We start from the raw sequence: 57671 nt of genomic DNA, 5'->3' as shown, positions 1-57671 counted from the left end.
ATTAACAAAGGCAATACTGCAATGGTGCTCGCCGCCATGATTTGCGACCAGTTCAACCCATAGTTACCTTCGGCAATAAAGTAGTGACGAATACCAGTAGCGATCAGGTTTAAATCCTGAGTTGTTATCACTAGGCTCGGCCACATGTAGCTGTTGTAATTGGTAATAAAAGTGATGAGGAACAGTGTTGCGACTGCTGCTCGGCATTGCGGTAAGATGATTGCCCATAAGATTTTGAGCTCACCTGCACCATCAATTCGTGCCGCTTCAATCAGCGACGGATGCACCTTGATAAACACTTGGCGTAGATAGAACACACCGAACACCGACGCCGCGTTCGACGCCACCAATCCCATGTGTGAATCCAACAAACCCAGTTTTGCCAAGGTGATGTAAGACGGGATGTAAGTCACTGCGCCCGGCAGCATGTAACAACCCATCACGATGAAATAGAGCACTGTCTTCGAGCGAAACTTCAGCTGAGTCAGCGCGTATGCAAACATCGCCGAATTCACAATCACCAAAAGCGTAGTGAACAAAGCCACGCTAAAGCTGTTGAAGATGTACAAGCCAAACGGCGCGCTGTGAAAGGTTTCGACAAAGGTTTCCCAGCGAAACTGCTCTGGAATCAAATCCAGAGGGTTAGCAAAGATCTCATCATTGGTTTTCAGCGAACCAGACAGCATCCATAAGAACGGGAACACCATGATGGTTCCGCAGGTTGCCAAGAACAGGTGCTTAGCCAGTGCGACAAACGAGCGGCGATCCACTGAAGCTTTCTTTGACGCAATCTCTGATTTGGTCGCTTTGGCTTGAGCTCTAACTTTAGTTTTCGCTGCGCTCTGATTTAATACTTGATTGGCATCCAATACTTGCGTGGTCATAATTCTGTCCTTTAAAAAATCGACTAGTAGTACACCCAGCGCTTGCCGATGTAGGTATTAATAAGTGCCAGCAATCCAGTAATCAGGAATATCACTAACGATGTCGCGGCCGCAGGTCCCATTTCGTAACGTTCGAACGCCTGTTGGTAGAACAAGTACAGCAAGGTACGTGTCTCACCACCCGGCCCGCCCTGCGTTAGGATCTGGAACTGATCGAACGCTTGCATTGCCGTGATAATGTTGACCACCACTAAGAAGAATGTGGTTGGTGAAATCAGCGGCAGCGTTATCTTCAAAAAGCGCGTTAAGCTGCTGCAACCATCAATCAACGAAGCCTCATATAGCGATTCTGGGATCTTGTTGAGCGCACTGATGTAAAACAGCATCGTCCAACCAATCGCTTGCCACACAGTCACGATAATCACCGCAACCAAGGCTGTATTTCCGTTTTCTAACCATGGAATCGCGCTAAACCCTGCCGACTCCAGTAAGTGGTTTGCCAAGCCTGATTTGGTCTCGAACACCCAAGACCACACAATCGACACCGCGACTGTGGGTGTAATCCAAGGAGAGAAGATCACCGCGCGATAGAACTGGCTGCCCTTGAAGTTTTTGTGCAGCAACATGGCAAACACAAGCCCAAGAATGATGGTTGGAATCACCACACCGACCGAGAACCAAAACGTATTGAGCATCGCTTGGATGAACTCGTAGTCTTCAACCATGTACTCGTAATTTTCTAAACCGATGAACGAATAATCTGGCGAGATGTAATCCCAATCGGTGAAGCTGATGTAAATCGAATAACCAAATGGTACGAGCCAAAAAGTAAACAGTGGCACCAACAACGGTGCAGTAAATAGCAGTACCTTTAAGCGGTTTTTCATTGGTTCTGAGAAAGCACTCATGGTGACCTCGTCCTTATTTGTATGCGGTTAAATTAAGGGGTTTGTGTGACAGGTTAGTAGGAGCGCCCTTCATTTTTTTTATGGCTACCCATTAGAAAATCTTTCTTCCAGTTCACCGTCTTCCATCTGGTGATAAAGCCAATCACAAAAGAAATTCACCTTGGCACTGCGTCGGTGTTTGGTAATCAAATAGTGGGCGGATTCGGCAGGCATTGAGGACTCTGTCGCCAGAACAAGATCGTTTTTCTCTAACAGCTCAGACACCGCAAGCGAACGCACCAACAGCACGCCAATGCCATGTTTGACCGCCTCTAAAGCGTGCAGAGAGTTACTCACTTCAAGTAACACCTTCGGTAAAGTCATCTCGAATTGGTTGTGACTCAGCCATTGCAGCCAGTTCTCTCGGTAGCCTTTTACTTGCACGGTCGGCAGAGCAGAAAAATCATGCTCAGCCAAGGATTCTTGATATTGTTTTTTAAATTCTGGGCTACACACCAACTGCCAATGTTCTTGAAACAGTCGCTCACTATGCGTGTCTTCGCTTTCGACCTTGCCGTTGGTCAGTTCGATATCGACATTCTGACAAGGGTTGGTTGATGGCCAGTCCACCAGCTGAATATCGAGCCTGATAAAAGGGTATTTTTGATAAAAAGATGGCAGGCGAGGTAACAGCCAGTTATGGCAAAAGGTGTGATTAACGCGCAGGCTCAACACGTCGGTTTCTTTTTCCCCGAACAGGATTTGAGTCTGTAATTTCAGGTGTGCTAATGAACCCGCAACAATCGGTTGATAATGCTGGGCAGCCGACGTCAGCTTTACGCCTTTAGAGCTGCGTTCAAACAGTGTGGTATCGAGAAAGGTTTCTAAACTTTTAAGCTGCTGACTCACTGCAGCTTGCGTAACACAAAGCTCTCGCGCAGCAGCGCCAATAGAACCGAGGCGGGCAACAGCTTCGAACGCAACAAGGGCACGTAGAGGGGGTAACATGGCTTCACCTGATTGAAATAAAATTGAAAAATACTTCAATCAGGTTTCAGTTTTTTGCAGTTATCGTTACAGATTAATGACGAAGGGACGTTGATCAGATATTTATGATCAACGTCCCTTTTCTTCTATCGCTTATATATATGCGTTATGGCTGAACTCGTACTTGGGCTATCTATTCTTTGATGTAAAGATCCTTAGAATAGATGCGCCCTTCCACGTTGTTCTTCGCAAAGCCGCCAACACTTGGTCGAACTAAGCGAGCCTGCATATAGTAATAAATGGGTGCGATAGGCATATCTTCAGCCAGTAACTGCTCCGCTTGGTCATAGAAACTTTGGCGATCTTGCTCGTTGGTCGCTGACAGTGCACTGTTCATTGCAGAATCGTATTTGTCATTGTTGTAACGCGCAAAATTCCCCGATGACTCAGAGCGCAATAGGCTCAAGAAAGTCGACGCTTCATTGTAATCACCACACCAAGACGCTCGCATCACGTCAAAATCACCTTGACGACGTGATACTAGGTAAGATTTCCACTCTTGGTTTTCCAACTCAACTTGCGCGCCTAGATTGCCTTTCAGCATAGAAGCGATAGCCACAGCTATCGACTTGTTCGACTCACTGGTGTTGTAGAGCAGTTTGAAATCCAGTGGGTTAGCTGCATCGTACCCCGCTTCTTTCAACAGCTCTTTCGCTTTTTGGTCGCGTTCCTTTTGAGTCCAAGTCCTGTATTCAGGCTGAGTCGCATCAAAACCTGCCGTGTACTCATGAGCAAAGGTATAAGCCGGTAGGTTACCCACCTGAGTGACGCCATTGGTAATGACGTCACGCATCATCGAATAAGAGACAGCTTTGCGCACTCGGGCGTCATCGAATGGAGGACGTGTTGTATTGAACGCGTAGTAATAAGTACACAACAGAGGCACCGCGGTAAACGCGTCTTGGTATTTGGTTTTAAGCTGTTGCGCCATGTGTGTTGGCACATCAGACGTAATATCCACCTCGCCTACCACATAGCGGTTGATCGACGCATTCTGGTTCTCGAACGGAATGTAAGTCACTTGGGTTAAATTGGTATCTGAACTGTCCCAATATTTCGGGTTCTTCTTCAATTCAATGCGCTCGTTAACCACCCATTCGTCCAACACAAACGCGCCATTACCGACAAACTGCTTAGGGTCACTCCACGGCTTATCGCTGTTTTCTAGTGTTGCCTTGTGAACTGGCATCATTGAGGTGTGGCCCGTCATCGCCACAAAGTAAGGCACTTTACTATCAAGTTCGAACTTCACCGTGTGTTTATCGACAGCTGAGATACCGAGATCTTCAACGGGCTTCTTACCTTCGGCTACGTCTGCAATGTTATTGATTTTGGTAAGCTTGAGATACCACACGTTTGGCGAAGCGAGTTTCGGGTCGACCGCACGTCTTATCGCATACACAAAATCATCGGCCGTCACCGGATCGCCATTCGACCATTTAGCATCTTTACGCAGGTGGAATACAAACGTCTTGTTATCATCGGTTTCCCAAGACTGTGCAACACCAGGGGTGATATTGCCATCGCGATCTTGAATCACTAAACCTTCAAATAAGTCACGTAGAATGTGCATTTCCGGCAAGCCTTCTGCTTTCGCCGGATCGAGTGTCGCAGCTTCCGCATCGTTCGCACGCACTAAGTGTTGTTCTTTCGCCAGAGAAGCTCCGGCAGGCAATGTGTCGGCAACGGCAGTCACTGATATAAAAGGGGTCAATAGAGATGAAATGAGTAAAGCCGTTGAATGTTTCTTAAAATCCATATGTTTTTGCTCTCCTAGCCTATCTTTGAAGCAAGTAATAAAATTAACAATGCGACTGTTGACGAGTTTTAACGCTTTAGTTTATTTAAGTAGGTTTGTGTAATCGTTAATACTTGATAGTACTTGATCAATCAGGAGATAAAGGTGAGTTTAATTCCAAGAACGGAAAGAGCTGCATTTTCAATAAAGCCGCTGTCATATGGCTATTCGGTATTGGGCGCACCCTTGCTCTATTTCCCCGCGCAAGTAGAAAGCCAATCTCGCGGGCTGATTTTAGCAGGCACACACGGTGATGAAACCGCTTCTATCGCGGGTTTGTCTTGCGCGCTAAGAAGTTTGCCTGCCGCCAACTTACGACACGATGTGATCTTGTCGATGAACCCAGATGGCAACCAACTAGGCACCCGTGCCAACGCCAATCAAGTCGATTTGAACCGTGCCTTTCCGACGCAAAACTGGACTGAAAACGGCACTGTCTATCGCTGGAGTTCTCACACCCCTGTCAGAGATGTAAAAGTAAAAACCGGGCAGGCCGACCAACTTGAACCGGAAGTGCTATCGCTCATCAACCTCATTGGACAGCGCAAACCCAAGTTCGTCATCTCTTTCCACGAACCACTCGCCATGGTCGACGACCCAACCCAATCGGAACTCGCCACTTGGTTAGGCAAGCAGTTCAACCTACCGCTCGTCGAAGACGTCGACTACGAAACCCCAGGCTCATTTGGCACCTGGTGCCAAGAAAGAAACTTACCGTGCATTACCGTAGAACTACCACCCGTTTCTGCGGATTTAACTATCGAGCAGTATCTGGATGCGTTTGTGGCGGTGTTAGAGTGTGAGGGTATTGTTTAGGGAAATGCGTTTGGGGACAAAAGGGATTTAGCTGTATCCATACTCGACAATTCACTCAGCTCGGTGTTCGAACAGCTAGTATGGTTTAACCTTCTAACAAGTATACATTTTTAAGAAATGAGTTAAATTTTGGTAGCTGTATATATACGCCACCTTTTGCAAGTTTGATTGCATCGTCAACGTTCTTTTGACTATCGATAATGATTTTAGTCACTGATATCAAAGTATCGGTCGGACTTAGAACGAAAATACCAGTATCCCATAGGCAAACATGGAAAGTAAAAAGTGAGCTAAATATATAGCTCGCCCTGTTTTTCAAGTTACTTACTCAAAGTGCTTTAATTTATTCTGGGCCTTTAGAAACCGTTGTCTATCAGCTTTAGCTCTTATATGGCACTCTCATTTTGATCGTTTTCAATTTCTTCGATTAAATGCAACCTATGTAGCCTAGTCTCACTCTCATCAAACTCAGTTTCCAGCCAAATATCAACTAGTTTTATTGCTAGTGTCGGTTCAATAGTTAAGGCTCCTAAAGTGAGTACATTAGTATCATTATGTCGCCTAGCCTGCTCAACCGTATGGGGTTCAAAGCCCATCACAGCTCTTATACCATTAACTTTGTTAGCACAAATATTCATTCCGACACCTGTACCACAGATTAATATCCCCATATCTGCACGTTTAAGTTTAACCAATTTGGTTACTTTATCTGCATAAATCGCTGAGTGTGTACGTTCCTTATTTCCTGTACCCATATCAAGAACGTTATGGCCCTTATTTTCAATATGAGTGACAAGCTTCTGCTTTAATTCAAGTCCAGCGTGGTCATTACCTATTGCAACTTTCATACAATTATTTTCTGCCTCATAGGTTTTATATAAATGTAGTGGACAATTAAATTTAGCCACATAGTTCGATGACAAAATATACAAAATGATGCCAGAGTGAAGTATATGTTGAATCAGTAAAAACAAAGAACGGAATATTTCTGCGTTACGATGCTCCCCCTCCTCCCTTAGACACACTTCTGCACAGGAACGTATCAGTGAATGTACTAAATTAGCATCTCACGGATAATTTCAAGTATTACAAATCTCCAATCAAGTGGCCAATTCACTGAGCTATTACAAACTGCCCATCAAGATGATGGGGAATTTTAGGTTGCGGCGTTTTTTACTGTCTCCGGTTCCTTGGCTTGCTTAGTTTACCTCTAAACCATACGACATTAGTAACGTGTTCCTTTTCCCATTGAGTAGTCGGTGTGTCTTTTTGGACAACTTGACACCAACCAGAGAGCTGTGATTCAAACACAGAAAAATGTAAGCAAATGTAAACAATGTAAATTTAATGCAAATACAAATCATTATCACTTACCTTGCGGGTGAATAAACGACTCGTTAGACGTCATCAAAGAATGAGCGCAGTTCAGGTTACGCGAAGAAAAAATCTAACGATGATAAAAAATAATAAATAGGAGTTAAAAGTACAGTGTTTTTCAAAACAAAGGTATCGCTACTAATCAGTGCAGTATTAGCGAATCAAGCATTTGCGGAAAGTAATACGACTGAAGAGTCAATGGTGCCAGCGGAAACAATGACAATTGTGGGTAGCGAGTTTACTCATTATAAGAATGATACCAACAACACCGCCATGCGTATGGAGATGACTCAATTAGAAACTCCGGGGCAAATTACGGTCATAGACAGTTCAATGTTCGAAGAGCAAGGGGCAAGTAGTCTTGGAGAAGTTTTAGAGTATGAGTCAAGTGTAACAACAGGAAATACCAAAGGGCACAACATTGAGTACTTTACCATGCGTGGTTTTGATGTTGGCAGTGGTAGCGGGATCATGAGAGATGGTCATCAACTCTGGTCGTATTACCCACAACCGACCGAGCTACTAGAACGAGTCGAGGTGTTAAAAGGTCCATCTAGTTTACTTTATGGTCAATCAGAGCCTGGCGGTCTAATTAACATGGTTACCAAAAAACCAACGTCTGAGACGCAACTCATTTTGCGCCAAGACATTGGCTCTAACGATAAATCTAAAACTATGATAGATCTCAGTGGCTCACTTAACGAAGATCAATCTTTACGCGCAAGAACTATCCTAGTAAAGGATAGCTACAGTTCTTGGCGCGAATATGCGGATGGAAGCAACCCTCAAACAGAACGTATGATCGGTGCACTAATGGTTGATTATGACATCAATGAAAAAGTGATGTTATCTCTGCATTATGACTATTTTGATTATGACGGTGATGTTGATACTGGCTCTTACATTGTGGATGGTAAGCCAGTTGCAGGCAGCAAATATATTTGGGACGCTGACTGGGCTAATACTGATATTAAAGTTCAGAACTACGGTTTTGATCTTCTCCTATCACCAAGTTATGACACCAACATAAAGACAGGGTACAACGCCCAAAGATATGAACGTGATTATCGTTACACATGGACTAACTTTAGCAACTATGAGGAACATGGGACTGTCACTCTGACCCCAGGTGAACAGTATGACGAGTGGAACCATGATACCGCTTATGTTGATCTTACCCACAACTTCGATTTAGCTGGAACTGAGAATACTCTATTAATTGGTGCGAACTACTTGAGGTATTCTTTCGATCGTATAAATCATACAGGTGATGTAGTTAGTGCAAGTGTTGGAGAGTCTGTCGACTTTCCTGAATCGTTGAATACCAGCATAAGAGCGTCTTCTTACGATCTTTGGGGTACTTACATCCAAAACTTAACAAAATTCAATGATAAATGGCATCTTCTAGTGGGTGTTCGGTATGACGAAAAACATGATGATATTACTGAAAGCCAAGTCTCACCAAAAGCAGGGGTTATTTACCACCCTTCAGATAATAGCTCTATTTATGTCCAGTACTCAGAAAGTTTCATTCCTCAAGGTGAAGTGGGTACATCTTATATAAACGAAGGTGAAAAACTCGACGCTGAATTAGGTAAATCTTATGAAGTCGGAACAAAATGGGAGCTATTTGATCGTCGCTTATTCTTGACTGGGGCTTTGTTTGAGACAACCTTATCGAACATTCAACTAAGCGTTGAAAACCCAGATAATGCAGATGAAGATATTTTGACTCAAGATGGCGAACAAGTTCATCGAGGAGCTGAATTCGCAGCACAGGGGCTCGTTAGTAGTAAGTTAAGTCTTTCAGGATCTGCTACATATCTTGATGCTGAGATAACAAACAGCGCTTCTTACGAGGGTAATGTACCAGCGAATACACCTGAGTTTTCAGCGTCAATATGGTCAAATTACAAACTTAGAGATGACACCAATCTAAATCTAGGCGTTGTTCATGTCGGAAGCCGCTACGGTGACTCCGGTAACACTTTCAAGAAAGATGCATATACGCGTATTGATACCGGTATCTCTTACACTCAAAAGTACAACGACCTCAACATCGTAGCTCGCTTCAATATTGAAAATCTATTTGATACTGATTATCTGGATGGAGGCGGCAATACAAGAAGCACTCAATTAGGTGGTGAGGATGTTGATATTGGTGAAGGTCGAAATTATATGGCTAGCATTCAATTTGAATATTAATTAGCCAGCTCTCAGCTTAAGCCATAGCAATCAAAACCGTTTTTCAATAGGTATGATGTTCGAGATGTCTTTTCTGATTTTAGGTTAAGTTATAAGCTGATTGGGTTTTACCTTTCAGCTTATAGCTTTGACTATATCAATAATATCAGGATTCATTATTATTTTATCTAGCTTAAAATATGTGACATTAAACAGTTAAAACGCTCGACGAATTTAATCGAGCGTTTATTACTTTAGAGCTATGTATAACCGTCATAAATTACGCGGTTCGCCTCATACAAAAGCAAAGTTAGAGCGTTCGTCGTAATAAAAACTAACTTTTTAGAGGCTTTAGCTTTTCTGGTAGCGACTTGTCTGCACTTCGTTTTAATAACCAGCCGATCGCAAATATCGTCATCGCACAGAGCAAAAACACACCTCTGCCCCATAGGGGATTAGGAATAGCAACCATAGCTAATAAACCCACACTCATACACATCACCATAGAGCCAAGCTTATTACGCTGCTCAGCATCCACTGCATCATGCTCATCATCAGAGATGATTGGTGTTTCAACGTCTTTGAAGAACTTTTCCGTTTCGGCTTTATGGCTGTCTTTTTCTTCACTGTACAACAGAGATGTCGAGATAAAGAAACCAGCCGTAATAAACAGGTGAGCAGCAATAGTTGCAGCAATTCTCAGCTCTCCAGCCTCACGACGAGTGATCTCTTCAATACCAAACCAACCCGCAATCACGTCCGCAGTAATCACACTGGTCATTAACCAAGATACAAACATACCAACAGCGACCGTTGCCCAAGGTGCCCAACTTGGTGTGCGCTTAAACAACATACCGAAGAACAGTGGCACCAACAGAGGAACTTGGATCATCGTTGACACTGACATCATCAGGTCGAACAAACTCATCTCTTTTAGCGAGCTAAAGAACAGTGCCACACCAATAACCAACACGCCACTCAGCAGGCTGATGACTTTGCCAATCTTAAGCAACTGAACATCACTGGTTGGTTTCTTCGCGATCATAGGTTGGTAAATACTGCGAACAAAGATACCTGAGTTACGGTTCAGCGCTGAATCCATTGACGACATGGTTGCCGCAAATAGGCATAGGCCAGCTAATAACAAACCTACCGTACCGACTGGCATCGTATTTTGTGCAAACACCAGGTACACAGCGTCTGCGGCTTTACCACCCAATTGTGGGTACATAGCCGCTGCATCTGGATACAAAATCGCGGAAGCCCACGGTGGAATGAACCACACGATGCTGCCTACGCCCATTAAAACCATAGCGAGCAGTGCTGCCTTTCTCGCGTTATCGGTATCTTTGGCGTTAAGGAAACGATACGAGTCTTGCATATTGTTGATACTTTGTAGCTGTTTCACCACAAAGAAGATAAATGCACACACAAGTAATAATGGGTAGTTCATATCTGGTCCCATGACGAAGCCACTTGGGAACTCATTCACCATTACCGTTGGACCACCCACAGCCACTAACGCCACAATCGCACAAGCAATAGAGACAACAGCTACCACTAAAGTCTGCAGAAAATCTGAGGCTACCACGCCCCAAGCCCCTGAGATAACCGAGACAATAAGAACCGCCACGCCCGTTACAATGATAGTGGTGTTGAGATCTGAGTTGAAGACAGCGCTTGCAAAGACACCCAGAGCATTTTGCCGCCACCTCGGAAGTAATCACTGGTAGACCGATTAGCCATCTTTTTAAACGCAAACCCTATCCCGACAATCAAAGAGAAATAACCGAAAATTACTAGATACTCATAAATCATAAAGCCGTCCTTATGTTTAAAACTAGATTAGGTCAGTCACATCAACCCAACGGTCATTTTTTCTTATTAAATCAATGATTAATTGGTATCGGCACCCTTCCTCAAATGTCTGATAAGGTTCAACTTTTACGCCACTTAAATCTTTTACAAACTCAGTAGCTAAGTGTGTCCAGCTTCGCTGCGTTTCACATTCAATGTCAGGTAACAGTTCGTTGATTTCAGTTGGTAGCGGCACTTCTTTCCACTCTCCGTTGCTCCATAAGTGAAGCGGACCACTGCCATAATGCCCTTTGATATAGATAGATCCTTTCGTGCCATGGAAAACAATATGGTCATCACTGAATCGTGGTGTTAGACCGCCATGTTTGAAGAGAACAGAAACAGGCTGGGACGCTGGAATTCTGCTTTCGATTTGCGCTAATACCGTGTACGACCACTCCACATCACAATCTCGCCACTCAAGTGATGGATCGTTAATATCGTCCGGAATAAAATTGCGACGTTCCATAAAGTTATGAACCCCGTCAACCACTGGTGCTTTTGGCATGTCGTTACGTACTTCACCGTTAATTGACAGAATATTTTCCCCTATCACTGACGTCACGATAGAAAGAAGATGCGTAAAGTTGTTGTTCAAGCGACCGCCACCAGCGTCCGCTCGATGTGACCAGCCAAATGGAATGTTACGATCAAGGTTGAAGTGAGAGATACACTCCACCTCTGTAGGTTCACCAATGAGCCCCTCTGTCACAAGCTGCTTGGCGTGCATGATTTCAGGCATGTAACGAAAGCTTGAAGCGAACGCTGTTTTTACGCCTTTCTCTTCTGCTAAACGATAGATCTCTAACGCCGTTTTACCGCTTTCAGTCAGTGGCTTATCGCAGAAGATATTACAACCAAACTGAATGGCCTCTTTTATTGCTTCAACGTGCGCGCCACCTGGGGTTGCGATAGAAACAATGTCTGGCTTACAAAGCTCAAGCGCCAGCCCCCAATTTGTTCCTGAGTAAGGGATGCCCATTTTTTCAGCCACCTCTTGTACAACGTGCTCTGTACGACCCACTATGCCTACTATTTCTGCTCCTGCATCACGAAATGCCTGTGCATGACCTTGACCCGCAAAACCCGTTCCAAACACCAATACTGTTTTCTTCATTTTTGTTTCCCTAGATTAAAATTATTTATAGTGACTTCTTCAGGCCGTCTAGCTCACCGACAGTTGTGGTGATTCAAACCAGACAGCCTTGCTCGGCTTATTGTTTACCAGTGCCACAATGTGCCGTCTTCTAAACGACTAACAGGTAGGTAAGAACGTTTGTAGGTGTACTTTTCTGCTTCTTTTTCGTCGAACTCAATACCAAGCCCCGGGGCATCGCTGACGAGGATCATGCCGTTTTCTAGTTTCATGTCGTGCTTGAAGATGGACTGACACTCTTCGTTGCCAAACCCAACAAACTCTTGAATACCGAAGTTATGTGTAGATATGTTGAGGTGCATATGAGCCGCAAAGCAGACGGGCGATAAGTCAGGCGCACCATGTGGCGCGGTACGTACGTTGTACACCGCGGCAAAATCGGCAATCTTCTTCATTCCTGTAATGCCGCCAGCGTGAGTGGCTGCGGTACGAACATAATCGATCCATTGATTTTGAATTAGGTCTTTGCAATCCCAGATCGTATTGTAGGTTTCGCCGAGAGCAAGCGGTGTTGTCGTGTGATGGCGAATCAGCTTATAGTTCTCTTGATTCTCTGCAATGGATGCATCTTCGAGGAATAGTAGATTGTATGGTTCTAGCATTTTGCCCAATTTTGCAGACTCAATCGGTGTGAGTCGGCTGTGGGTGTCATGAAGAAACTCCGCTCTATCACCAAAACGCTCTTGCGCTTGAGCAAATAGCTCAGGAACCAGTTTGAAATACTTACTTGTTGACCACTGCTGTTCTGGAGGTAACGGGCGGTTACCTTGCAATTCAAAGTAATCTTTCTTATCGCCAAGCACACCATAAGTTTCAGACAATCCAGGGATTGCAGCTTGAAGACGAACCGCCTTGAAGCCTTGCTCAATACACTGCTCTGCTTTATCTAATGTATCTTCAATCGTTTCGCCATTGGCGTGTGCATACAAGCTAACACCATCTCGACATTTCCCACCTAGAAGTTGATAAACCGGAAGACCTGCCACTTTTCCTTTGATGTCCCAAAGTGCCATATCAATCGCGGCAATCGCAGCCATCGTAATAGGGCCACGACGCCAATACACGCCCATATATAGGTATTGCCAAATATCTTCAATGCCATGAGCATCGCGACCAATCAAGCAAGGTTTCACATGCTCTTCTAGATACGTTGCAACGGCTAGTTCTCGCCCATTAACTGTGGCATCTCCTAGCCCATAAGTCCCTTCATCGGTAATCACTTTAACCGTGACAAAATTACGACCAGGGTTCGTTACAAATACTTTAATGTCTTCAATCTTCATGGTTATCTCTCTTATCTATCTTACAACCAAATCGATTTAGTAAATCGGTTTGGTAAATCGGTTTACTTGTTATCTTCTAGATCTGAAGATACAATGTCAACGATCCAATTTTGATCCAGTTAACGTTTTAAGAAGCCTGTATGAAGAAAGTAAGAATAGTGGATGTTGCTACACACGCGGGAGTGTCGAAAAGTACCGTGTCTCAATATCTTAATGGCCGTTTTGGCCATATGTCAGCCGATACTAAACAGAAAATAAAAGCGGCAATCGAAACACTTAACTATGTCCCCAACCCTATCGCACGCAGTCTAAAGGTTGAAAAAACCAAAACAATTGGTGTTGTCGTGAGGGATGTCGCAGGCTATAACACCAGCCGCGTGTTACGAGGAATTGATGATTACTGCAAAAAGCATGATTATAACGTATTGATATACAACAGTGATTTTGACGCAGAAGCAGAAAAGCGCGCATTGCTTTCATTACAACAAATGTGTGTTGATGGCATCATAATCACCTCTTCGGGACTCAACTCTGAACTCATCAATCAGTTCATTCAGAACAAACTACCTGTTGTTCAGTTCCAGCTTGAGTACACAAATTACCAAAGCCATATTGTGCTGTCTGACTATCGATTGGCGGCATTTCAAGCAACAGAATACTTGATTGAACTCGGCCATAAAAACATCGCCTTCTTTGCCCAAGAGTTTGGGACCAGTTACTCAAGAAAAGCTCGCTATCAAGGGTATCTCGATGCGCTAGAAAAGCACGGAATAGAAGCGAATAACGATCTCGTGCAATTTTGGGACAGAGAAGATGGGTTCCAGCACCCACCCATCGATTTCATTCGAGGCGAACATTCACCTACCGCCATTTTTACGCAGCACTTGGCCATCACTGCAGACCTATTATTAGCCTTAAATAAAGCCAATGTTTCTATACCAGACGAGGTGTCTGTGCTCGGGTTCGATGAAATTCCAATGGTTGAACTATTCAAGGTGCCCATTTCCACTATAAAACAAGACGCCTACCAAATAGGCTCTGAAACAGCGAAACTGACGATCGAAGCCATTCTGGGCAAACATGACGACCTGCAACGAAACATCGTTCCATGCACACTGGTAAAACGGGAGTCATGCGCAAGGATTTAAGCGCCTAAACAACCCTATACGTGGTCATATACTTATAGCTAGACTTCAACTCTAAATAAGCGTACATGATGCATAAAGTAAACAAACTATTCGGTAATAAATAATTTATTGATGTATTGCATTCGAATAACTTTTTGCAAGGCAAATTGGCATTGGCATTGGCATTGGCATTGGCAGGATATTAAAGGGATTTACTTTGTCCAACAGTGGGAGGGCATAAACGTGTTTCCGTTCCCTACAACGAAACTATAACTAGATTAAGAAAGGTATCTCTAGTCACCCTCCCCCTCATAGATGAGGTTTATCAATGTTGAGCTACAATGTTTTGTCATGTAGCTCAACATTCCCTCGCGAAAAATCGCTCGCCTTTTCATAATAACTAACGAGTCATTAATTAGGCTCACCAGCAAAGCTACGCTTCACATTCAGCGCTGTTATCATAGAAGCTAACGCACACACCAATAGTGTCGTAGAAATCGTGAAAGGTGATAGTTCAAGTAACGACGTTAAGAATTGCCCCAGAAAGACAGCCATCGCGAACAAAGCCAGATTTTTACCTCGGTTTGATTCATCACTCACTAATACAGTCGCATGGTTTAAGAGCGGGATCGACAAACCAAAGCCGATGCCTGCAAGCATCGATGCCATTACGAGTAAATAGAGGTTTGAGCTAGACGCAAATGCAGTATGAGCTAATGCATAACTCACAAACGCAAGCCTTAAGGTTACACGCTCATCAAATCGAGTCACAACTTTTGGCATAACCATGGCAGAAAGCACTGCAATGAAAGAGATAAACGACAAAAAGAAACCGGTTTGGGCTTGACTAAACCCTAGATCACCGAGCAATACAGGCAAGATAACAAACATACTAAAGAACGTCGTCATAGCTAATATGGAGTAAACCATGATATGAGTTATCTTACCTGCTTTAGCTTGGCTTGCTGTTAATGGTTCAGTTGTGAGTAAATGGGGCGCTGCAACTGCATTTTTTTGACGATATTCATAGACAGGGATAGCTTTCCACATAAATAACATAAAGAGCAAAGCAAACGAGTAAAGTAAGAATGGCCCCTGCCAACTGACTTCACTTAGTAGACCTCCGGCGAACAAAAACAAGCAACCACCAAGCTCTATAGACATGCCCTGCTTAGCAATCATATTCAGCCGCGCTTGCCCTCTATATAAGTCCGAGATCACCGCAGTGCCTGAAGCCATTACCCCTGCGGTAAAACCACCAAGTACAATTCGGTCGACCGCGACCATGATGGGACCATATAAAAACATGCCAAGTAAGCCAAACACACCATAGCCTAACAAACTGATCATCAACACTTTGCGAGCCCCATGCGTATCGATAAATTTACCAAAGACTGGAGCAAAAAGAATCGCTCCTAACGCAGGTAGCGTGATCAAAAACGAGGCGTATTCACTGACACCCAATTCGTTAGCAATGCTGTTTAGCCCTGGTGCTAATGCAGCTCCAACCATAATAGTGAGTGTAGCGATGGCTAATAATGTGAATTCGCCTAATTTTGTCAGCATCATGAAAGTTATCTTGTCTCTTACAAAGGAACAGCACTGTACAAGCCGATCATAAATCTGTTAAATGACTTTTATGATTAGTCATTATCTGGAAATAAGATAAATGAATTTCAAATACCTGAGTACCTTCATATCGGTGGCGGAGTGTAGTAGTTTTTCTCAAGCGGCTAAGCAGTTACACGTGGTTCAATCGGCTATCAGTCGTCATGTTAGTACTCTGGAAGCAGAATTAGGTTTTGTGCTTTTTGAGCGCAGTACTCGTCATGTTGAACTAACAGATGCGGGTAGGCATTTTTATAATCAAGTATCAACAACCTACAAACAATTAGAGCAAGCCAAAACTGATAGTTTGATGATATCGAATGGTAAAGTTGGTGTTCTAAGAATTGGGTATTTAAGCTCTGTCTGTTCTGACTTTTTGCCGAATGTACTGCGAGCATTCTCAAGCGAATATCCTGATATCGAATTTGATATTAACGACCTGACTGCGGCGCAACAAGCATTTGCATTGGAGCATGGGACCATCGATATTGCCTTTACTCGTATCCCAAACAGTCGGCAATTGAACACCTTTCATCGATCTCACCTTATTGATGACCATATCGTAGCCGTGGTTTCTAAATACCACCCTTTGGCCAATGCATCAGTCCTTACTTTGGAACAACTGAATACTCAGCCTTTAATGCTATTCAACCGTCAGCAAGCTCCAAACTTATTCGACAGTATCATCAGCGCATTTCATCAACAGCAGCTTCAACCCGATGTAAAACATCAGCCCCAAAACATGCAGTCACTACTTACTCAAGTTGCCAGTACTCACAATGTCGCGATCGTCCCCAGCAGTATCCGATACTTACAGTCTAAAGATTGTGTCTTCATCCCAATCGATCAGGTGATTTCAATCGCATTAGAGATGCACTGGCGTAAACAAAGCACGCCGATCACGGATGTGTGGTTAGATTGGTTTTTTGTAAAAGGAGTGGCATTGCTTAGGGAATGAGTCTCCGCTAATAAGGGAGTAGTATAATAAAGGCTCCAGCAAGGAACTAGAGCCTCAAATATCACTAGAAATTAAATTTAGTTGGTCGCCTCAAGCTCTTTTTCTGCAACCGACAACATCTCAAACTCTTCCTCAGCAGTCGTTGCGACCAATTTATTACGGCTATATAAGCCGTAATACGCACCACCAATCACAAAGAGTCCCATCGTCATAAAAAATGCAGATGGGTCAAAGGCATAAACACCCGTCATTGCAATAAGCGACAACACAAGTGAGATGCCAGAAGTCAACATACCACCCGGCGTTTTGTATGGACGATGAAGCTCTGGCTGTTTAATACGCAACAAAATATGACTAAGCGACATTAATGCATAAGACACTGTCGCCCCCACTACTGCCATCGCCAAGATCAGGTCGCCTTCGCCGGTTAATGACACCGCAAAACCAAAAACACCCGGCACCACTAAAGCACGAGCAGGCACTTTGTTTTTGTTTGTAAGCGATAGACTTTGTGGCAAGTAACCCGCACGAGACAATGCAAATACCAAACGGCTATAACCGTAAATAATCGAGAAGAATGAAGCAATCAGTCCTGCCAGCCCTAGTATATTGACAGCCGTTGCAACCGTCGGATTACCGGTCAACTTTAAGGCATCAACTAACGGTACGGCACTATTCGCAATCGCTTCAGAGCCCACAGCGCCCGCGAGTAGCAGAACAACTAAAGTAGCGGTCACCAGTAAGAATAGCATTGCGCCGATAATGCCTTTGGGGACATCCTTAGCCGGGTTTTTAGCCTCTTCCGCAGCCAATGGAACCCCTTCTACCGCAAGAAACAGCCACATTGCAAACGGTAGGGCCGCCCATACACCATACCAACCAAAAGGCAGTAGTTCTGTGGCTTGTGCGGTTGCCGGAGCGATATCAAACAGCTTGCTAGCATCAAATTCACTAACTAATACGCCTGCTGTCATAAGAATGGCTAGTACGGCTAACCCACTGATGATCATCATGACTTTCAGAGCTTCTCCCACCCCTGCCATATGAATACCGATAAAGATTGCATAAAAGATCGCGTAAACAAGAGGACCATCAATACCCACTAGTTCATTCACCGCGGAGCCAATAAAAATGACAATCGCGGCAGGTGCAAGGGCATACTCAATTAAGACAGACAAGCCAGTAAAAAAACCACCCGTTGGCCCCATTGCTTGTCGAGCAAAACTATAGCCACCGCCTGCAGCGGGGATAGCCGCAGACATCTCCGCCAAAGAAAGGACAAGAGTGAAGTACATCACCGCCATAGCAACTGCTGCAATAAGAAAGCCTCCCCAACCAGCTTGAGCGATACCAAAGTTCCAGCCTGCAAAATCACCAGAGATCACGTATGAAACCCCTAACCCTGCTAGCAAAATCCACCCAGCAGTGCCCCTTTTAAGTTGTCTTTTCGCCAAATATTCCTGATGTTCTGACATTATAAATCCCTCTATTTTTATCTTTTATCCAATTAAAAAATTGCCTGTTCGCTTGTCTTCTAACTGCTCACCAGCTTCTTCCTCGATACTCGAGCGGTCTTTAAGGTTGACCCCAGAAAGCTCTAGCCGACGAGCTTCCTTTAATAGGTATACCGCTCGCTTACACGCATCCTCATAAGCCAACCCCTGTGGACGAATATTAGAAATGCAGTTCCTATCGGAGTCTTTTGCTCCTCTTCTTGCCTGCCAAGTCAGGTACATACCCATGCTATCTGGAGAGGTCAATCCCGGGCGTTCACCAATCAGAACAACCACCATTTTCGCTTGTAAGCACTCGCAAACATCATCTCCAATTGCCACTCGGCCCTGCCTCACTACAGTAATAGGAGCCACATGCCACGGCACTTCGTCTTCCCCTAATAAAGAAAGCAGATGCTCAATGACTGGATTTGCGTGACTTTGAATGGCAATTGAAGACAAGCCATCAGCCACAACTATCGCGAGATCAAACGGGGAAGACTCTGAATGATGAACGGCTTGCAACGCATTCCAGCAAGCGTCATCAAGCTCACGACCAAGATCCGGCCTTTGCAAATACATGAATCTGTCTGTCGCTTTACTGTGCGCCTTAATTGGTGCCTGAGAAGTATGTTGAATGACGGAGTTTGATTGAACGAAGAGCTCAACCAATGCATCCACATCTAAGGCACAATGAACAGCATCCATCGCCTGTGCGTGATCGAGCTGAAAGGAAAGCAACTCTTTGGTTGGAACACTATTACCACTTCGCCCCAGTGCGATACGGGCCGATGTAAAACCTCTAAGCTCGTGCCAAGGGTTTTGAGTTACCAGCTTAGAAGCAGAATGCTTTGCCATAGAGACCACCTTACCCATGTGCAGGGCCTCCATTGAGTTGTGCTAGAGCACCAGCAAATGAGCCGGAGAGTCGCTCATTTAGGCGTACCTCTTTTACATCATCAAAAATCTGCATCTGAGTTAGCCACTCCTCAAACTCAGGCGCAGGTTTTAAACCCAACACCTTGCGTGCATAAAGTGCATCATGAAACGAGGTTGTTTGGTAATTGAGCATGATGTCATCAGAACCCGGAATGCCCATAATGAACGAGCACTCAGCAACACCGAGCAACGTCAATAAGTTATCCATATCATTTTGATCGGCATAGGCATGGTTGGTATAGCAGATATCGCACCCCATCGGCAGGCCAAGCAATTTTCCACAAAAATGATCCTCAAGCCCTGCTCGAATAATCTGTTTTCCATCAAATAGATATTCGGGGCCGATGAAGCCAACCACGGTATTCACCAACAATGGATTAAAATGACGCGCCACAGCATAAGCCCGTGTTTCACAAGTTTGTTGGTCCACACCATGAAAAGCATTGGCAGAGAGAGCTGTACCTTGCCCAGTTTCAAAGTACATAACATTACTTCCAACGGTGCCTCGGTTCAGCGAAAGCGCCGCTTCGTTTGCTTCTTTAAGCACCGAAAGGTTAATACCAAAGGTATCGTTCGTACCTTGAGTGCCACCAATAGATTGAAAGACAAGATCCACAGGGGCCCCCATCTCAATCGCTTCAATCGTGTTGGTCACGTGGGTTAATACGCAAGATTGGGTCGGGATCTGATAATGTTGAATGACCTCTTCCATCAGGTTCATCAACTTAATCGCCTGCGGTACATTATCTGTTGCGGGGTTAATGCCGATCACAGCATCACCATTGCCATACATCAAGCCATCAAAAATACTGGCAGCAATGCCATTGAGAGAGTCGGTTGGATGATTGGGCTGTAAACGGGTAGATAAACGACTAGGCAAGCCAATGGTGTTACGAAACGCAGTCACTACCCGACATTTTTTGGCTACTTGGATCAAATCCTGATTACGCATGATCTTACTCACTGCAGCCACCATTTCTGGAGTTAAGCCAGAACGCAGCTTTGCAAGCGTCAAACTATCGGCTTCATCACTGAGCAGCCAGTTACGAAAGTCCCCAACGGTAAGGTGATCAATCGCTTTAAACGCTTCTCTATCATGGCTATCAATGATCAAACGAGTGACTTCATCACTTTCATAAGGAATCACCGCTTCGTTTAAAAACGTCTTTAGGGGCAAGTCTGCCAGTGTCATCTGAGCGACAACACGCTCTGCTGCAGAAGTCGCAGATACACCAGCCAAAGCATCTCCTGAACGCTCTGGCGTAGCCTTAGCCATTAGATCGGCTAACGACTTAAAGTTAAAAACCAGATGCCCTTGTTGTCGGCGATAAGCTGCTGTCATAAATCCCCTCTTCATAAACTGGTTCAGTTCTTGCTCAAAAACCTTTGTATCTATGAGTAATTAAGCGATTTTTGAACCGAATGAATATCAAGAATCGGCAAACATGAAAAAACATTAATAAACAGCCAGTTAAAAAACATTGTACTAATGTGGGTCAGATGGGTAGGTCATTAAATGATGAGAAAAGATGAAGAATTAATGCGTTATGCACCTGATTTGTGCACATTCAACACATTTGATGCGAATCAACAGGCAGCCAGTCTCTTTAACTGGCAGCAAGAATATGACCAACTGAGTCGAGGAAGTTTTCTAGGTCAAATCCGTGAACGGAAATTCTCTCACGCGCACCTTTTTCGAGAAGATAGCAACCGAAAACTCAAGCAACAATGCCGTATTAATGAGGGGATTTGGTTAGGGATCAGTGCAAATGATAGACCTTTACACATCAACCACGTACAAGGTAATCCTGATAGTATTTTGATTCGTGAGGCTGGGGTAGATTTTGAGCTACTTACGCCAGAAACCTTTTCTATTTATGGGCTAGTCATCAGCCCGGCAATGGTTGAGGTTATTCAGCAGCAACTAGATCTTGAATCACTACACAACAAGAGCCACTTTCTTGGTTGCTCTCAACCTTACACCCAACAAATAAAAGCTTACTTGACCCTGCTACTATCCCCGAGTCAATCTCACTGGTCTTTTCAAACTCATCATTCCATTGTTCAAGATATGTTGGTCGAATTGTTCGCTCAATCGTCGAACCATGTCGTTCAAAAAGCCAATGCCTCACAGCGTGAGAACACTATGCGTCGAATTAGACAGTACCTAGATAACTCGCAGTACCGTAAACCCGTCACCGTGTCGGAACTATGCGATGCCGTTTATGTAAGTCGCCGCACGTTGCAATACACCTTTGAATCCTGTTGTGATACTTCACCAAAACAATTTATACAAAGCGTTCGTCTCAACCAGATACGGCGCATTCTGCAAACCCCAAGCGAACAGCGGTGCATCAATGAAATCGCCTTTGATTTTGGTTTTTTTCATCTAGGACATTTTTGCCAAAGCTACAAACAGTTGTTTGGTGAGTCACCCATGCAAACACGTTCTAATGTCTAAAATCCAAAAAGTGACGAGGGCTGACTTATAAAATGTAATTAGACGATAGAGGGTGCTTTAATAGTCACTGCAACATTTTCTGTTTCAACTAGAGTTTGTATCGCGACTAGAATTTACTGAGTAAGGCGTTCTTGGAACTTAGGATGCTGAGCAAAGAATCGTACAATACGGTTTATTTCGGATAAACCGAGTATCTTGGTTTCAGAGATATAGCCTACTTATGCTAAACCGTCGATAGTAATGAAGTGATGTGAAGCTTGCGGCTAATGTTGCTTCTGTGGAGAATTTAGAGATTCACACCATAGAACCATCCTCCAGATACAAGACCCTGCGAGCGCATATAACTGCTCGCAAGCAACCTCCTGACAACTCATATTGAAATAGGTTCTAAAACGGAAATGGGTACTTTTGAACAAGAAAGTGCCACGGGCAAAATTCAGACTATGAAGGTTCTGGACAAAAATCAGTTTCGCAAATCAGAACATTAACATGTCATGAATTACGTGAAGTATGGAAAAGTCGCTTAACTTATTGTCTAGCATTGATGATGCGGATCACACGAAGTAAGCACACATTGTCTTTGACTTGATAATATTGTGAGAATTAATATGAGATTTATTCCATATTTTGTGTTTTTAACCATCACTATTTTCCAATGTTGAGGTGTGCATGAGAAATCGTTCTATTTTTGGGTGGAAGCTAAGTGAGAGTAGAGTTGTTTCTGTTGTTGAGTTAGAAAGTGGCACTCAGGATGACGTTGTCTGTCCTTGCTGTGGAGACTTCATGGTTGCCGCACATAGTAATAAAGGCATAGCTAGCTACTTACGCCATCAAAGTAACGCAGAATGTCGCTATTCGTATGAAACCCAGTTGCATTTGAGTGCAAAGGAGTTCATCGAACGAGAGAAGCTCATTCCTCATCCATACTCCAGTGGCATTTTTGATTCTAGTGATTGTGAAATGGTAGGTGTGAAAAATGTCCGTCTAGAGGTCTATAGAGACGGAAGGATTCCAGATGTCGTCTGCCAGATCGGTAGGGAAGAGTATTACGTGGAAGTTACTAATACTCATGAAACCCCACCAGATAAAATAGTGGACTTTCGAAAGCAGGGCAGGAGTGCTCTTGAGTTATTTCTAGTTGGATTGGACTCAGATTCACTGCTGAACAGCTATGAAAATGTAAGAGTTCAGATAACAGCATTAAATCCGCTAAATCCATTCTGGGATTTTATTGAGCAGCAAGCCGCGATGAGTATCAGCAAAGAAAGAAGTATGTTGTTGAGAAAGATAGCAAGGCATCGCAAACAAGTTCAAAGAATTACTGAAAACATTTCTGAGCGTGAGGAACAAGCTAAGGAAAGGGTTGACCGAATAAAACAAAGAGTTGGAAAGTGGCAAGAAAAAGAGCGAGAGCAAAAAGAACTCTATAAGCAGATAAAGTCCCTAGCGAATGACCTTCAAGTTGTGGTTGTGCGGCTTGAAGAAGAGAAGTCATCTTTAAATCAAGAATTAGAACAACTCAAGCAAACCATCTATCTTAACAAGTTAGAGGCGGGAAGAATTATTAACAATGCGAGAGTTGAAGCAGAACAACAACGTGAAAAGGTCAGAGTAGAAGTTAGAGATGATGTTCTAGCTGAGTTAGCTTCGGAAATAGAAGATACTAGAAATAATGCTCAAATGATTACCGATAATGCTCTAAAACAAGAGTTATCAATGGTTGAAAGCGCTCAAAGAACAGCACAACAAATATTGGATGGAGCACATTATAAAATCACGAGTGAGCTTGAAGCTGCACTTGATAGAAAAGGTGTATCAAATGACGCGTTAACCGAGTTAGAAAACCGTGTCAAACGGCTAAAACAAGAAACGGAGAGTCTAGAGGAAAAGAAAGCTGAGTTAGAGAGTGGTGTTAATTTAGATAAACTTTGGAGTAAACAACAAGACTTGCAGAGAGCGATTAGTAAGGAAACAAACCGTTTGAATGATCTTAAAGAAGTCGGCGATAAGTATGTCAAAATCATTAACAGTATTGCTCTAGATTTCAAACAGCTAGATACGGCAGAGTATGCCTCTCTTTTTCCTGAACGTATTCAAAAGAAAATAAAAGTTAATCGAATGATCTTAGAGATGCAAAACTCAATAGAATACGAGCCGCTGTAACTAACTGAATATGTTATGGATTTCATGACTGTTACTGACGTTCGAGCAGAAGAGTGTTGTCGAAGTCGAGGTGAATGCAACCTACACGCTAGACAGATACAGGCCGACTTATCATATTGAATTATTAAAAAAGTAGGCAAGTTAGTGACAAGAAATGAGTTCTGAGTCATAGGCTTGAACGCTTCAAGGCAGAAATAAATTAGAGACCTTAGTGATCACTGACCTTAAAAACAACCACACCAGACAGAATCAAAGTAAATCCAATCACCGGGTAAATATCGGTTTGTCCGTAGTCTAGCCAAGACAACGCGGCGACCAACAATATAGTTGGCGGTATGCTCAACGCACAAAAAAACGCGAGAGACGGATGTCATCCTCGCGCTTTTTTAGAACCGTATAACTCGAAGTTTACGGTTAGATCTTAGCAGTAAACGTGCGGCTAATTACATCTTGTTGCTGCTCACGTGTTAGCGAGTTGAATCGCACAGCGTAACCCGACACTCGGATAGTTAGCTGCGGGTATTTTTCTGGATGTTCGACGGCATCCAACAACATGTCACGGTTAAGTACGTTCACGTTAAGGTGTTGCCCACCCTCAACACGAATCGAACCTGCACGTTCCTCGTGGTGGAAGTAACCATCCATTAGTGCTGCTAGGTTCACTTTTTGGCTTAGATCATCTTTACCCAGTGCATTTGGTACGATTGAGAAGGTGTAAGAAATACCATCTTTAGCGAATTCAAACGGCAGTTTGGCAACCGAAGAAAGTGAAGCCACCGCACCTTTCTCATCACGACCGTGCATTGGGTTTGCGCCCGGACCAAATGGCATACCTGCGCGGCGACCATCTGGTGTGTTACCGGTTTTTTTACCATATACAACGTTTGAAGTAATCGTAAGGATAGATTGAGTTGGAACCGCTTCACGGTAGGTGTTCATTTTCTGAATTTTCTTCATAAAACGTTCAACCAAATCACAAGCAATATCATCGACACGTGAATCGTTGTTGCCAAATTTCGGATATTCGCCCTCAATTTCAAAATCGACAGCGACGCCATCTTCGTTACGCACTGGTGTTACCTTCGCGTATTTGATAGCCGCAAGCGAATCAGCAACAACCGACAGCCCTGCAATACCACAAGCCATTGTGCGATGAACATCGCGATCCATTAATGCCATTAACGATGCTTCATAGCTATATCGGTCATGCGAGTAATGGATCACGTTCAGCGCAGTGACGTATTGCGTTGCAAGCCAATCCATCATGTTATCAAAGCGAGGCATTAAGCTTTCAAAATCAAGAACTTCATCTTCGATACGAGCAACTTGAGGACCAACCTGCATGTTAGATTTTTCATCAACACCACCGTTAATGGTGTAAAGCAACGCTTTAGCAAGGTTTGCACGAGCACCGAAGAACTGCATATGTTGGCCAACCACTTGCGGGCTCACACAACACGCAATCGCATAATCGTCGTTATCAAAATCTGCACGCATTAGATCATCATTCTCATACTGAAGTGATGAGGTTTCGATAGACACTTTAGCCGCGTATTGTTTAAACGCGATAGGCAATTGTTCAGACCATAGAACCGTCATGTTCGGCTCTGGTGCTGGGCCCATCGTGTGCAATGTGTGCAAGTAACGGAAAGTCGTTTTGCTAACGAGTGTACGACCATCAACGCCCATTCCAGCCATAGCTTCTGTTGCCCAAATTGGGTCGCCAGAGAACAATGAATCGTATTCAGGTGTGCGCAGGAAGCGAACCATACGAAGCTTCATAATGAAATGATCGATCAACTCTTGCGCTTGTTTTTCATCAATAAGACCAAGTTTAAGGTCACGTTCGATGTAAACATCTAAGAAGGTTGATGTGCGGCCTAGCGACATCGCAGCACCATTTTGAGACTTAACCGCAGCTAAGTAGCCAAAATAGGTAAACTGTATTGCTTCTTGCGCGGTACGAGCAGGAGAAGACATATCAATGCCGTACTTCAAACCCATTTCTCGCATTTCATCAAGGGCACGAATTTGATCAGTAAGCTCTTCACGTAGACGCAATGTCTTATCTAAATCACCACCCGTTTCAAGCATCTTCTGAGTCGATTTGAACTGCTCATTTTTGTCTGATTTTAGGAAGTCGATACCGTACAAAGCAAGACGACGGTAGTCGCCAATAATGCGTCCACGACCATAAGCATCTGGCAGACCAGTAATAATACCAGAACGGCGACATGCTTTAATTTCGTCAGTATAAAGATCGAACGCTACTTGGTTATGCGTTTTGCGGTACTCAGTGAAGATCTTTTCGATTTGTGGCTCTAATTCACGACCGTACACTTCGCACGACGTTTTCACCATTCGAATACCACCATTAGCGATGATGCCGCGTTTCAGTGGTTTATCGGTTTGTAGACCCACGATTTTTTCGAGGTTTTTTGCAATGTAACCTGCATCATGTGAGGTAATAGTGGAAACGATATCAGTATCAAAATCGACAGGGGCATGAGTGCGGCTTTCTTCTTTAATACCTTCTAGCACCGATTCCCATAACTGTGTCGTCGACTCCGACACATCAGCAAGGAAAGATTCATCACCTTGATAAGGGGTGTAGTTTCGCTGAATAAAATCACGTGCATTAACGGATGTTTGCCACTCGCCAGCTTGAAATCCCACCCAAGCTTCCATCATATCGGTTGTCGGAATAGTCACAATGACCTCCTAAGTTATTGATAAACAGATAATATCGATGATTATTTATAATCATTGGTTTCTGCTGGCTATATTAAACCGACCAATCTATGAGTAAAGTGAGCTGTTTTCATAAAATACATGCACAAAACGCATTTATTTGGATTAATCTAATATATTCAATAATTTAATATGTAGGTTAACAACTTTAGATTCCGACGTAACAAATTAAACTGACCGTTTCGGCGCTTAATCCAAATGCGAAAATGCTACGATCGGTGCCCTATTGGGAAGGGCCAATCGTGATTAAAGGATCTCACTCTGGTTCTGGCTATATGGAGCTGACGGGATATTAAGCAAGATATCTCTGGCTACTTAGGCGTTTCAATCAGCAATTTGTACCCTACCCCATAAACCGAACGGATAGGGTTTGCTGTTGGTGCCACAGCATGGATTTTTTTACGAATGTTCTTTATGTGGGTATCAATATTTCTGTCTGATACATCGGCAAGGTCGCTGTAAAGCGCATTGAGAATATCATCACGACTATAGACTCGGCCGGGATGCTCCACTAGCAGGCGAAGTAACATAAACTCTTTGGGCGTTAAGTCGAGAAAGCAGCCACTAAATCGGGCCTCATATTCGTCAGGCTTTAATACAAATTGTCCCAAAACTAACTCAGGGCTAGGTTGAGAAGAACGGTTAGATACTAGGTTTGGTTGAATTCGGCGAAGTACCGTTTTGATCCTCGCAATCACTTCTCTAGGGCTAAACGGCTTGCAGATATAATCATCAGCTCCGAACTCTAAACCAATTAATCGGTCAATCTCTTCACTTTTTGCGGTCACCATGATGATAGGTAATTGAGAAAACTGACGTACTTGTTTGCATATTTCCACACCATCTACATCTGGCAGCATTAAATCAAGCAACATTAAGTCAAAAGTCTGCGATTTCACTGTCTCAACAACATTCGCACCCGATGCGAGGTGGGTCGCTTCAAAGCCGCTATTTTGGCAATACGCGATCAAGACTTCGGCAATGTATTCCTCGTCTTCGACAATCAAAATATGCGTCTTCATTCTCTCTTTCCTCTATCGAAATCTTATTGTGATCCAGTATGGTGATGGATCGGTAGGGTTATCATCATTTTAACACCGCCCAGATCTGATTTTTTAGCACAAATAATGCCTTGATGCGCTTCGATAATTTGGTGACACAATGCTAAACCAATACCAGAGCCACCATGCTCGCGACTGCGAGATTGTTCTACTCGATAAAAGCGTTCAAATACCCGTGTGAAATCTTGCTCAGGTATGGATGGAGACGTGTCTTCAATTGCCACCTCTACGGTATTTTTGTCTTTGTGAAGGGATAAAGCGATGCTTCCCGGAGCATCGGTATAACGACAGCTATTTTCCAATATGTTGGTAAACAACTGCGTCAAACGCTCTCGATCAGCCACCACAAAACACGCTGTCTGCTCTTTCCCATACAGCGATTCACACTCTAAACCTAGCCCCAATTCATCGGTCTTAACCTTAAAGCCAAGTAAGATACCTTTGAGAAGCTCAACAAGGTCGAATGAAGATTTTTGGTATGACAAACCGCCAATATCAGTAATAGACAGCTGATAGATATCACCGACCAAATGGCTCATGCTATCAATTTGATCAATCATCACCTGTAAGCGCTTTTCATCCGCTTTAAAAATCCCATCTTGGATCGCGTTAAGTTGCCCTCGAACCACTGTGAGCGGTGTTTTCAGTTCATGAGCAACGTCTGACATCCACTTTGAGCGTTCCGTTTTGTTCTTCTCCAGTGTCTGAGCCAGAACGTTAATATTGTCAGTGAGTACGCCAAGTTCATCGTTACTAGCACTCTCCACCCTTGCTGAAAAGTTACCTTGAATCAACTGAGTCGTACCTTCATTCACTTTAAAAATGGGCGCAACCAAGTGACGAGAAAAAAGCCAAGCTGTTATAAACGCAAGCACGATAACGGCCAACGTAATCGCAACATAGCTTTGGTATTGCTCAGCCAAAAATGCGTTGGCAGGGCTGTGTTCAGCCAGCCGCGAAGGAACATAACTGAGCCAGCCGACCACGACACCGTCTAACACAATGGCGTGAGTAAAAGCGCTTTCATCAATTCGAGAGCGGCCTACCACCACCGTTTTATCGACATCATATAAACTGAGTCTTCTCTGCGTTTGCAGTAACTGGCTCATTCCCGTCGTATCCGTCGGTAAAGCGAGTGACTCACGCTCCTCTGGTCCTTTTCGAGTGCCCACCAAGCGTCGCCAATGCTTCTCGTCTTCTTTTAGCGATTGCCACGACCCATTGGTTTGATAGTACTCTCCCAACTTTTGGCTGACTTGCTTGATATAGCTCGATTCGGCCTCTTTGATAAAGTCATGAAAACCCGACGACAGGTTCTGCATAATCAAAGCGAGCATAATGCACACCGCGACAAAGCTTGTGATACAAAAAGCAAAGAAGAATTTATGGATGAGCTTCAATTTATAATCTATCTGCAACGTTCTTTCCTTATCCTCGGGATAACGCATCCACAGGGTTTAATCTTGCTGCATTTCTTGCGGGTAAGAAACCGAAGAGAACCCCGATCAATGTTGAGCAAATAAAGGCCGCAATAATTGAGTTGGTCGAATAAATCATACTCAAACCACTGCTCGTCGATGAGACAATCAAGCCCACAGCGTAAGCTAACCCTATACCCAAAGCGCCACCACACAAACACACTAAAACGGCTTCTATTAAAAATTGTCTTAGAATATCCGCTTGCCTCGCTCCAACTGCCATGCGAATGCCGATTTCTCGCGTTCGTTCGGTTACCGACACCAGCATGATGTTCATAACACCGATGCCACCCACCACCAATGAAATAAAGGCAATAGCCGAGATCAGTAAGGTCATCGTTGATGAAGTTTGTTCGATATTTTCTCTGACCGTATCCGTATTCACGGTAAAGAAATCTTCCACACCATGGCGCATTTTAATTAAATTAATGATCGCTTGCTCTGCAGCGGTACTGGATACTTCATCGCTCACCCTGACCGTAATATCATTAACGTAATTTTGGCTATAAATACGAGAATTTACCGTGCTATAAGGTAGCCAAACATTCAGAGCATCACTATTACCAAACGCCATTTCTCTTGCTTCGGTAACCGCGATAATACGTACTGGCAAGCGACCTAAAAAGATGACTTTGCCAAGTGCTTCGCCATCAGGGAAAAGGTCATTTAAGGTATTGTTATCAATAACCGCCACTTGCTCTAGTGCATCGATACTTCCGTCATCAAATAGCTGCCCTTGTGCGACTTCAAAACCTCGAACGCGAAAGTAGTCAGGACCCACACCTTGCACTTCTGCTGTCACCGCCTCATTACCATAGCGCACCGCCACATTCACACGCACAGTCGGTGTCACACTATCAACAAAGGAGAGATTCGTTAAAGCGTTTGCATCATTTGCTGTCAAGGTTCTCACTCGCCCAGCACGTCGGTCGCCCAGCCCAGAACCTGGTTTGATTTCAATAGTATTGGTGCCCATTGAAGCCATTCGTGACAACACCTGAGCTTGAGAACCATTACCAATCGCTACAACGGACACCACAGACGCAATACCGATGATGATCCCCAGCATCGTCAGAAACGTTCTTAGTCGATGGCTTCCCATTGCGGATAGCGACATTTTGAACGCTTCAACAACGCTGAACCACTGTGCAGAAAATGGCTTTGATATAGGTTTATTGACACTTTGTTTCTCTTCGATTCTTGTCGACGAATCATCCGTTACCGAGCTAGCTACTGTCGAACTAGCTACCGTCGAACTAACCACTGCCGAACTAGCTACTGCCGAATGAACTGTCGCTGAATATTCAGTTGAGGCGCTATCGTTACTGGCATCGCTCGTTATATCACTCACGATTTCTCCATCAGAGATCTCGATTACGCGTTCCGCAGAGGCGGCGATCTTAGGGTCATGAGTAACCAGAACAATAGTATGCCCTTGTTGATGCAACTCGCGAAGCAAGTCCATCATCTCTTTACCGCTATGGCTATCCAACGCACCGGTTGGTTCATCGGCCAAGATCACCGTACCGCCATTGATCAAAGCGCGCGCGACACTGACTCGTTGTTGTTGCCCACCACTCAGTTGACTTGGCTTATGATCCATTCGCTCCGCTAGCCCCAACCTTTTTAACAGCTGCTCAGCTCGTGCTTGGCGGGACGCTTTATTTTCGGCCGAGTAAAGCGCAGGGATCTCGACATTACCGATAGCAGTGAGATCATCTAACAAATGATAACGTTGAAATATAAAACCAAAATAGTCACGTCGTAACTCTGCTAACTGGTCAGGGTTCATTACCGATGTATCTCGACCATTAACAAGATAAGTTCCTTCGCTAGGAGTATCTAAGCAACCTAAAATATTCATTAAAGTCGATTTACCCGAACCAGATGCACCCATTATCGCGATCATTTCACCGCGACGTATGGTTAGGTTAACGTTGTTCAATACCGTTAACTGATCATCACCTGCAGGAAAACGACGACTGAGTCCTGAGATTTCTAATAGAACGTCACTCATAACTAAGGTCTCCCGCCGTTACCTTGACCGCGGCCTCCAGGACCTCCATTACCACGACCACCTTTCTCAGGCCCTAATGTCGATGACATATCAAAACCTGATGACGATTTGGCGTTCGCTTGACCAATAACAACTCGGTCTCCTAGCTCTAGTCCATTCAGAACTTGTGCATACACTTTATTATTGATGCCAATCTCAACATTTCGCATCTCTAATGCGCCGTCAACTAAAACAGGGACACGATAACGATTCTTGCCTTGGATCTTTTTAGTAAGGACTTGGGACGGAACTAACAGCGCCTCTTGAGCTGCATCTAACACGATTGACACTTGCGCTGTCATGCCAAAGCGAAGCAACCCTTCCGTATTGTCGACATCAAATACCGCGTTGTAGTAAATGGCATCGTTGTCGCCAATGTTTAGCTCACTATCGTCGCCAGTCAAAAGGGTTGGGCCAGGCTCAATTGATTTCAGTTCACCATGAAAATTGTGTTGTGGCGCGCCTAAAATCGAAAAGTACACTTTTTGCCCCGTCGCAATGTGAATGATATCGGCTTCAGACACTTGTGCCTTTACGGTCATTACATCAAGTTGAGCGACTTCAACAATGGAAGGTGTCGATTGATTTGTATTAACGGTTTGCCCCTCTTCAACAGAGACATAAACAACCGTGCCATCAATCGGTGATTCGATCTTTGTATAGCTTAAATCCAGTTGAGCATCATCGACACTGATCAGTGCTTTCTCTTTTTCTGCAACCAGTTGGTCGAGTTCGGCTTCATAAACAAGAAGTTCGGCCTCTGCAGCATCGTACATGGATTGCGAGCTGGCATTTTTTAACAACATCGCTTTTTGTCGTTCAAAGGCAAGCTGTGACTGATAAATCTGCGCTTCTTTCGCTCGGTATTGCGCATTAATGTTAGTGAGTGAAGCGTGGGATTCTTTCAATGCATTTTCTTGTGAAAGGTTATCAATCTGAGCAATGACATCGCCGGCTTTAAGTGTGTCACCGACCGTCACGGCTATCGACTCTAACTTGCCTGAGACTTGCGCGCCCACATTCACCATTTTGTAGGGATATAGCACACCGTTAGTGAGGACCACATCTTCGATGTTACCGATGCGAACAGGCTCCGTAGAATAAGTGACGGTTGAGGTATCGTTCTTCATATAAAAATAAGCGGCGACAGCACCGATAGCGATAACAAGTAAAATGATAGTCACTAACTGTTTTATGTTTTTCATGCGAAGGTTTTCCCAATTTTTTCATTGCTCCTAGGATAACGAAAAAATGTGAGGGAATTTTGAGACATCAATATTATGTAAACCGCTGATAATAAATACGTTTTGTTAAATAATATTAAATTATGTGGCAAATGTGTGGTGATAGAGAAATAACGAACAACAAAGAGACGTATAACTAAGCGTTTCTAAGTTCATTAATGCAATCTGCATCAAGTTATTTTCAACTACCTCAAAAGACTCGTATAACCCCTAAGCCTTAACCCCGCCTTAACCATGTAACTGCTATCCTTTTTCTATGTTTGCAATTCTGCTTCTAGGATAAGGTTTAATTATGTCTCTACCCCGCGCGTTAAGATTGCCTTTGGGCTTACTTCTCTCTAGCTCTCTATTATTGGGCTGTGGCGAACAAGCTATGGAACAACGACCAGCCCCAGGTCCTATTCATGTCGACGTTTTAGACTTAACCCCAACAACACTGCGTTTAACGACCGAGTTGCCAGGGCGAATTGCCGCGTTCAAGCAAGCAGAAGTGAGACCCCAAGTAACGGGGATTCTCAAAAGCCGTCTATACAAAGAGGGCTCTCACGTAGAAGCCAATGATGTACTTTATGAAATTGACCCAACCACTTATCAATCCAACGTCAATAGTGCACAAGCTCAATTGGCAAAAGCATTAACGAGCGAAGATACCGCTCGAAAAACGGCACTTCGTTATAAAGAACTATTAAGGAAAAAACTGACCAGTCAGCAAGATTTTGATGATGCAGATGCGCTTTACAAAGAAGCCCAAGCTGAAGTCGCGATCAGCCAAGCGGAATTGGATTATGCCAATATTGAACTTTCATACACCAAGATAAAAGCCCCTATCTCAGGTCAGGCCGGTCTTTCTTTAGTATCCGAAGGTTCTTTGTTGACCTCTGAGCAGTCTTCTTATTTAACGACTATTGTGCAAACCACGAACGTTTACGTGGATATGCAGCAATCTTCGTTAGCGATTACAAAAATCAGAAAAGAGTTTGCGACGTTTACGGACAAAAATGCAGAAATCCCAGTCACGATCACGTTAGAAGACGGCAGTGCATATGAAGTAGCCGGTCATTTAGAGTTTGCCGATAATCTTGTTTCAGACTCAACCGGCACCGTAACGCTACGTGCCATCATTCCGAACCCTGACAATACTTTACTCGCCGGTATGTACGTACGCGCCCATATTTCAATGCCAGAAGCACGAGGCTACCTTGTTGTTCCTCAATCTGCAGTGGTAAGAAGCCAGTCTGGTGAGCCTTCAGTTTTTGTCGTTAACCAAGACAACAAGACCATAAAAAAACCAGTGATTCTCGGTAATGAAGTGGGCAACGGTTGGGTTGTTAAAGAGGGACTTTCTAGCGGTGAACAAGTCGTGATCACCAATATCATTAACATGAAAAATGATGTTGCGGTTGTTGTCGATAGCAGAACAGACAGTGCCGTTCCTGCTTTGGCAAGCGAGGAGTAAACCATGTCTTTATCGAACTTTTTTATTAACAGACCGATTTTTGCTTGGGTGATTTCCATTGTCATTATGCTTTCCGGCATTGCGGCGATCGTCTCTTTGCCTGTCGCGCAATACCCAACAATTGCACCACCAGCAGTGACTATTTCAACGTCATACCCTGGCGCTTCAGCGAAAACGATTGAAGACAGCGTCACTCAGGTCATCGAGCAAGGCATGACAGGGTTAGATAACCTCCTTTACATGGCATCGAAAAGTGACTCTTCTGGTAGTGCGAGCGTTACCTTAACGTTTAGTGCAGAAACTGACCCCGATATCGCTCAGGTACAGGTGCAGAACAGCTTACAGCAAGTGAGCAATCGCCTGCCGACAGCAGTACAAAACCAAGGCACGTCTGTGACCAAGAGTACGTCGGGTTTTATGTCGGTCACCAACCTGTATTCGCCTGATGGCAGCATGAGTGCGGGTGATATTCAAGATTATGCAAACTCAAACATTAAGGACATCTTAAGCCGTGTGAACGGCGTAGGTGAAGTGACTATTTTCGGTCCATCTTATGCGATGCGCATCTGGTTAGATCCTGCAAAATTGAACAGCTACAGTCTCACACCTGTTGACGTTTCTAATGCAGTATCGGTTCAAAACAGCCAAGTTACCGTTGGACAACTAGGCGGAACGCCAGCCGTTGATTCTCAGTTAATTAATGCCAGTATCACAGCGCAAAGCCTATTAACCAGCGTTGAAGAATTTGAGGAAATCTTAATTAAAGTCGACAGTGACGGCTCTCAAATTAAGCTCAAAGACGTTGCACGTGTCGAGTTAGCCAGTGAAGAATCTTCATCCATTCCTGCCTACATGGGTAAGGACTCTTCAGGTATTGCGATCACCCTCGCCACCGGCGCGAACTCGTTAGACACACAAAACGCGGTTGATGCAAAACTGGAACAACTTTCAAAAGGTTTTCCAGACGGACTAGTATTGGTTAAAACAACCGATAACAACTTATTCATTCGCCTTTCTATCACTGAAGTGGTCAAAACGCTGTTTGAAGCAGTTGGGCTTGTATTTATCGTGATGTTGCTGTTTTTGCAGAACTTACGAGCAACCTTAATCCCAACCATTGCTGTGCCAGTCGTACTACTTGGTACCTTTGGTGTCATGGCCATGCTGGGTTTCTCAATCAATACACTCACCATGTTTGGTTTGGTGTTAGCGATCGGTTTGCTGGTTGATGATGCCATCGTAGTCGTGGAAAACGTTGAGCGGTTGATGGATGAAGAGAATCTATCTCCTCTTGAAGCAACCAAAAAATCTATGGGACAAATTACCAGTGCCCTAATCGGTATTACGATGGTGTTGTCGGTTGTATTTATTCCTATGGCCTTCATGTCAGGGTCAACGGGCGTTATCTACCAACAGTTCTCTTTGACGATTGTTTCGGCAATGGTGCTATCCGTTGTCGTCGCATTGATTCTTACTCCTGTATTGTGTGCAACGCTTCTAAAGCCTGTCGATAAAGCGTCGAGCAATAAGTTTTTTGCACTGTTTAACCGAGGGTTCGACAAGCTATCCAGCCAATACCGAGGTTCAGTTAAACACGCTTTACAGCGACCACTACGCTTCGTTTTTGTTTACCTAATGCTTTTTGCCGGCACGGCTTACCTATACAACGCGCTGCCAAGTTCATTTTTACCAAATGAAGACCAAGGTGACTTCATGGTGATGGTTACCACACCAACGGGGACCACATTACAAAAGACACAAGAAGTGATGTTGGATATCAAAGATTATTTTGAAGAGAACGAGTCACACACTGTCGACCACGTGTTTACCGTGTCTGGATTCAACTTTTCAGGCTCTGGACAAAACGCAGCGATGGCGTTCATCGGCATGAAGGATTGGTCAGAAAGGACTGAACCAGGAACTGATGTGGATTCCATTATCGGCCGTGTTATGGGCGAGTTTTCAAACTACAAACATGCACAGATCTTTGCTTTTAGTAGCCCAGCGATCCGAGAGCTTGGTACTTCAACTGGCTTTAACTTCTACCTAGAAGACGTCGGTGCAGTCGGTCATGACAAGCTGATTGAAATAAGAAACCAACTACTTGGTGCAGCGGCACAAAGTCCATTATTGCAAAGTACACGTCCAAATGGCCTAGAGGATACTGCGCAACTGTTCCTTGATGTCGACTATGAGAAAGCCAAAGTGCTCGGTTTAGAAATCGATGACATCAACCAATCACTGTCGATTGCTTGGGCATCGTCATACGTGAATGACTTTATCGACCGTGGCCGCTCAAAGAAGGTTTACATTCAAGCTGATGCAGAATATCGCATGACACCAGAAGACCTGAACTTATGGTTTGTGCGTAACAACAACGGTGAGATGGTGCCTATCTCAGCTTTCAGCACTTATCACTGGGGCCAAGGCTCTCCACAATTACAACGTTATAACGGTAATCCTGCAGTGGAAATCGTCGGTGAAGCCGCCTCTGGCTACAGTACTGGCGAAGCAATGGCTGAAATCGATAGATTGGCCGCAGAGATTTCAAACGATGTACAGGTGAGCTGGACGGGAATGTCCTATCAAGAGATTGAAGCTGGCAACCAAGCGCCAATTTTGTATGCGATCTCTATCTTGATGGTCTTCCTCTGCTTAGCCGCTTTGTATGAAAGCTGGAGTATTCCAATTGCGATTATTCTGGTGGTTCCATTAGGGATACTCGGCGCACTGGCTGCAATCATGTTGCGAGGGCTAGAGAACGATGTTTACTTCCAAGTAGGCGTGCTAACTACCATAGGTTTAACCGCCAAGAACGCCATTTTGATTGTTGAGTTCGCCAAAGAGCTTTATGAAAAAGGCGTCAACATTATTGATGCAACGGTACAAGCGTGTGAGATGCGTTTACGCCCGATTATCATGACATCACTGGCGTTTGGGCTCGGTGTATTACCTTTAGTGCTGAGTACGGGTGCAGGTGCTAATGCACGTAATGCGATTGGTACGTCGGTTTTAGGCGGCATGATGGGAGCGACGTTGTTAGTGATTTACTTCGCTCCGCTATTTTTTGTGTTGATCTGCAAACTGTTCAAGTCAGATGACAAAGCAGAAATAGCAAACAACGACGAACAACCAAACTGAGTAATCGCAAAACGAAGTACTAACAAAATGAAGGAATGGTGAGCCTAGGAATGGCTCATCATTACTCGCTGAAAACTTTCAAAGGATAGAAAATGACGAACAACCGTACATCTCGTATAGGAACATTGTTACTAGTCATCGCTTTTACCGCATTGCTAGTGGTTGCGGTGATGATATTTGGGGCTCGTATGGGCTTATGGGACCCTATTGTTGGCTTTGGCTACATTCGAAACTACCTCAACCCTATAGGCCTCTCTTTACTCGCTTTAAGTACACTCGGGCTCATCTACCAATGGATTACTCGTAATCGCACTGGTGCGCTCAAGTCTCTGGTTGCTGTATTCATAGGGTTGGGCCTCATCGCTCCAATGATCAATGGCATGATTCAACCGGTGAAGCGTGGGCCTGCAATTCATGACATTACTACCGACACTATAAACCCACCTGAATTTTTTGTGCTAGACGATACGCGTGCAGGTGCCAAAAACTCTCTGATTTATTCAGGAGAGGAGGTCGCTGCAATACAGAAAAAATTGTACCCATACATTAAACCTATTCAGTCGAATCTTTCTTCTGCAGATGCGTACACAAAAGCACTGAATATAGCGAAAAATAATGGATGGGAAGTGGTTGCAGGAAATCCAGAGACATTACACTTTGAAGCAACGGCTCAAACAACTTTCTTTGGTTTTATGGACGATGTAGTCGTTAAAGTTACCCCAATAAACAACAAAAGCCGTATCGATATTCGTAGTGTGTCTCGAATCGGTCGCAGTGACAAAGGTGTCAATGCCGCTAGAATTGTAGAGTTCACCGAAAATTTTAACCAGTAAGCCATTTTAGTCACAACACCTACCTTCATTAAAGGATGAAATTAATATGAACCTAAAAAGTATGACCAAATTCATTGTAACATCTAGCTTAATTATTGCTCCTTCATTCCTCTTTGCAGCAGAGCCGAATGTGCCGACAGAACCTCCATACATTGTCTTAAGCGATAATTTAGATGAGCCAAACGGTTATGGTTTTTGTATTGATACCTACGGACCTGGTCAATCAGAATTAATGCAAACTCACACTTGTAAACCCAAAGCGCCTGAAGGTTCTCCTCGTAACTATTCTGGTCATGATGTGAGATTTGAATACGACAGCGAAACAAATAAGATTCAATCTTATGCATTTGAAGGGCTGTGTATGCAAGGGCTTCTTGCGAAAGGAAAAAGCGAACTCGCGCTACTAGAGTGTAGCGACGCAAAAAACCAAGGTTTTGTTTACAGCGAAAATGATCAAACCATTCGATTAAAAGCGGACTCTAGTTACTGTTTAGCAGTGACGTCAGAAACTCAAGAAGCGGGCCCATGGGTGAAACGTCCACTTGAACTGATTCAGTGTGAGGAAGCAGAGCCAGTTCTAATGAAATGGACGGTCGTGTCTAAATAATAAGTAATAAGTAATAAGTACTTTTGGGCAAATCTTTTTTCTTATAACTCAATACTTTAAAGGTGGCGTTGCATACATGCAATGTCACCTTCATGTTACATGGAAATATGAATTAACAGAGTATATATGATTAAAGTCGCTAACAAGAAAAGAGGAAAAAGACAAATGAGAACTCAGTGACTCACCGAGTTCGAAAATAGGTTGATAATCACCACACCAGCCAAAATCAAAGCGATGCCAATGATCGCGAAGATATCGAGTTTTTGTCCGTAGACCAGCCAAGACAGAGCTGCGACCAGCACGATCCCCGCCCCACACCAAATCGCATACGCCACACCCAAAGACATGGTTTGCACTGTTAAAGACAACAGATAAAAGGCACAGCCGTAGCTAGCCAATACTGCGGCAGTAGCCGGTAAATAAGTAAACTGTTGCGTTTTAGGCAATAGAGAAGTCGCGACAACTTCAAGCACGATGGCGAGTGACAGCATCACTGGCGGTGGGAGAGATAAAAGCATGTTTAGGTCCACAACATTAAATTCGGCGGCTAGAATATTGTAGTTTTATGTCTAATTCATGTGTTTTTCAGTAAGTAATTATTATGACATACCCTAAGAGAGCTTAACCAGAAAACCAATGAATAAGTCCCGACCCACTCATTCATTTAAAAACAAAAGAACCCGCTAACTCATGGCTAACAGGCTCTTTTTTAATCGAGAAATCAAGACACTTAGTCTTTAAAAAAGCAAAGCTGCAACGTTTAGTTTACTGTCGTAGAGCCTCTAAGAATATCGCGCTTCACTTCACCTTTCAGATCGGTCAGTGTTTGCTGGTCGATATCAATCAAGAAGTGGTCACTCGCTTGGCCTGTTGCGAATTTTTCAAGAATGACAAACAAGCTACCAAAACGAGAGCGGAATACCTCTCCCACGGTATATTGGCCAAGGTCACCCAGTTCAGAATCCACCGTACCATCAAATTCTGAAAGCTCTCGGCTTAGCAACTCGTATTGGCGAAGTTGTGTTTCACCGATATCACGGAATGCCAGTTCGTCTGCATTACGTAGTCGGTAGAAATCTGTCGCTAGTAGCTCACCGCTCCACTCTGCAAAATCAGCTAATTCTAGTCCTTCTAAAGAAGCCAGCTTTTGAGCAACAACCTTAGCTGTCTCCCAATCTCGTTGAAACTGTTCGTAATCATCCACACCATTTTCAACGCAAGTCCCTACGTCGTAGCCGAGTTCATTCGCTAGCTGACAAACCGTGAAGTTGGTTTTTAGCTGAGACATGATCATCATCTCTTCACCGTTCATTTCCATGATCATAGCGCGCATCTCTAGCGGCCAGTCACCCGGAAGGAAACGCAGACGCGTTAGTTCACGGATGTGCCAATCAGTCAGTTCGTAGTAGTTTTCTGAATCCAAAATGTCTTTGTTCCAGATTTTCGCTTGTGCTTCTGGGTCTCCGGCTGCAGCTTGAGTAAGGTACTCATGCTCTTCTTCATAGTGACTGAATAACTCGTTGTAACGTGCCACTTGGTCGATAATTACTGTCTCAACTTCGATCTGATTATCTGGGCGAATATTTAAGAGCTTATATGCAGGAACATACCCCGCTAGCGATGGTGCTTGGATATTAAAAAGGGTGTGCTGAACGCCATCAATATTGAAGCTCTTCTTACCTGTATCGTTAAAGTGCATGTGACCGCCAACGTGGATATTTAAGCCAGTCGCTGCCAATGCGCGGCTGGTATTGTCGTCAGGCTCACGTGCAAGTTGGTGGCTACCTTCACCAAACAAGTCTTCAATCTCTTCAGAAGCGCCGTTATAGAAATCGGTCATCGGGAAGTGCGAGAAGGAAACCAGCGTCTTGTTCTGCTCTTTCGCCGCCTTTACCACATCAGAGATCCAATCGATCACATGCTCTTTGTGAGTCAGCATCATGTTGTAACCAGCGTTGCTTGAACCGTCAAACGTGCCACCATCGACAGAATTATCAGACGAGTTTTCTTTCGGGCGATAAACGTTCGCGTCAATCGCCAACAACCAAAGTCCTTTCACTGGCTCTACTAAGTAACTGGTATCCGGCACTTCAGAACAGCTTGTGTAACCATTTTCTTTGTAACTGCCACCTGTGCCTTCGTAACAGATCTCATACATGCGTTTATCAAAGGCCGCTTCTTCTTTCGCTAAATCATAGCTGTAATTAGTTCGAGCTTGGTCGGTGCTGTAAGGGGTTTCAAAGTAGAGGTAATCTTGTTGAGGGTAGAAGCCGTGAGTACCAAGGATACTCATGATCTCTTCATAGCCCCACTCGCGTACTTCTTCAGTACAAATCGTGTCTAGGCTGTCACCTTGGCCTGGAATAGTTGTCCATTCATCGTCATAACCAACACACTCTTCTTTACCAAGGCTGAAGATGCGTTGCTCTTTACCACCTTCTCCTAGGTAATCAGATTTACCTGCGGGAATTGTAAATGGACGCACTGGGTCGTGGTTACCAGGTGCTGCGAAAAATTCAAGGCCGTGTGTATCACGGTAATGGTCAAAAATACTAACCAAACCACGCATATGGACTGGCTGCCCGTCATCACTAAAGTCACCCGGCAAGGCCACATACTTCACACCACGCGCAACCACATCATCAAGTGCCGCTATCATCGCAAAGTAGTTTTCATTGAAAAGACGGGTAGAGTTCATTTGAGATTCCATCGTTCGAATTGTCGCATACTCACGACTATCCGAGTTGTAGAGTCCTGCGAACGAACCGTCTTCAAATTTACCGTAAACATCATGGAAGTGGATATCTGGCATGAATGCGACTTGTACTGCGCTCTCTAGATTACCGTTGTCATCACCAGGTGAACTATCACTTGGCGAATTCGAATTGCAACCAACCAGCGTGGCGGCTATCAAGCCTGACAGTACGGTCAATGTACTCTTTTTCATTTTCTCTTTCCAAAAGTTAGAACTCAAAATTTGGCGAGGAGATTAGGTGAGAAAAATGACACTATTGTTTCTGATATCTTACAAAACGTCGCACGACGAACGCTTATGCGACATTGCTTCAATCCTTAAAATTCAATTAGTTAATCCACATTAACAGCATCAATGACTTGATTGTACAAATTACATATAAGTATACAAACCATCACACATCGAGTGGGCTAGCATCAATGGTAGCAATGCATCCAAGCGGTTCAAGAATGTCACTCCTTCCTAAAAAGTGGCTTGTTGGCATCAAGACTGACAACCACTAAACGAGACGAAACCTCAAGGTCAACTATTACAAATACGTAATAATCATTTTCTATTTAATGGGATTATCAAAACCTGTAACCACGCCTATAGTAGCTCCAACAAAACGAGAGAGCGGAAACAAACTTGCTCAACTACGCTTAATACGTTGAGCATATTGAGAATCAAAAAGTCCGCTGTAATGACATAAATAGGAAGCATCCAATGACTATCGAAATCAAACCTGGTCAAACTCATATCCAATCTAAAGCAATGGTCGCTTGGAAAGCGGGTGAACCTCTAAAACGTGAAACTGTAGACGTTGAACTGCCAAAAGCAGGTGAAGTTCTTGTTCGTATCGTAGCGACTGGTGTTTGTCACACTGACGCATTCACACTGTCAGGTGACGATCCCGAAGGTATCTTCCCTTCTATTCTTGGTCACGAAGGTGGCGGTATCGTTGAGATGATCGGCGAAGGCGTTACAAGTGTTGAAGTTGGCGACCACGTTATCCCACTTTACACAGCTGAGTGTGGCGAATGTAAGTTCTGTAAATCTGGTAAAACTAACCTTTGCCAAGCGGTTCGTGAAACGCAAGGTAAGGGCCTAATGCCAGACGGTACAAGCCGCTTCTCTATCAATGGTGAGACAATCTTCCACTACATGGGTTGTTCTACTTTCTCTGAGTACACAGTACTTCCAGAAATCTCACTAGCGAAAGTAAGCAAAGAAGCACCACTTGAAGAAGTTTGTCTTCTAGGTTGTGGTGTAACTACAGGTATGGGCGCTGTACTGAACACAGCTAAAGTTGAAAAAGGCGACAACGTTGCTGTATTCGGCCTAGGTGGTATCGGTCTTTCTGCAATCATTGGTGCTCGCATGGCTGGTGCTAACCGCATCATCGGTGTTGATATCAACGAGAGCAAATTCGAGCTAGCGAAACAGCTTGGTGCGACAGACTGCATCAACCCAATGAAATTCGACAAGCCAATCCAAGACGTTATCGTTGAGATGACAGACGGTGGTGTTGAGTACTCTTTCGAGTGTATCGGTAACGTAAACGTGATGCGTCAAGCTCTTGAGTGTTGTCACAAAGGTTGGGGCGAATCTGTAATCATTGGTGTTGCAGGTGCAGGTCAAGAGATCGCAACTCGTCCATTCCAACTAGTAACTGGTCGTGTATGGCGTGGTTCAGCTTTCGGTGGTGTTAAAGGCCGCTCTGAGCTTCCAGAAATCGTAAACCGTTACATGGCGGGTGAGTTTGGTCTTCAAGAGTTCATTACTCACACAATGAGCCTTGACGAAGTAAACGACGCATTCGACCTAATGCACAAAGGTGAATCTATCCGTACTGTTCTACACATGGACAGATAGTTCTCCTTGGTCTCGGCACCTAGGTGTCGAGACCACAGTTCTGAGTTAAAAATCAGAGCGAAACTGTCTTCACCACCTCCTGCCCGGTGGGTGGTGAAACCTCTAGCTCAAGCTATAGAAAATCAAATACATTAATTCCGAAACCATCAACCTAACGGAGCACAATAGATGACAATCGAAAACATTAGCCAAGCAAAGGTTGCTGGTGGTTGGCACAAACAATACACCCACTTTTCTGCAACGCTTGACTGCAACATGCGTTTTGCGATTTTCTTGCCACCTAACGCAAGCAAAGAAAACCCAGTTCCTGTTTTGTATTGGTTATCAGGCTTAACCTGTACCGATGAAAACTTCATGCAAAAAGCCGGCGCATTCAAAGCCGCGGCTGAGCAAGGCATTGCCATTGTTGCCCCAGACACGAGCCCGCGTGGCGAAGGTGTTGCCGACGATGAAAACTACGATTTAGGCCAAGGCGCAGGCTTCTACGTAAATGCCACTCAAGCACCATGGGACAGCCATTACCACATGTACGATTACGTGGTAACAGAGCTCCCAGCGCTGATTGAATCTTTCTTCCCTGTCACATCTGTAAAATCAATTTCGGGTCACAGCATGGGCGGGCACGGAGCCTTAACAATTGGCATCAAGAACGAAGATAACTACCGTTCTATCTCGGCATTCAGCCCAATCACGAACCCAATGCAATGCCCTTGGGGACAAAAAGCCTTCAACCAATACCTAGGCTTAGATATTGAAGAATGGAAACAATACGACGCTTCTGAGCTTCTAAAAAGCCAAGGCACTAAACTGCCAATGTTGATAGACCAAGGCGAAGCCGATAACTTCCTAATTGAGCAGTTAAAACCTGAACAATTAGTCGAAGCCGCTAAGGTAACCAATGCCGATTTAGAGCTACGTATGCAGCCAGGTTATGACCACAGCTACTACTTCATCTCTAGCTTTATTGACGAGCATATTGAGTTCCATGCTGCTTACCTAAACAAGTAATCACCGTTATTTAGCCCACACCTTACCACCGTAAGGTGTGGGCTTTTTTATGCCTACGGGTTTCATAACTGCTGATTTATAGCTCTTGATTTATAGCTGCTGAATCCGCTGCTTTAACTCTTCTAAATCCACATCATTTCCAACAATCCGCAATCGAACATACTCTTCGGTCATCGCGTCACACGTAATGGCAAAATCGACACCGGAACATGTCTTAATACCGATCTTCTCAAATAGCTTCGAAAGGTTGGTTCCCTTTTTCTTCAACAACATAATAGGCGTTGATATTGATGTACTCTGCACATCAATATTGTGCTGAGACAACAAGCCGATCATTTGCTGTTTAAAATACTCGGTTTTGCTGCGGTTGGTTTCTAGGAAGTGTTTCGCATTGGGTAGGGTCGCCGATGCGATTTTTATCGAAGGATAAGTTGGCGTAAACACGCTCACCGCGGCTTCTATCGCTGAAGTCAGTTTTTCACTGCTAGCCAAGTAACCTAATCGAATCCCAGCTAGGCCTAAACCCTTAGAAAAGGTTCGTAAAACAATTAAGTTGTCCAGGACCAAGGTTTGATCGAGCATCGACTGTTCTGCACTCAGGTACTCACCATAGGCCTCGTCAACAATCAAAATAGAGCCAGAACGCTCACATACTCTCGCGATCTCAACAAGCTGCTCTCTATCATAAATTCGACCCGTTGGGTTGTTGGGATTATCGATATAAACCAACGCTGGCCTTTGGCTGCTGACTTTTGAGTCCAGCACTCCAAACAGATCAGACTCGGTTTGATAATCAAACATGTTGATGGACTGATATTCTCCGCCAACCAAATTGAACTCTGATATTGCTTCAACAAACTGAGGACCAATACCTATCATGGTGCGATTGATGGGATTGATAAGTTTGTTGAAGATAAGTTCTAGTGCTCCAAGAGAGCCCGTTGTATAGGTAATACGACAATCTTCAATCCCAATAAACTGACGAGTTAAATAAGTCAGCTCTGAAAGCTCCCTGTGACAATAGTACTTATCAATACCGTGAATTATCTCTTTAACCACATGTTCAGGGATTTCTGGTGCGCCAAATGGATTGGATCCGAGTGAACAATCGATGCGAAATGAATGATCGACATAAGAATGGTAGTCACCGCTTAACCTTGGATTTAAATGCATAAGAAAACGCTCAAAAAATATTCATGCGTCATTCTTATCGCATTCAATTTACTCTCAATAGGTCATTTCGTGACAGTTACTCATCCAGTTTCGAGAGACTGGTTAAAACCACGGATTGGTTCAAATAACGAATCTTCTTAAAGACATCATCTATACTTAAGCACTCGTGTTTCCAGTTCGAGTTAACCGAACCGCTTTCTTTGCGCTAGATTAAACTGAGATAAGATAGGGTAATAACAGAGCTTGCATCTTTACTCTCCCTAGTTACCATAGCCCCATTAACATCCCCCATATTTTGAAGGTTGCTATGAAAGCAATTAAGACTCTTTTCTTCCTGATGGTTTTACTGAGCGGTCTGTTTACCGCTTGGCTGTTTATCCCGATTCCAGCGACCATGGACAAGCAAACGCTTGATGTCCCATTAACGGAACCGTTCAAGCTTGTGGCGTATCGCAGCAACCCAAATGATGCGAGCAAGCCGCTCACTTATCACTACTATGTGATTTCAGATGTGGTTGGCGTAGATGATATGGACCCGTTTTTAATTACGACCGACCAGTTCGTGAAGCTTGGTGAATTCGATGAGAACACATTCAACCTAACGGTTAACGGCAAGATCGAGAGCTACACTAACGATTTATGGATCAATAAATCTGACGGCAAGCTTCAGCACTGGTACGTGAGTATTAATGCAAACTATATTCGTTAGAGTCGAATCCCAATAAACCCTATTTTAAAACTGCGCTTTGGCTTCCAAGCGCAGTTTTTTTGCGCAATTTTTGTTTCAAGCCGCCCGCTTTACACTCTCCTCTTTTCCACTTTCACCCGCGACTGCATTGGCTCTTAAAAATGCTACAAGCTATGCAGGTGTTATAAGCCCTTTAGATGTTATAAGCTCAGGCTATGCTCGACGCCCAATAAATCAAAAACAATAAAGGATCACCCGTGGAATTTACGCTCGACAAATTTAACGGCATCATCATTGACCCGGCAACCGCGCCTCAAGATGCTGATTCATTCAACGCCGAACTTAGCGAGATCACCGAATTTTCAAAGCAGAATAACAAAGGCATTATTTGGATTAGTTTGCCTATTTCACTCTCGCACTTTATTCCGGTAGCGACCGAACTTGGCTTTGTGTTTCACAACTGTTTAGAAGACGAAATTACGCTGATTCATAAATCCGAGATTGTGGAGTTTGTGCCTTTCATCCCTACGCACACCTTGGGCGCAGGCGCGTTGATCACCAATGAACACAACCAAGTGCTGATGATCAAAGAGCATGGCATGACAGGCTACAAATTACCTGGCGGCCACATTGAACTTGGTGAAGGCATTGAAGAATCGGTAGTTCGAGAAACATTAGAAGAGACAGGCATCGAAGCCACGTTCGTGTCTGTGGTTGGTATGGCGACAAGGCACCCATATCAATTCGGTAAATCGAACCTCTACTTTGTTTGTCACCTTATCGCTCAAACCCAAGAGATTGCGATTCAAGACACCGATGAAATTGCAGAGGCTAAATGGGTTGATGTTGAAGAGTACATTAACAACCCTGACAGCTACCCATTTAACCGCCAATTAGTCGGTTCTTTGATTGGCAAACAAGGTTTGGAGCTTACCCAGTTAGAAGGTAACTACGGCCCAACTCACAAGCCAGAGATCTTCTTTTCGAAAAGCTAGAGCGATTCAAACATAAAAGCTTGGGAATTCTTTAGTAGGAAGACGAACCTAAGCTACTCAGAATCCAGCTCAACAAGTTGATTGAGAACCTCTTTATCTAACACCGGATGATGTTTACTCGCTAAGATCAACACAATATCGACCGAAGGCAACGGTGGCATGTCGTCGAGAATTTTCAGATCCGGGGTCACACTGAGTTTACCCATCGCACCAATCGCTAACCCTGCTTTTACGATTGCCCGCTGCGCTGAAGCGGTATTGCTGCATGCTAACAGCTGATAAGGCGTACCTTGCTTAGCTAAACCATTCACTGCTGCTGCGTGATACTTACAGTCTGTTTGAAACAAGGCTAATGGAACAGGTTTGGAGCTATCAAACGCATAGTCAAGGCTGCTTATCCAAACACCCACATCATGCGTAAGCCAATAACCCTCTTCGCTGTCGGGCGCTCGAGTGACAATCGCGGCATCGAGCCTGCCGTCATCAAGCCACTCTCTCAGCGTAATGCTCGGCAGGCTATATATTTGAATAGAACAGGTGGGTTCTGCTTGCTGTAACAGGCAAATGACTTTTGGAAGAATGATGTCGTTGTAGTCTTCAGGGCATCCCAACCTCAGAGGCTGTTTGTCTTCATAACGCTTCACTTGTTTAAGCGCGGTATTGTGGAGTGCGACCAACTGCTCCGCATGAGAGCGCAGCGCTAAGCCAGCTTCAGTGAGTATTAAGTTACGTCCCTCTTTTTGGAAAAGGGTGACGTTGAGCTCCTCTTCCAACTTACGCATTTGCGCACTGAATGCCGACTGAGTGCGATTAATCTGTTTCGCGGCACGCGTGAAACTGCTTGTTTCCACGAACGCGAGAAAACCTCGCAAAGCATCAATATCCATATTGAAATCACCACCCATCGTTTTTATTAATGTCTGTCATCAAAATTATCCGTTAGTGCGACGCAATACAATCCCCTAAGCTCAAATGCATATCCACCAAACGCAAGGAAGCAACGATGCAGCTTTATATTGGAAACCAGAACTACTCAACTTGGTCACTGCGCGCTTGGCTAATCTTCGATAATTACAACCTGAATGCCGAAGTCATCAAACTTAAGCTATTCACCCCAGATTTTTATGACACGCTGGCTTCAATTACACCCACCGCAAAAGTGCCGACTCTGGTCGATGGTGACGTTGCTGTGTGGGATTCACTGGCTATTCTCGAATACGTTAATGATGCCTACCTAAATGGTGCTGCATGGCCAAAATCAACCAAAGAGCGCGCTCGTGCAAGAGCAATTTCTGCTGAGATGCATTCTGGTTTTTTCAACATCAGAAATGAGTTGCCAATGAACTGCCGAGCCAAAAGAAAGCTCACGCTGAGTGATGGCGCACTGAAAGACATCGCTCGCATCGACGCAATATGGTCTGCACAAATGGAACAATACCCAGAGGGATGGTTGTTCGGCGAGTGGTCGATTGCCGATGCGATGTTTGCGCCCGTGGCACTGCGAGTTGAAACCTATGGCATCGAACTTTCAGAGAAGGCATCTCAGTATCAACAGCGTGTACTTAACAGCCCTTCTATACAAAAGTGGCTCGCGGAGGCAAGTTTAGAAACCGATGTAGTCGAAGAAGACGAGGCGGGTGAGTCAGTATAAGTAGATAGCAATGAGTCTCGAGATAGCATCGAGACTCATTATTTGTTAAGCGGTTAGAGACGTTTCACTAGGATGCGTTTTCTCAAAGTATGGTCTTCAATAATTCATTAAACCGAGACGCTATCCACTGATGCGAAGCGGATGTAAATGTACGTTGATGCTGTAATAAATAGAGATCTACGTGATATTGTTTACTATCGACAAAATCATAAATATCGACAAATCGGTGATCGAAATCTGGCAATGCATTTAAAGCGTTCATACCAAAAATCACCGCATCTGAGCGAGATGCAATCTCCATTAAGACGTGAGTTTGAGTACTTCGAAGCTTTGGCCGTTTATCACTTTCTAGCTCCAATAAGATCTGTTGCAAAGGAGTGTTGAATGCTTGCTTATGGTCCTCTTCTACATTCATCGCGAGCACTGGATATTGCATGATCTCATCTAACATTGATTTCTTTCCAACCAGCGGGTGGTCTTTCCGAACAAACAGTTTGGGGTAAATAGTGCCTAACTTTGTGGCTTGATATTTTTGGTCCAGTGAGCTCGAGTAATGAATCGCAAAGTCTAGTTTCCCTTTGTCTAATAAATCATAAGGGTTACTTTTGGCTGCCATTTCTATCACATTCACATCCGGAGCTTCATCAAATAACTCCAAGGCTAGATTGGGAAGGATGGTGCTGCCTAGAAAGGTAGGCAAGGAGATCGAAAACGTCTCGTTGCATTCTCGAGGATCAAATTGATTACGCTGAAATAACGCACCTAGTTGCGGAAGAATGTGTTGCAGTTCTTGACCTAGTTCTAATGATCTTGATGTCGGTGTCAGCCCTGTCGATGTTCGAATGAAAAGAGGATCATCGAACGTTTCTCTTAACCTTTTTAAGCTCCGACTCATGGCCGATTGCGAAACAAACAACGCCTTTGCAGCATTCGTTACATTGCGTTCCTTAAGCAACGTATCAAAAGCCACCAGCAGATTTAAGTCGACTCGATTCAATTGATATGAAATATCCTTTTGCATAAATCTCCTAGCAATATGGGGCATCGCGTTGTTTAGGTCGAGATAACCTGTATGAGTTCAGATAACCATAACACGAAAAGATACACCCTCTTAAAGGGTGTATCCAATCTTGATTAGCCTTATCTGTACTAGTTCAGATCTTATCTTCTACTTCGATAGAATCACTTGTTTACTTTGATAAAGTCACTAGGCTTCCACGAATTATCAAACCACTTTTCTGTCGGCGAATACATGCGGAAGATGATATTAAAACCTTTACCTTCCGTCGTTTGAACCCAGTTATTTTCCATTCCTTTAGGTGCATTAGGCGAAAAATGAATAGTGATAGAGCCATCACTGTTCTTCTTAATGTCCTCACTCAAACCATCAAGACCAGCAGATTTTTGGTCGGTTTCTAACATCGAACGCGTCTGGTTGTCGTAGATCATAAATGACCAGAACTTCTCTACAGGCGCATTAGGCGGCAGTGTTACCGTGTAGTGCTGACTGCCATCTAGCACTTCTTTGTTTGAATCACGCGTCGCCAATAAGTAATCCGACCCTTTGCCTACCGTTTTTGTCACCATATCAGGGGTAATTCCCGTCGCCATAAAGTGGAAAGTTGCTCGCATGTCAGAGTCAATCACGCCATTTGCATCTTTAAATTCATGACCAGAGACCAACGGAGTAAACCATTGTCGATCCTCATAGCGGAACATCTCTTCTTTCGGGTGGAAATAGGTTGAACGCGCTTCAGCCGTTGCTATTTTTGCCGCTTCCGACAGTATTTGCTGCATACGCTTGTTTGGCACAAACTCTTGCCCTTTTTCTATTCCAATATCTTTAGCCAACGACAACCATTCAGCATCAAAAATAGCAGTAGGTTCGTATTGAATGAGTGCATTCACCTCATCGTAGAACGTCTCGTCCATAGCATGAATGGTGTTGTAATCAACGCCAGAAATATTCATGAACTCTGTCTTATCTTCTTTGCCATACGGATACAGTTTGGTGGTGTTTTTTAATGTTGTAATGCTCTGTTCCATACTCTCTGGTGAGCTCACCAAACGCAGCAACAGCCAATGCTGATACCCTTCACTGACAACCTCAATGTATCCTTCTGGCACCTCTCCTTCCCATGAAGAGTGGCGAATAAAATACTTACCTGACTTAGCAACATTGTCTGGATGAGTGACACCAATTCTGTCGACATATTTAAATGCGGCGTTGTCGAGTAAACCAAGTACTGGGGTTGGAATATCCAGAATAACCGGTCCGTCTTTCACATCAATTTCTGACGTGATATACGGCGTTGTGGTATTCGCAGTTAGCCATAAGCTATTGGCGTCTAAGTTATCTTCAGAAACTGCGATGGTTTGATTGGGCTTCATGCCGATACTTTCGTGTCCCAACAACAGCCCTTGTATTGAAGCAACGGGAATACCGGATAGAAATACACGTACCGCATTAGAGACTTGTACAAAGTCTTGCACCTTAGCGTGCGTTTCTTCAGTAGGCGCACCATCGGTATAGTTCAACTCTCCTAAATAAGCAGACTCAACCTTATTTGGGGTAATGATACTCTCTGGCACTTGGGCGCTAAATTTAGGCTCAGCGAATGCGAAAGATGAACAGCCTAAAGTAATCAGTAACGTCGCAATAATCGATTTTTTCATGATAGTTTCTCTTGTCTAAAGTGATTCACATAACCTAGGCAGCACCGACGTATTCTTAACTGGGGCTGCGCACTAGGTTATTTATTTCCAGAGACTGTTGAGTCTCTATTGCTGGTTAGCCACTGATTTTCTCCATATCTTCTAGCATCCAGTTTTTGAAGAAGGTTTTCGATGTTGGTCGGTAAAGTCTGAACAACAAGAAGTAATCTTCACCACCCGTCTGAACCCAATTACTCTCTTGCCCTTTTGGAGCCTTAGGGCCGAAGTAGAGATCGTAAGAGCCATCAGGGTTCTTTTTCATTGTGTCGGCATTGCGAGAAGATAAACCCACTCGGTCGACACCTTTCACAAAGTTCTTGGTTTCCATGTTGTAAACAATCGCAGACCAGAAATCTTCAACCGGTGTATCTGCTGGCACATTGAGCTTGTACGTCGCTTTGCCATCTAACATCTCACCGTTAGAATCGCGTAAACCTGTCAGATAGAAAGTAGAACCACCCAGTTGCTTCGGCAAATACGTTACGTAGAAATACGATGCAGCACGCTTATCGACCAAGACTTCATCTTCATCCACAAAAGGGAAGCCAAGCTGAGCTTGAGGGCCAAAATTCCAGAAAGACCATTGCGATAAAGGCTTGCCATTTTTATCTTTCCATAACGCACTCACCGTCTGATCAGGCTCTACGAATTTCGATTGCATGTGCGCATAAGCCATAAGTACACCTTCACGTATCGCTTTTTTCTGCTCATCTGTTGGGTCGAATTTTTTCCCTTTTTCAATACCAAGGTCTTTTAGTAACGACGCCATTGCTTTGTCTTGCGTTCTGACCGGGTTCTCTTGGATGACATCATTAATGTCTTGAAAGAACGTCTCGTTGTAATAAGGGAGGCTGTCATATGCGACTTCCGTTGCATCTAAGTAGTCCGTCTTTGGTGGGTTTTCAGCATCAACAAGATTGTAGATTTTGATTTTCTTCGCATAGTTGCCCGCATCCAAATCTGTCGCCCCATTGGTTAACGACGGTCTAAAAGAAAAACCATACAGGTACGTATCCGTTTCAAACACCAAGTAGCCTTGGCTTTCAAGTTCTTGCTTTGTACCTAATTTGTTGTCGTAACCTGGTGGCAAGAATAGGTACTTCCCTCCTTTGCCTTCGTCAGCGCCTTTGTAGCCAACGTCAGCAATCGGAACCTCCCATTGGTTAACGATTGAGCCAAAATAATTTACTTTGTCTGTTGCTGCTGGCACCTCAATCACCACAGGGCCGTTCTTCGATGTTATCGTTGCCCATGCGTAAGCCGTGGTATCGTTCGCGGTGAGAAAACCCTTTTCTGAGCCAAAAGGTTCGTTGACGTAAACCACATCGTTGAAGTCACCATCAAGGTCACGACGAGTCGCTTTTAGGAAATCAATTTGAGTCACAGCTGGCATATAATGGATTGCTGTTTGAGTAGCGCGCTGTACCATCATTTTGTATTCAAGATTTTCAATCTGCGATGCGCGATTAAGGATGTCGTCGGTATCATCAAACGATTGAGAATAGACAGGCATTGTGCTTATAGTGAGTAGCGAAGCTAATAGAAGTTTTTTCATGTTGAGCATATCTCTTCGTAAAGGTGAAACATTCAATTGTTTAAAAAACATCCTTTGTTTGAACCCAGTATACGAACGAGACCAAATCCCATCCAATGACTTATAGTCATTATTAATTATTCGAATTATGGATAATGCTAGATATAATTCGACTATCCCGGTACGAATCAATGATCTGTAAACCTTACTCTTCTCTGCAATCATTTGGTCGATTGTGATCACCGAATCACAATGTGCAGATGTGATTGTTTATATTCAAATAAATTAAAATAGCTAAGATAAACATCATGTTACGAGCAACGATCGCATTACTCAGTGTTACTAGCTTCGCCGTATCTGCCAACGCCCCTCTTCCTTCCGGAGAAGACTGGCTCAACCATGCTTCTGAAGGGCTTGCACCTTACTGGTTGATGCCTAGCGCTCAAGGAGACCCGATAGGCAACTTCCCTACTTTCCGCTGTGATGACGGTACCTTGCTCGATGTTTCTGATGTGTGCCCTGAACTGAACAAAGGCTGGATCACTCCACACTTCGGCAAAGAGTTTACGCGTATGAAATCACGTCAAACCTATGCCTATGGCGTGCTCTACCATCTTACTGGCGATAAACAGGCATTAGCGCTTGCCAAGCAAGGAGCGTACTACCTCATTGAACAGCTAGAAGATAAGCAACATGGTGGTTTTATCGGCTACATAAAAGAGGGGAAAGCAGGCCAGGATTGGCAGCAACGAACCTCTCAAGATCAAGCGTATGCACTAGTTGGCCTCGCCATGTATTACTACCTGACTCAAGACAAAAAGGTGGAAGAAGCACTCATCGCACAACAAGCTTTTATCTTTGATAAGTATCGACTTAGCGACAACAGCGGTCTTGCTTGGGTACTTGCGGATGGTGAAGATGGCAAAGCCACACAACGTGAATTGGTCGCGCAACTTGATCAGATTAACGGTTACATGCTGTTAGTCGCTCCTCTACTGAATGAGCCCATCAAATCAAAATGGCTTGATGACTTAAACTGGCTCACGCAAACCATGATTGACCAATACCATTCTGAAGATGAACAACGCTTCTATGGGGCTATTCAAGACAAAGCAGCAATGATACCGAATGCTAATCACAATGATTTTGGACACACCATCAAAGCGTATTGGATGACTTACCTGACAGGCCAAACATTGAAGAATTCTGAATGGTCGCAGTTTGGCATCAAAGGGATGAAGCACACCTTAGAACAAGCTCAATACCAAAAAGAGTTCGTGAACGTATCCCAATATTATGGCGAAGAACTTCAGAAAGCGTGGAAAGGACAAGAAATAACTGGATGGCAAAGCAGACCAACCACAAATTGGGCTTCATCATGGGAGTGGGCAGAGCTCGATCAAGCCGCAATGACGGTTTCGCTTATCGATGGCTCAATGAAAGACGTACTGCAATACACCCTACCCACCTTTCATGATGTATGGGTCGACCACAAATACGGTGGCGTAGGGCTTGAGCTCAAACGCACCAAGGCTTTCCATTGGGGTAATGGGTATCACCAATTTGAACATGCGTTGATTGGTTATTTATATGCCAGGCAGGTCGAAGGTAAACCTGCAGTCCTTCATTACGCGAGACCAGCCAACAGCGAGATGCCAATGGAACCGTATTACTATCAAGGGGATGCAGTTAAGTTTGAGAACCTAGACGATGGGACACAAAAGGTCAGTTTCAATAACATTCGACCTTAGCGCTAGTATTGGATCTGAATAAGCGGATTAACAACCAAGCCTGAAATCAATTTTCAGGCTTTTTAATGGCTACTTTCTCTTCCCTTGTTCAACCAGCTTTTCATTCCATGCCGTATTGCCGTCACGCTTGGTCACGTCATACTCAGAACAGAACTGAGAGATGGTCATGTTGTTGTCGCCAGTCGCTAATTTCAATGCCAACTGGACTTGTTGAAGCTTGCTTTGCAGACGCAGAATCTGACCAGCATTTGGGCTTTTTTCTTTGGCATACTTTAAGGCTGCATGTTTACGCTCGGCAGCACCTGCTCTACGATCCGCTTCTGATAGCAGATATTTTAGCTGAGCAACACTCTTGCCCTTCTTGAAGGCAGGGTCAAGTAGCTCAACACATTCATCAAACGACGGATTGATAACATATGGGTCAACTTTATGAGCTTGTTGGCGCATCCATTCTAGTGCGAGTTTTTCATCCGACATAATTACATCTTTACCAAAGAAACAGCCCTATATGGTATCGCTCATTAGCAAACCGCTGCAATAACAAATTTAGCGACTTAGTATCTTTACACTACTGCTGATTCATTATTCGCCAACAAGGACCAGTAATAAAGCCTCCTAAGTCCTCTTCCTCTTTAAAACACCCAAGCTCTTTCTCAAACATCCAAGCAAGTAGCGACAGACTCTTTGATCGATAAAAGGTGATTCTTCGTACATATAGACCCGTTAGTAAGCACGTTCGAAGATAACAATAAATGAGAAGAAAAGAAGATATGAAGGACATGACCCTTTCTAAACAAGATATCCAAACAATGGATCAGCGCCACCGAATTCGCTTAGTTAATTCCCTATCCGGATTTAAAAGCGCCAACCTAATTGGTACTTGTGATAAACAGGGGTTTGAAAACCTTGCGATAGTGAGCTCTGTCATTCATCTAGGGTCTGATCCTGCGCTGCTTGGTTTTATTGTTCGCCCCGACAAAAGCCGCCGTCATACGCTAGAAAACATTCTAGAAACTAAGTACTTCACCGTTAATAGCATTGGTGCTGACTTTGTTAAAAAGGCCCATCAAACCTCGGCTCGCTACCCTAAACCAGTCTCAGAGTTCAACGCCGTTGGTTTAACGGCTTATTATGACGACAAATTCCCTGCTCCCTTCGTCTTGGAGAGCAGTTTAAAGATAGGATTAGCGTTCAAAGAACAGATCACAATCGAAAGCAATCAAACACGAATGTTGATCGGTGAGGTTGTAACAATTCATGCCCCCAAACGCGCCGTGATGCCGGATGGCTACCTAGATTTAGAAGCATTGGATTTAGTCACGGTATCGGGGCTTGATAGCTACCACGTAACTCAAAGACTGCACCGATTAAGCTATGCAAAACCACAAGAGCCACTCTTTCCACTCACTCGTGAAGGTAACCCTACCTCATGGGAAGCGTTCGAACTCAATCTAAACTAATTTTGTTCGGCAATTTGCTATCAAAAGTGCTAACGTCCTTTAACTCCAAAAGATGCACCTCACACAAGTGCATCTCGCTGAGCACCCCATTCATTCTTAAGTCTGTTTCCAAGGACCCTTTTGAAGTTAACTCACTTTAAATACAAAACGCGCGAAGGCCCAGACTACCGACATGGCGATCAGGTGTCATTCATGGACATCAAACAGACCTTCGGTATGGGTAGCATTCGCGTGGGTGCCTGGGTGACGAAAGAAGAAAAAGAGCTGGCCGCGAATCTGATATTCGACTCGCTAGCCGACTTGGCGTACATCTTGGCTTTGCCACCAGAGGCAATTGGCCTTCGCGGCACATTAGGCTTAGCGTTTGGCAGTGGTGGCAGAAAAGGTGTACAAGCACACTACGCACCGAACCAGAGAGAATTAGCCCTCGCTAAGAATGCCGGAGCTGGCGCGCTCGCGCACGAGTTTTGGCATGCGTTTGACCACTATATCGCTGAGAAAGCGTTTGAAATCGGCGATACCTCTGGCCCTCGTAAGCAAATATTGTTCGCCAGCGACTGTTGGCTACACGATAGAAAAGTACGACCTCATCCATTAAACGAGAGTTTGATGTCTCTGTTTGACGCCACATTGCTTAGCGACAATAACTTGGACAAACACGATTACGTGGCTCGTAGTGTTATTGCCGACAAGGCGATGTCTGCCCGTTACTTCTCATTACCCACAGAGATGATGGCGCGTGCTTTTGAGTCCGTGATTGAATCCTGTTCCGATATCAAGAACGCTTATCTGGTCGATGGCACAACCAAGCCTGACATGTACCCCGTGTATCCAGATATGGCGCATCGAGGAGAGATATTCCAAGCCCTGCAAGGTTACTTCGCACCATTAGGGCGATCTTTGAGTAAGTAGCGTTTGAGCAGCTAAGACAATGGATGATCCAAAGTTCAAAACTGTTTATAGTCGAGGCTCAAACTTCAACATCCATGATTTAGAGGCAGTAATGATCAGTTGGCCATCTTTGGTAAAACTCGACGGTGATGATGAGCTTATTTACGTCGCATCCGAGAACGATTTTCAGGCAGAATGCTCAGACATAATCTTAGGCGAATATGATTATCTCATTGATTCTGAAGGCGATAGCTACTCGATTCAATCAAACTCAAATCAACTGTCTCTAGCGAAACGAGCAAACCAATATTCGGTTGAAAGCGTTACTAAACTTATTCGAAATCACGAGTTCCAGAAGGCAGAAGTGTGTCTGATGAAGATCCACTTCCTGACCATTGAAGAAGCGATTCAGTCTTTGGCTTTTGAGCCACATTAATATTGGTTTAGAGCTCGTATCAAAGCTAATGCCCAAGACAGATTAAACAAAAACAGCGCCTCAATAGGCGCTGTTTTTCGTTTCTTATCTCGTTA

At 44.1% G+C, this 57671-nt stretch carries 43 protein-coding genes and 3 pseudogenes (1 of these 46 cut by a window edge); 20 read left to right on the top strand and 26 right to left on the bottom strand.

Annotated elements, in window-relative coordinates:
* The 4 genes from ITG09_23260 to ITG09_23245 all read right to left on the bottom strand — a co-directional run.
* Window positions 1-884, bottom strand: partial view of a carbohydrate ABC transporter permease gene (locus ITG09_23260; protein ID UPR54291.1) — the 5' portion only. 64 nt of this gene lie to the left of the window's left edge; only the first 884 of its 948 coding nucleotides appear in the window; the start codon lies at window positions 882-884; the stop codon falls past the left edge of the window.
* A gap of 23 nt (window positions 885-907) precedes the next feature.
* Window positions 908-1792 (bottom strand): sugar ABC transporter permease, encoded by an 885-nt coding sequence (locus ITG09_23255; GenBank protein UPR54290.1) that lies wholly within the window; start codon window positions 1790-1792, stop codon window positions 908-910.
* Window positions 1793-1876: 84 nt separating this feature from the next.
* On the bottom strand, window positions 1877-2779 hold the full coding sequence (locus ITG09_23250; protein UPR54289.1) for a LysR family transcriptional regulator: 903 nt from the start codon (window positions 2777-2779) through the stop codon (window positions 1877-1879).
* 172 nt (window positions 2780-2951) lie between these two features.
* Complete coding sequence (locus ITG09_23245) at window positions 2952-4577, bottom strand: oligopeptide ABC transporter substrate-binding protein OppA (protein UPR54288.1); 1626 nt, start codon at window positions 4575-4577, stop codon at window positions 2952-2954.
* Between the two features lie 144 nt (window positions 4578-4721).
* Between ITG09_23245 and mpaA the strand changes: the two genes are divergently transcribed.
* Window positions 4722-5432 carry a murein tripeptide amidase MpaA gene (gene mpaA, locus ITG09_23240; GenBank protein ID UPR54287.1) on the top strand — a complete coding sequence of 237 codons (711 nt, stop codon included), beginning with the start codon at window positions 4722-4724 and terminating at the stop codon, window positions 5430-5432.
* A 386-nt stretch (window positions 5433-5818) separates the two neighbouring features.
* Here the strand turns inward: mpaA and rpiB are convergent, their stop codons facing one another.
* A complete protein-coding gene (rpiB, locus tag ITG09_23235; protein ID UPR55244.1) occupies window positions 5819-6280 on the bottom strand; it encodes a ribose 5-phosphate isomerase B in 462 nt (153 codons plus the stop codon).
* Between the two features lie 640 nt (window positions 6281-6920).
* Between rpiB and ITG09_23230 the strand changes: the two genes are divergently transcribed.
* Window positions 6921-9014 carry a TonB-dependent siderophore receptor gene (locus ITG09_23230; GenBank protein ID UPR54286.1) on the top strand — a complete coding sequence of 698 codons (2094 nt, stop codon included), beginning with the start codon at window positions 6921-6923 and terminating at the stop codon, window positions 9012-9014.
* Between the two features lie 313 nt (window positions 9015-9327).
* Here the strand turns inward: ITG09_23230 and ITG09_23225 are convergent.
* From ITG09_23225 to ITG09_23215, 3 genes and pseudogenes are all read right to left on the bottom strand, one after another.
* Window positions 9328-10811: pseudogene (locus tag ITG09_23225) on the bottom strand (transporter).
* Window positions 10812-10833: 22 nt separating this feature from the next.
* Window positions 10834-11967 (bottom strand): Gfo/Idh/MocA family oxidoreductase, encoded by a 1134-nt coding sequence (locus ITG09_23220; GenBank protein UPR54285.1) that lies wholly within the window; start codon window positions 11965-11967, stop codon window positions 10834-10836.
* A 104-nt stretch (window positions 11968-12071) separates the two neighbouring features.
* On the bottom strand, window positions 12072-13289 hold the full coding sequence (locus tag ITG09_23215; GenBank protein UPR54284.1) for a D-galactonate dehydratase family protein: 1218 nt from the start codon (window positions 13287-13289) through the stop codon (window positions 12072-12074).
* Between the two features lie 140 nt (window positions 13290-13429).
* Here ITG09_23215 and ITG09_23210 point away from each other — a divergent pair, with 140 nt between their 5' ends.
* Entirely contained in the window at window positions 13430-14437 is a 1008-nt protein-coding gene (locus tag ITG09_23210; GenBank protein ID UPR54283.1) for a LacI family DNA-binding transcriptional regulator, read from the top strand.
* A 390-nt stretch (window positions 14438-14827) separates the two neighbouring features.
* Here the strand turns inward: ITG09_23210 and ITG09_23205 are convergent, their stop codons facing one another.
* Window positions 14828-15985, bottom strand: a complete 1158-nt coding sequence (locus ITG09_23205) for an MFS transporter (protein ID UPR54282.1) — start codon at window positions 15983-15985, stop codon at window positions 14828-14830.
* A 100-nt stretch (window positions 15986-16085) separates the two neighbouring features.
* On the opposite strand from ITG09_23205, the gene ITG09_23200 reads away from it, so the two are divergent.
* Window positions 16086-16982 (top strand): LysR family transcriptional regulator, encoded by an 897-nt coding sequence (locus tag ITG09_23200; GenBank protein ID UPR54281.1) that lies wholly within the window; start codon window positions 16086-16088, stop codon window positions 16980-16982.
* Between the two features lie 77 nt (window positions 16983-17059).
* On the opposite strand, the gene eat is transcribed toward ITG09_23200, so the two are convergent.
* From eat to ITG09_23185, 3 genes are read right to left on the bottom strand one after another with little or no spacing between them, the layout of a single operon-like run.
* Window positions 17060-18457, bottom strand: a complete 1398-nt coding sequence (gene eat / locus ITG09_23195; protein ID UPR54280.1) for an ethanolamine permease — start codon at window positions 18455-18457, stop codon at window positions 17060-17062.
* 24 nt (window positions 18458-18481) lie between these two features.
* Window positions 18482-19351, bottom strand: coding sequence for an ethanolamine ammonia-lyase subunit EutC (gene eutC / locus ITG09_23190; GenBank protein UPR54279.1), 870 nt, complete (start codon window positions 19349-19351; stop codon window positions 18482-18484).
* A complete protein-coding gene (locus ITG09_23185; protein ID UPR54278.1) occupies window positions 19344-20756 on the bottom strand; it encodes an ethanolamine ammonia-lyase subunit EutB in 1413 nt (470 codons plus the stop codon). The genes eutC and ITG09_23185 overlap by 8 nt, the downstream gene beginning before the upstream one ends.
* A gap of 198 nt (window positions 20757-20954) precedes the next feature.
* Between ITG09_23185 and ITG09_23180 the strand changes: the two genes are divergently transcribed.
* Window positions 20955-21875: a helix-turn-helix domain-containing protein gene (locus ITG09_23180; GenBank protein ID UPR55243.1), complete on the top strand. Its 921-nt coding sequence runs from the start codon at window positions 20955-20957 to the stop codon at window positions 21873-21875.
* A gap of 113 nt (window positions 21876-21988) precedes the next feature.
* Here the strand turns inward: ITG09_23180 and ITG09_23175 are convergent.
* Window positions 21989-22126, bottom strand: a pseudogene (locus ITG09_23175) (GTP cyclohydrolase I).
* A 418-nt stretch (window positions 22127-22544) separates the two neighbouring features.
* Here ITG09_23175 and ITG09_23170 point away from each other — a divergent pair.
* On the top strand, window positions 22545-24038 hold the full coding sequence (locus tag ITG09_23170) for a hypothetical protein (protein UPR54277.1): 1494 nt from the start codon (window positions 22545-22547) through the stop codon (window positions 24036-24038).
* Window positions 24039-24452: 414 nt separating this feature from the next.
* Here ITG09_23170 and pflB read toward each other — a convergent pair whose 3' ends face one another.
* A complete protein-coding gene (gene pflB, locus ITG09_23165; protein UPR55242.1) occupies window positions 24453-26729 on the bottom strand; it encodes a formate C-acetyltransferase in 2277 nt (758 codons plus the stop codon).
* Window positions 26730-26932: 203 nt separating this feature from the next.
* Here pflB and ITG09_23160 point away from each other — a divergent pair.
* Window positions 26933-27085: pseudogene (locus tag ITG09_23160) on the top strand (lipocalin family protein).
* A 15-nt stretch (window positions 27086-27100) separates the two neighbouring features.
* Here the strand turns inward: ITG09_23160 and ITG09_23155 are convergent.
* Genes ITG09_23155 through ITG09_23140 form a run of 4 tightly spaced genes read right to left on the bottom strand, consistent with a single transcriptional unit; the run spans window position 27101 to window position 32589 of the window.
* On the bottom strand, window positions 27101-27811 hold the full coding sequence (locus ITG09_23155; protein ID UPR54276.1) for a response regulator: 711 nt from the start codon (window positions 27809-27811) through the stop codon (window positions 27101-27103).
* A gap of 23 nt (window positions 27812-27834) precedes the next feature.
* Window positions 27835-29268, bottom strand: a complete 1434-nt coding sequence (locus ITG09_23150) for a HAMP domain-containing protein (protein ID UPR54275.1) — start codon at window positions 29266-29268, stop codon at window positions 27835-27837.
* Window positions 29269-29278: 10 nt separating this feature from the next.
* Window positions 29279-31345 carry a MacB family efflux pump subunit gene (gene macB, locus ITG09_23145; GenBank protein ID UPR54274.1) on the bottom strand — a complete coding sequence of 689 codons (2067 nt, stop codon included), beginning with the start codon at window positions 31343-31345 and terminating at the stop codon, window positions 29279-29281.
* A 2-nt stretch (window positions 31346-31347) separates the two neighbouring features.
* Window positions 31348-32589 carry an efflux RND transporter periplasmic adaptor subunit gene (locus ITG09_23140; protein UPR54273.1) on the bottom strand — a complete coding sequence of 414 codons (1242 nt, stop codon included), beginning with the start codon at window positions 32587-32589 and terminating at the stop codon, window positions 31348-31350.
* Window positions 32590-32920: 331 nt separating this feature from the next.
* Between ITG09_23140 and ITG09_23135 the strand changes: the two genes are divergently transcribed.
* The 4 genes from ITG09_23135 to ITG09_23120 all read left to right on the top strand — a co-directional run bounded on the left by ITG09_23135 (window position 32921) and on the right by ITG09_23120 (window position 38665).
* Entirely contained in the window at window positions 32921-34084 is a 1164-nt protein-coding gene (locus ITG09_23135; GenBank protein ID UPR54272.1) for an efflux RND transporter periplasmic adaptor subunit, read from the top strand.
* A gap of 3 nt (window positions 34085-34087) precedes the next feature.
* Window positions 34088-37225: an efflux RND transporter permease subunit gene (locus tag ITG09_23130; protein UPR54271.1), complete on the top strand. Its 3138-nt coding sequence runs from the start codon at window positions 34088-34090 to the stop codon at window positions 37223-37225.
* A gap of 92 nt (window positions 37226-37317) precedes the next feature.
* Complete coding sequence (locus ITG09_23125) at window positions 37318-38058, top strand: DUF1499 domain-containing protein (GenBank protein ID UPR54270.1); 741 nt, start codon at window positions 37318-37320, stop codon at window positions 38056-38058.
* 46 nt (window positions 38059-38104) lie between these two features.
* Window positions 38105-38665, top strand: a complete 561-nt coding sequence (locus ITG09_23120; GenBank protein ID UPR54269.1) for a ricin-type beta-trefoil lectin domain protein — start codon at window positions 38105-38107, stop codon at window positions 38663-38665.
* A 173-nt stretch (window positions 38666-38838) separates the two neighbouring features.
* Here ITG09_23120 and ITG09_23115 read toward each other — a convergent pair whose 3' ends face one another.
* Both ITG09_23115 and ITG09_23110 read right to left on the bottom strand, forming a co-directional pair.
* Window positions 38839-39183: a QacE family quaternary ammonium compound efflux SMR transporter gene (locus ITG09_23115; GenBank protein UPR54268.1), complete on the bottom strand. Its 345-nt coding sequence runs from the start codon at window positions 39181-39183 to the stop codon at window positions 38839-38841.
* Window positions 39184-39425: 242 nt separating this feature from the next.
* Window positions 39426-41612, bottom strand: coding sequence for a metallophosphoesterase (locus ITG09_23110; protein UPR54267.1), 2187 nt, complete (start codon window positions 41610-41612; stop codon window positions 39426-39428).
* Between the two features lie 513 nt (window positions 41613-42125).
* On the opposite strand from ITG09_23110, the gene ITG09_23105 reads away from it, so the two are divergent.
* Together ITG09_23105 and fghA are read left to right on the top strand one after the other, a co-directional pair.
* The gene (locus tag ITG09_23105; GenBank protein UPR54266.1) at window positions 42126-43274 is read left to right on the top strand and encodes an S-(hydroxymethyl)glutathione dehydrogenase/class III alcohol dehydrogenase; all 1149 of its coding nucleotides are present in this window, start codon (window positions 42126-42128) and stop codon (window positions 43272-43274) included.
* A 168-nt stretch (window positions 43275-43442) separates the two neighbouring features.
* Window positions 43443-44282, top strand: coding sequence for an S-formylglutathione hydrolase (gene fghA, locus ITG09_23100; GenBank protein ID UPR54265.1), 840 nt, complete (start codon window positions 43443-43445; stop codon window positions 44280-44282).
* Between the two features lie 90 nt (window positions 44283-44372).
* Here the strand turns inward: fghA and ITG09_23095 are convergent, their stop codons facing one another.
* Entirely contained in the window at window positions 44373-45455 is a 1083-nt protein-coding gene (locus ITG09_23095) for a pyridoxal phosphate-dependent aminotransferase (GenBank protein ID UPR54264.1), read from the bottom strand.
* Window positions 45456-45762: 307 nt separating this feature from the next.
* Between ITG09_23095 and ITG09_23090 the strand changes: the two genes are divergently transcribed.
* Both ITG09_23090 and ITG09_23085 read left to right on the top strand, forming a co-directional pair.
* Window positions 45763-46164 (top strand): hypothetical protein, encoded by a 402-nt coding sequence (locus tag ITG09_23090; protein ID UPR54263.1) that lies wholly within the window; start codon window positions 45763-45765, stop codon window positions 46162-46164.
* 236 nt (window positions 46165-46400) lie between these two features.
* Window positions 46401-47138: an NUDIX domain-containing protein gene (locus ITG09_23085; protein UPR54262.1), complete on the top strand. Its 738-nt coding sequence runs from the start codon at window positions 46401-46403 to the stop codon at window positions 47136-47138.
* A gap of 53 nt (window positions 47139-47191) precedes the next feature.
* Here the strand turns inward: ITG09_23085 and ITG09_23080 are convergent, their stop codons facing one another.
* Window positions 47192-48043, bottom strand: a complete 852-nt coding sequence (locus ITG09_23080) for a LysR family transcriptional regulator (GenBank protein UPR54261.1) — start codon at window positions 48041-48043, stop codon at window positions 47192-47194.
* A 98-nt stretch (window positions 48044-48141) separates the two neighbouring features.
* Here ITG09_23080 and ITG09_23075 point away from each other — a divergent pair, with 98 nt between their 5' ends.
* The gene (locus ITG09_23075; protein UPR54260.1) at window positions 48142-48789 is read left to right on the top strand and encodes a glutathione S-transferase family protein; all 648 of its coding nucleotides are present in this window, start codon (window positions 48142-48144) and stop codon (window positions 48787-48789) included.
* Window positions 48790-48871: 82 nt separating this feature from the next.
* Here the strand turns inward: ITG09_23075 and ITG09_23070 are convergent, their stop codons facing one another.
* From ITG09_23070 to ITG09_23060, 3 genes are all read right to left on the bottom strand, one after another.
* Complete coding sequence (locus tag ITG09_23070) at window positions 48872-49810, bottom strand: LysR family transcriptional regulator (GenBank protein ID UPR54259.1); 939 nt, start codon at window positions 49808-49810, stop codon at window positions 48872-48874.
* A gap of 161 nt (window positions 49811-49971) precedes the next feature.
* Window positions 49972-51465, bottom strand: a complete 1494-nt coding sequence (locus tag ITG09_23065) for a DUF1254 domain-containing protein (GenBank protein ID UPR54258.1) — start codon at window positions 51463-51465, stop codon at window positions 49972-49974.
* 115 nt (window positions 51466-51580) lie between these two features.
* The gene (locus ITG09_23060) at window positions 51581-53059 is read right to left on the bottom strand and encodes a DUF1254 domain-containing protein (protein ID UPR54257.1); all 1479 of its coding nucleotides are present in this window, start codon (window positions 53057-53059) and stop codon (window positions 51581-51583) included.
* Between the two features lie 287 nt (window positions 53060-53346).
* Between ITG09_23060 and ITG09_23055 the strand changes: the two genes are divergently transcribed.
* The gene (locus tag ITG09_23055; GenBank protein UPR54256.1) at window positions 53347-54789 is read left to right on the top strand and encodes an N-acylglucosamine 2-epimerase; all 1443 of its coding nucleotides are present in this window, start codon (window positions 53347-53349) and stop codon (window positions 54787-54789) included.
* A 69-nt stretch (window positions 54790-54858) separates the two neighbouring features.
* Here the strand turns inward: ITG09_23055 and ITG09_23050 are convergent, their stop codons facing one another.
* On the bottom strand, window positions 54859-55266 hold the full coding sequence (locus ITG09_23050) for a hypothetical protein (protein UPR54255.1): 408 nt from the start codon (window positions 55264-55266) through the stop codon (window positions 54859-54861).
* 293 nt (window positions 55267-55559) lie between these two features.
* Here ITG09_23050 and ITG09_23045 point away from each other — a divergent pair, with 293 nt between their 5' ends.
* The 3 genes from ITG09_23045 (at window position 55560) to ITG09_23035 (ending at window position 57576) form a co-directional block, all read left to right on the top strand.
* Window positions 55560-56249 (top strand): flavin reductase, encoded by a 690-nt coding sequence (locus ITG09_23045; GenBank protein UPR55241.1) that lies wholly within the window; start codon window positions 55560-55562, stop codon window positions 56247-56249.
* A gap of 120 nt (window positions 56250-56369) precedes the next feature.
* Window positions 56370-57161, top strand: coding sequence for a hypothetical protein (locus ITG09_23040; GenBank protein ID UPR54254.1), 792 nt, complete (start codon window positions 56370-56372; stop codon window positions 57159-57161).
* Between the two features lie 91 nt (window positions 57162-57252).
* Window positions 57253-57576, top strand: a complete 324-nt coding sequence (locus ITG09_23035; protein ID UPR54253.1) for a DUF4144 domain-containing protein — start codon at window positions 57253-57255, stop codon at window positions 57574-57576.
* The last annotated feature ends 95 nt before the right edge of the window (window positions 57577-57671 follow it).

It is taken from the genome of Vibrio cyclitrophicus, from assembly GCA_023206055.1.
Lineage (GTDB): Bacteria > Pseudomonadota > Gammaproteobacteria > Enterobacterales > Vibrionaceae > Vibrio > Vibrio cyclitrophicus_A.
This window is presented reverse-complemented; position numbering and strand designations above follow the sequence as displayed.

Excerpts from the sequence above, each read along its gene's own strand:
- ITG09_23105 (UPR54266.1), top strand. The coding sequence starts at position 42,126 with ATGACTATCGAAATCAAACCTGGTCAAACTCATATCCAATCTAAAGCA.
- ITG09_23115 (UPR54268.1), bottom strand. The coding sequence starts at position 39,183 with ATGCTTTTATCTCTCCCACCGCCAGTGATGCTGTCACTCGCCATCGTG.
- eat (UPR54280.1), bottom strand. The coding sequence starts at position 18,457 with ATGTCAGAACATCAGGAATATTTGGCGAAAAGACAACTTAAAAGGGGC.
- ITG09_23210 (UPR54283.1), top strand. The coding sequence starts at position 13,430 with ATGAAGAAAGTAAGAATAGTGGATGTTGCTACACACGCGGGAGTGTCG.
- ITG09_23220 (UPR54285.1), bottom strand. The coding sequence starts at position 11,967 with ATGAAGAAAACAGTATTGGTGTTTGGAACGGGTTTTGCGGGTCAAGGT.
- ITG09_23200 (UPR54281.1), top strand. The coding sequence starts at position 16,086 with ATGAATTTCAAATACCTGAGTACCTTCATATCGGTGGCGGAGTGTAGT.
- ITG09_23065 (UPR54258.1), bottom strand. The coding sequence starts at position 51,465 with ATGAAAAAATCGATTATTGCGACGTTACTGATTACTTTAGGCTGTTCA.
- ITG09_23155 (UPR54276.1), bottom strand. The coding sequence starts at position 27,811 with ATGAAGACGCATATTTTGATTGTCGAAGACGAGGAATACATTGCCGAA.
- ITG09_23045 (UPR55241.1), top strand. The coding sequence starts at position 55,560 with ATGAAGGACATGACCCTTTCTAAACAAGATATCCAAACAATGGATCAG.
- ITG09_23120 (UPR54269.1), top strand. The coding sequence starts at position 38,105 with ATGAACCTAAAAAGTATGACCAAATTCATTGTAACATCTAGCTTAATT.
- ITG09_23250 (UPR54289.1), bottom strand. The coding sequence starts at position 2,779 with ATGTTACCCCCTCTACGTGCCCTTGTTGCGTTCGAAGCTGTTGCCCGC.
- ITG09_23060 (UPR54257.1), bottom strand. The coding sequence starts at position 53,059 with ATGAAAAAACTTCTATTAGCTTCGCTACTCACTATAAGCACAATGCCT.
- ITG09_23050 (UPR54255.1), bottom strand. The coding sequence starts at position 55,266 with ATGTCGGATGAAAAACTCGCACTAGAATGGATGCGCCAACAAGCTCAT.
- pflB (UPR55242.1), bottom strand. The coding sequence starts at position 26,729 with ATGATGGAAGCTTGGGTGGGATTTCAAGCTGGCGAGTGGCAAACATCC.
- ITG09_23090 (UPR54263.1), top strand. The coding sequence starts at position 45,763 with ATGAAAGCAATTAAGACTCTTTTCTTCCTGATGGTTTTACTGAGCGGT.
- ITG09_23140 (UPR54273.1), bottom strand. The coding sequence starts at position 32,589 with ATGAAAAACATAAAACAGTTAGTGACTATCATTTTACTTGTTATCGCT.
- ITG09_23170 (UPR54277.1), top strand. The coding sequence starts at position 22,545 with ATGAGAAATCGTTCTATTTTTGGGTGGAAGCTAAGTGAGAGTAGAGTT.
- ITG09_23180 (UPR55243.1), top strand. The coding sequence starts at position 20,955 with ATGCGTTATGCACCTGATTTGTGCACATTCAACACATTTGATGCGAAT.
- ITG09_23080 (UPR54261.1), bottom strand. The coding sequence starts at position 48,043 with ATGGGTGGTGATTTCAATATGGATATTGATGCTTTGCGAGGTTTTCTC.
- ITG09_23095 (UPR54264.1), bottom strand. The coding sequence starts at position 45,455 with ATGCATTTAAATCCAAGGTTAAGCGGTGACTACCATTCTTATGTCGAT.
- ITG09_23185 (UPR54278.1), bottom strand. The coding sequence starts at position 20,756 with ATGACAGCAGCTTATCGCCGACAACAAGGGCATCTGGTTTTTAACTTT.
- fghA (UPR54265.1), top strand. The coding sequence starts at position 43,443 with ATGACAATCGAAAACATTAGCCAAGCAAAGGTTGCTGGTGGTTGGCAC.
- ITG09_23070 (UPR54259.1), bottom strand. The coding sequence starts at position 49,810 with ATGCAAAAGGATATTTCATATCAATTGAATCGAGTCGACTTAAATCTG.
- ITG09_23125 (UPR54270.1), top strand. The coding sequence starts at position 37,318 with ATGACGAACAACCGTACATCTCGTATAGGAACATTGTTACTAGTCATC.
- ITG09_23075 (UPR54260.1), top strand. The coding sequence starts at position 48,142 with ATGCAGCTTTATATTGGAAACCAGAACTACTCAACTTGGTCACTGCGC.
- ITG09_23055 (UPR54256.1), top strand. The coding sequence starts at position 53,347 with ATGTTACGAGCAACGATCGCATTACTCAGTGTTACTAGCTTCGCCGTA.
- ITG09_23245 (UPR54288.1), bottom strand. The coding sequence starts at position 4,577 with ATGGATTTTAAGAAACATTCAACGGCTTTACTCATTTCATCTCTATTG.
- ITG09_23110 (UPR54267.1), bottom strand. The coding sequence starts at position 41,612 with ATGAAAAAGAGTACATTGACCGTACTGTCAGGCTTGATAGCCGCCACG.
- ITG09_23255 (UPR54290.1), bottom strand. The coding sequence starts at position 1,792 with ATGAGTGCTTTCTCAGAACCAATGAAAAACCGCTTAAAGGTACTGCTA.
- ITG09_23205 (UPR54282.1), bottom strand. The coding sequence starts at position 15,985 with ATGATGCTGACAAAATTAGGCGAATTCACATTATTAGCCATCGCTACA.
- ITG09_23215 (UPR54284.1), bottom strand. The coding sequence starts at position 13,289 with ATGAAGATTGAAGACATTAAAGTATTTGTAACGAACCCTGGTCGTAAT.
- ITG09_23135 (UPR54272.1), top strand. The coding sequence starts at position 32,921 with ATGTCTCTACCCCGCGCGTTAAGATTGCCTTTGGGCTTACTTCTCTCT.
- ITG09_23130 (UPR54271.1), top strand. The coding sequence starts at position 34,088 with ATGTCTTTATCGAACTTTTTTATTAACAGACCGATTTTTGCTTGGGTG.
- ITG09_23035 (UPR54253.1), top strand. The coding sequence starts at position 57,253 with ATGATCAGTTGGCCATCTTTGGTAAAACTCGACGGTGATGATGAGCTT.
- macB (UPR54274.1), bottom strand. The coding sequence starts at position 31,345 with ATGAGTGACGTTCTATTAGAAATCTCAGGACTCAGTCGTCGTTTTCCT.
- rpiB (UPR55244.1), bottom strand. The coding sequence starts at position 6,280 with ATGAAAGTTGCAATAGGTAATGACCACGCTGGACTTGAATTAAAGCAG.
- eutC (UPR54279.1), bottom strand. The coding sequence starts at position 19,351 with ATGGGTAAGGTGGTCTCTATGGCAAAGCATTCTGCTTCTAAGCTGGTA.